The organism is Parasulfuritortus cantonensis (assembly GCF_004337445.1).
Classification (GTDB): domain Bacteria; phylum Pseudomonadota; class Gammaproteobacteria; order Burkholderiales; family Thiobacillaceae; genus Parasulfuritortus; species Parasulfuritortus cantonensis.
Genome location: NZ_SJZB01000034.1, coordinates 1 through 51274 on the forward strand (window position 1 = coordinate 1; position 51274 = coordinate 51274).

Below are 51274 nucleotides of genomic sequence, written 5' to 3' on the forward strand. Positions count from 1 at the left end.
CGCCAGCTTCTGGTACAGGGGCTCGGTGGCGCCGCGCTTCATGTTCCAGATGAAGTACTTCTCGAAGGCCGCCTTGGCCCAGTGCACCCACTTGCCCTGCTTGGCCCAGGTGACGTTGCGCGGCGGAATCTGCGGCAGGGCCAGGAAGGCGGCGCCGGTGTCGCCCATGTCCGCCAGACAGAAGGCGTTCCAGGTGGCCACCTTCTCGGGCGCCTCGCCATTGAGGGCGTGCTTGATGTTGTGCGCCGTGGCGGAGACCATCGACTCGATCATGTAGCCGGTCTTGGGCGTGCCGGTCGGCACCGGGGTGGCCTCGACCGGCGGGATGGCGATGCAGACGCCGACCGAGTAGATGTTGTTCCACTTCGGGTTGCGCTGGAACTGGTCGACCTTGACGAAACCGCGCGGGTTGCACAGGTCCTCGCCGACCGCGGCGACCGCGTCGACGCCCTTGAACGCCGGCAGGATCATGGAGTACTTGAACGGCAGTTCGTGCTCCTTGACCAGCTCGCCCTTGTCGTTGTGCTCGGCGACGTGCATCTTGCCGGCCTCGACCTTGGTGACCTTGGCGTTGCAGATCCACTTGATGTGGCGCTGACGCATCTCGGATTCCAGGAGCCCCTTGGAGTCGCCGACGCCGCCCAGGCCGAGGTGGCCGATGTAGGGCTCGGAGGTGACGTAGGTCATCGGCACCTTGTCGCGTAGGCGCCGGCGGCGCAGGTCGGTGTCCATGATCATGGCGAACTCGTAGGCCGGGCCGAAGCAGGACGCGCCGGCGGCGGCACCGACCACGATGGGACCCGGGTTGGCCACGAACTCCTGCCACTTCACGTTGGCTTCCTCGGCGTGGCCGACGGTGCACACGGAGACGGTGTGGCCGTTGGGGCCGAGGCCCTCGACCTCGTCGAAGGCCAGCTTGGGCCCGGTGGCGATGACCAGGTAGTCATAGTCCAGGGTGGTGCCGTCCTTGAGGACGATCTGGTTGTCGTTCGGCTTGATCTCGGTGACCAGCTGGGCGATGAAGTCGATGCCCTTCTTCTTCAGCGGTTCCTCGAGCGGGAAGCTGATGTCGGCCCGGGTACGCCAGCCCACCGCCACCCAAGGGTTGGAGGGGACGAAATGAAAGTCGGGACCGGCCGAAACCACGGTGACCTTGTGACCGCTGCCCAGTTCCGACTTGATGTCGTAGGCGGCGGGCAGGCCGCCGGTGCTGGCGCCGATGATGACTACGTGTGCCATGGGTCTTCTCCATCCTTTTGTATGTGATGCCATCCGAGAAATCGATGGTCGGGGCATGATAAGCCAATCATTGTCATTATGAAAACCAATGATCGGGCTCAAACCCATTGGTAAAACTGGGTATTAATACCCAGCCGCAGGCCCTATTCGAACAGGTCGTCCAGGGTCTTGGGCGGTGGCGGTCCGGCGCTGACGTCGTCGTCGTCGTCGAACAGCGCCGCCAGGGCGGCGAGGTCGGGCGCGGCGGTCGGGTGGTTGTGCGAGGGGGCGGCCTGGAACCAGTCGCAGAAGTTGCCGTGCGTCTTGTCCTTCACTTCCTCTGCCATCGGCTCCAGGCAGGGCCGGCCCTTGCCCGGCGCGTAGTGCCGGCACATGGTGCAGACGTGCAACTCGGCCCGGCAGACCGGGCACTCGGTGCGGCGGCCGTAGGGCAGGGGCACTTCCTTGAGGTTGGTGCCGCATTTCCAGCAATGCAGTTCGGCCGCGTTCATGCCGGTCCTTTGTCCGATGAGATCATGGTGCCGTCGGGCAGAGGCTGCTCCTGTTCCAACAGGGTGTCCTCGAGGTGTTCGAGCAGGCTGAGCGACGGGTAGCCGTCGGCCGGCAGGCCGGCGGCCTTCTGATAGGCGCGGATGGCGGTGCGCGTACGGCTGCCCGGGATGCCGTCGGGCGTCCCCGGGTCGTAGCCGAGTGCCGCCAGGCACTTCTGCACGGTTTCCATCTGGTCGCGGCTGAGCGGCCGGTTGTCGGCCTGCAGGCCGGTGGCGAGCGGCGCCCCGCCGGCCAGGCGATCCGCCAGGTGGCCGACGGCGATGGCGTAGTTGAGCGAGCGGTTCCAGCGCAGGATTACGCGGAAATTGTCGGATACCAGGAAGGCCGGCCCGCTGATGCCCTGGGGCAGGACGAGGGAATCGGCCTCGTCGGCGTCCGCCAGCGGGCTGCCGTCGGCCCGGCGCAGCCCGAGCGCGGCCCAGGCGGCGCGGGGCTGGCGCCGCTCCAGGCCGGCCAGCGAGGCGTCGAAGCCGTCCGGCAGGCGTACCTCCAGGCCCCACTCCTGGTCGCTCCGCCAGCCGGCCTCGTGCAGGTAGTTGGCGGCCGACTCGATGGCGTCGGGCAAGGAGTTGCGCAGGTCGACGCGGCCGTCGCCGTCGCCGTCCACCGCGTAGGCCAGGTAGGTGGAGGGAATGAACTGCATGTGGCCGATGGCGCCCGCCCAGGAACCGACCAGGTCGCCCGCCCCGACGTCGCCGCGGTCGATGATGCGCAAGGCGTCGAGCAACTGGCTGCGGAAGAACTCGGGGCGGCGGGCATCGTAGGCCAGGGTGGCCAGGGCCGCCACCACCGGGACGTCGCCCAGGTAGCCGCCGTAGTTGGTCTCCAGGCCCCAGAAGGCCACCAGGTAGCGGGCCGGGACGCCATAGCGGCGCTCCGCCTCGCCCAGGCGCTCGGCCTGTCCGGCCAGGGCCTCGCCGCCCTTCTCGACGCGCCGGTCGCTGACCCGCTTGTTGAGGTAGTCGAGGAAGGTCTGCACGAACTCGGGCTGGCTCTGGTCGCGTTCCAGGACGCGATCGAGCGGCTGCAGCCCGGTCAGGGCGGCGTCGAGGGTGGCCTGGGAAATGCCCTGCGCCGCGGCCTGGCGGCGGAACTCGTCCAGCCAGGCCTGGAAGCGCGCCGCTTGGTCCACCTCCGGCGTGCCGGGCGCGGGCACGCCGGAGGGGGGCGCCGCCGCGCCGGCGGCGTCCTCCGCGTCCGCACCGGCTGCCGCCAGGCACAAGGCCACGACTGCCGGCGCGAAGGTGAAGAGTCGGTTTCTGGACCACATGCGTTTCAGGCTAACATAGGCCGCCGACATGACAAATAGATCACCCGTCACCATGGCCGAGTCCATCGCCGCCAGCTTTGCCGATCTGCTGCACCGCTATGATGCCGTCCTGCTCGACGCCTACGGGGTCCTGGTCGATCTGGCCGGCGCCCTGCCCGGTGCGGCCGCCTGGATCGACACCCTCAACCGCCTCGACAAGCCGTACTGGCTGGTCAGCAACACCGCCGCCCGGCTGCCGGAGTCGGCGGCCCGGCGTTACCAGGGCTTCGGCCTGGCCATTCCGGCGGAACGCATACTCAGTTCCGGCATGCTCCTCGTGCCGTATTTCGCCGAGCACGGCCTGGCCGGGCAGCGGGTCCGCGTCCTCGGCCCCGAGGACAGCGCGGTCTACGCCGAGCGGGCCGGCGGCCGCCTGGTCGGGGCGGGCGAAGAGTTCGATGTCCTGGTCCTGGCCGACCAGGCCGGTTTCCCGTTCCTGGACGGCGTCGACGAGGTGCTGAGCGTCCTGATCGACAGGTTCGATGCCGGCCAGGACGTGGCCATGGTGCTGCCCAACCCGGACCTGATCTACCCGACCGGGCGCGGCTGCGGCATCACCTCGGGTGCCATGGCCGTGATGCTCGAGGCGGCCCTGCGGCAACGCTACCCGGAGCGCCCGGCGCCTTCGTTCGCCCGGCTCGGCAAGCCGTACCCGGGCTTGTTCGCGGAGGCGGTGCGCCTGGCCGGGACGCGCAACGTGGTGATGGTCGGCGACCAGCTGGACACCGACATCGTCGGCGCCACCCGGTTCGGCATCGACTCGGCCCTGGTGCCCGGCGTCCTCACCGGGGATCGGCGCCGTGTCGGCGGGGTCGCGCCGACCTACCTGCTGGCGCCGCCGGGTACGCCATAATGAAGGCGTAAGGATTGCATCCGAGCCAGCCATGCGTTTCCCGAGCGACAGTGTTCCTCCCCCGCCGGCGGCCGTCGACGCCACCGAGGTGACCGCCAAGGCCGCGGTGAAGCCGGTGCCGCGCATCGGTACCGGCCCGGGCGGCCCGTTGCCGCAAGGCGGCGGCAGCGCCGCCGCCGAGGCGCTACCGCGCGAATTCTACGAACGGGCCGAGAACGACCGCCGCCGGATGTGCCGGCGCCTCTACCACGTGCCGGTCATGCTCGATACCCGCAGCGGCGAGGAGCGGCGCAAGCAGGCCCGCCGCACGGAGGACCCGCCCAGCCATATCGCCGAGGCGGTCTGAGCCGGCCGGCTCAGAAGCGGTAGTTCACCTCGGCGGTGTACTGGCTGTCGAGATTCTCGTCGAACAGGTCGTTGGCCGAGAAGCGCAGCAGCCAGCGCTTGTCGGGCGATTGCCAGAAGACGTCGAGGTCGCCGGTGAAGCCGGCATCCAGTTCGGTCAGCTTGGCCTCGTCGGCGTAGCGGCTGCCCCGGTGCACCAGGCGTCCGGCCAGGTACCAGCCGTCCGGGCTGATCCAGGTGGCGCCGACCGCGAAGGTGTGACGCGCCAGGTAGGGCACGGCATAGCCGCTGCCCAGCTTGTTGTCGGCGTCGTTGTACTGGTATTGCGCCATCACGCCCCAGCGCTTGCCCAGCATGTGGTTGACCGTCGCCCCCGCCTGCCGGATGGTGCCGCCGGCATAGTCGGGCGTGTCGACGAACTCGTACAGGTCCTCGCGCATCAGCTGGCCGTAGTCGCGCGGCCGCAACTTGCCCAGGCTCTCCAGCTCGCTGACCGCGAACGGCCGGATGTCGAAGCGGTTGTTGTCGATGTCCTTGTAGTCCAGGTAGCCGGTCAGGAAGGTGGCGGGCGTCGCCTCGAAGTCGCCCTGCAGGCGGACCCGGTTGAGTTCGCCGCCGCGCATCACCAGGCGGTCGTCGAGCGGAATCCCGGCCGTGGCGACCGGGCCGAGCGAACTCATGCCGGCCGGGCGCAGCCAATCCTGCCAGGCCAGGCGCCACCAGACCCGGTCGTCCGGGTGCCAGACGGCGCCGAGGCGCGGATTGAGGCGGCTGACGTCGTGGGACTCGGAGACCTTGGAACCGGCGTAGTACCCGGAACCGAAGAAGTCGTACCAGGGCTGGTCGCTGGCACGCCGGTGCTGGCCCTGGTAGACCAGGTCGCCCTGCAACGACAGGGTGGCCGAGGCCTGGTATACGTCGGACAGGAACAGGTCGAGGCTGCGCTCGCTGATCCGGTAGTCGTCGCGGGTCAGGAAGCCCCAGCCGTCGTCGGTATCCAGGCGCGCGTCGGTGTTCCGGTCCGCCAGGTCGGCGCCCCAGGACATCTGGTGCTTGTCGGCATGGATGAAGCTGTGCCGGAAGCCGAACTCCGGCAGGTGCACGTTGGTGTCGGCCGTCACCGCGAAGGGCATGAACGTGGTCAGGGTACCGGCCGTACTTTCGTCGGAGGCGAAGTAGCCGGCCTTGACCCAGACCTGCGAGGTGGGGTCGACCTTGTAGTTGAAACCGACGTCCATGCGCCCGGTGTCCAGCTTGTCGTGCACGTCGTAGTTGCCGAAGCCGGCCAGGCTGCCGGTCGGCTGGCTGTCCTGGCGGCTCTTGTCGGCGAACACGAATACCCCGGTGGACTCGCTCGGCTTGATGCCGAAGGCGGCGGTCAGGACGTCGAGGTCGTAGGGACGGTCGGCGAGGGTCCAGTCGACGTTCTCATAGGCCAGGTACCAGGCCTTGGGCTTGTCCTCGGGCCGGTAGCCGCTGAACTGGACCTGCGGGCTGAAGCCCTGGACGCTGTCCGACTTGGTATAGCGCAACGACAGGTCCACGTTGGTGGCCGGGGCCTGGACCAGGCTCTTGAAGCGGTTGCCGGCGCCGAACACCGTGGGGTCGGCGATCAGGCCCTGGAACAGCTCCGAGTTCTTGGTGTACAGGCCCTGGTAGCGGTCGGCCAGGAACAGGTGGCTGCCGGCCCAGAGCGGCGAGTAGGAGGCCTGGGCATAGGTGCGCGCCCAGTCTTCCATGCCCATGAAGGCGAAGGCCTGGCCGAGGTTGGCGCTGCCCTGCTGGTCGTTGGCCAGCTGGTTGAGCGACTTCAGGTAGGGCAGCCGCGCCATGGCCTGGCGGGCGGCGTCGACGGCGGCCGCCGGCTCGAGCAGGTCGGAGGCCATCATGGCGGCCATGAAGTAGGGCAGGGGGTCCTTGTCGTCGAGCTGGCTGGCCCGGCCGAGTTCCTCGCGCGCCTGCTTGCGGTCGCCCAGCTGCCAGTAGGCGACGGCGGTGTAGACGTGGACGCGGGCGTAGCGCGGTTCCATGACCCCGGCCTTGAGCAGATTGTCGAGCGCGGCCTGGGTGCGGCCCAGCTTGAGGTCGAGCACCCCCAGGCCGGTGAGGGCGACGTAGTCGGACGGGTTGGCGGCCAGGGCGGCGCGGTAGGCGGCTTCGGCGGCCGGCCACTCGGCGGCGTTGCTTTCCAGGCTGCCCAGTTCGCCTTGGTAGCCCAGGCCCTGCGGGTCCAGGGCGATGGCCTGCTTCAGGTCGCCGCGCGCGGCATCGACGTAGTCACGTTCGGCGAGCGCGCCGCCGCGGCCGAACCAGGCCCGGTCGTCGTCCGGCTTCAGGGCGATGGCCAGGTCGTAGGCGGCCAGGGTGGCATTGGCGTCGCCCTGGCGGCGGGCGATCTCGGCGCGCACCAGCCAGCCTTCGTAGCTGGCCAGGTCGGCGCTGGTGGCGGCATCGGCGGCGGCCAGGGCGGCATCGGCACGGTCGCCCAGGAGCAGTATCTCGGCCTTGCGCGCGAGCAGGCCGGCATGCTCCGGGAAGCGCTGCAGGCCGGCATCCACCGCGGCCAGGGCCTGGTCGCCGCGGCCCTGGTAGAGGTCGATGTCGGAGAGCATGAGCCAGGGCGCCGGCTGGCCGAGGTCGGCCCGGCCGGCCAGGGTGTCGAGTGCGCTGCGCGCGGCATCCAGCTCGCCGGCCTCGATCAGGCGGGCGGCGTCGGCATAGGCCCAGGCCGCGCTGTCCTTGAGGCTGCCGGCGCGCTCCAGCAAGGCACCCGCCGCGCCGGCGTCGCCCTGGCGCAGCTTGCACCAGGCCAGGCCGAGGGCGGCCTCGGGGCGGTCGCCGGCGGCGGCGAAGGCATGCTCGGCGTCGGCCCAGCGGCCGAGGTCGGCCAGGATGCGGCCGCGCGCCACCGGGTCGTCGCTGGTTGCCAGACGTTGGCGCAGGTCGGGCAGGCCGGCGCCGTCGAGGGCGACGAAGCGCCACGGCGCCATGCGGTAGGCGGTCACCCACTGGATGCGGTCCTTGAGGTTGCGCACGGTCAGCTTGACCGGCGCCTTGCCCTGTTCGGCAATGGCCTGCTCGTCGGCGGCGACGCTGACCTGGCCGTGTTCGTTGCCGAAGGCGATCTCGCCGCTGAACACCGAGAGGGTGGACTTGCCGTCCTCGGCCACGGCCATTTCCCAATCGGTGCCGCGGATGCCTGCGATGGCCGTGGGGGTCTGCCATTCCAGCGACTTGGGCGGCGTCTTCGACTGCACCCAGGCGCGCCCGGCCATCTGGCGGAACTTGCTCTGGCCGGCGCTGCGCGGGGCGGCGCCGACCGCGACGATGTCGATGACCGTGTTCTCGTTCATGCGGATCTGGGTGCGGTCGCTGAGCAGCAGGGCGGCGCGGGCATTCCGGCCGGTGCGGATGCCCTGGCCGGGCTGGAGCTTCTGGTTCGCCGTCGCGGCCTGCCAGGTGGCGGCGGCGCCGGTGCGGTATTCGACCTTGCCCTGCAGGTCGATCAGCGTGGCGTTGCCCGATACGGTTTCCGCATGGGCGGCGAAGCCGAGCAGGCAGAGCATGAACAGGGCAAGGTAACGCATGGTGGCAACTCCCACTTCATTGTGACGACGGCCCGTCAGGGCCGCTCGATTCGACACCCCCGCCCGCGCGGGGGTACCGGAGGACGGACGCACGTCAGCGCATGTTGGCGAGCGCGGTCTGGGCGACCTGGTTCTGCTGCGTGAGCGCGCTGCTCAAGGCCGTCGCCAGGCCACCGGTCGCCTTGCCGGTCAGCCCGCGCAGGGTCAGCAGATCCTTGGCCAACTGGTCGACCGCGGCGGTCATGGTGGTCGACGACGGCGCCGGGGACTGCTGCTTGAGGGTGAGGAAGTTTTCCAGCGAACCGCCGGCCTTGTCCAGCGCGGCGCTGTACTGCGAGATCAGGGTGGCGTTGTTGGCCGCATAGGGTTTCACCGCGTTCAGGTAGGCACTCTTGGCGTTGGCCCAGTTGGTGCGGACCTGCGTGGCGATCTCGGCCGGGGTCGCGGCGAACGCGGGCGTCGTCGCGAGCGGGCTCAGCAGGATGGTCAGGCAGAGGGCAAGCAGGGTCAGGATGCGCATCTCGTTTCTCCTCGCGGGGTTCTGGGTGACCTTAATGATAGGGGAATTATCCATCCGGTCCGACGCACATTCATACCCCGGAAGGGGTTACAAGCCTGCCAGGTCGGCCTCTTCCAGCCAGCGCCAGGCGCCTTCGGCGAGGTCCTCCGGCAACTGCAGCGGACCGACCGCGATGCGCCGCAGCGCCTCGACCCGGTTTCCGACCGCGGCCAGCATGCGCTTGACTTGGTGGTACTTGCCCTCGGTCAGGGTCAGGTGGACGACCCGTTCGGCGACCACGGTGCAGGCGGCCGCGGCGATCGGCCCCGGTTCGTCGTGCAGTTGCACGCCGGCGAGCAGGGCGGCGACCTGGTCGGCGCCGACGACGTGCTTGGCCGTGACCTCGTACACCTTGGCCACCTTGTGCCGGGGCGAGATCAGCCGGTGTACGAACTGGCCGTCGTCGGAGAACAGGAGCAGGCCCGTGGTGTCCTCGTCCAGGCGGCCGACCGGCTGCACGTCGCGGTTGCGCAGCGGCTCGGGCAGCAGTTCCAGCACCGAGGGGTGGTGCTTGGGCGAGCGCGAGCACTCGTAGCCGGCCGGCTTGTTGAGCATGACGTAGGCCTTCTCGCGGTATTGCCAGTCGCCGCCGTCGACCTGGAAGACCAAGCCGTCGACGGCGAATTCGGCGAACGGGTCGGCGGCCGCCACGCCGGCGACCGCGACCCGGCCGGCCCGCACCAGGGCCCGGCAGGCCTTGCGGGTGCCGAAGCCCTGCGATTGCAGGATGCGTTCCAACGCCATCAGGCCGGCCATAGCGGCTCCTCGTCCATGAGCGCGATCTGTTCGCGCAGTTCCAGGATGCGTTCCTCCCAGTAGCGCGGGCTGGCGAACCAGGGGAAGGCGGCCGGGAAGGCCGGATCGTCCCAGCGCCGGGCCAGCCAGGCGGAGTAGTGGAGCAGGCGCAGGGTGCGCAGGGCCTCGATCAGGTGCAGCTGGCGGGGGTCGAAGTCCATGAAGTCCTCGTAGCCGGCCAGGACGTCGGCCAGTTGGCGGACGCGGGCCGGGCGGTCGCCCGAGAGCAGCATCCAGAGGTCCTGTACGGCCGGGCCCATGCGGCTGTCGTCGAAGTCGACGAAATGGGGGCCGTCGTCGGTCCACAGCACGTTGCCCATGTGGCAGTCGCCATGCAGGCGGATGGCGGGATAAGGCCCGGCGCGCTCGAAGGCCAGGCGGACACCGTCCAGGGCCTGGGCCGAGACGCCCGCCCAGACCGCGCGCAGGTCGGGCGGCACGCTGTCGTGTTCGAGCAGGTAGGCACGCGAGGCGTCGCCGAAGCCGGCGACGTCCAGGGCCGGGCGCTCGCCATAGGCGGCCAGGGCACCGACCGCGTGGATGCGGCCGATGAAGCGGCCCAGCCATTCCAGGGTGGCCGGGTCGGACAGCTCGGGCACCCGGCCGCCCTGGCGCGGGTAGACGGCGAAGCGGAAGCCGGCGTGCTCGAACAGGCTGCGGCCGGCCACCGGCGTCGGCGCCACGACCGGGATTTCGCGTGCCGCCAACTCGGTCGTGTAGGCGTGTTCCTCCAAAATGGCGGCGTCGCTCCAGCGCCCCGGCCGGTAGAACTTGGCCACCACCGGGGCGGCCTCGTCGAGCCAGACCTGGTAGACCCGGTTCTCATAGCTGTTCAGGGCCAGCAGGCGGCCGTCGGCGCGCAGGCCGGTGCTCTCGATGGCGTCGAGCACGGTATCCGGCGTGAGCGCCGAGTAGGGATGCGTCATGGCAAATTGGGATACACTGAGTTCCGACCATCTTACCCCGTGCTGCCATGTCCGACTCTTGCGATCACGACTGCCAGCCGCCCTACCGGCCCGGCCATCTGGGTATCCCGCAGGTGCGGCGCTTCGACGGCGAGGCGTTCGAGCGGGCGGTGACCGACCTCCTGCTGGCCTGCGGCATCGAACCCGACAGCAACCATACCGGGCGCACCGCGCGCCGGGTGCGCGAGCTGTGGGAACGCCGCCTGCTGGGCGGCTACGACATGGACCCGGGCGAGGCCCTGGGGGATGGTTTCGAGGACTGCCGCGACGACATGGTCGTGGTGCGCGGCATCGCCATCCACGGCGTCTGTCCGCACCACTTGGTGCCGTTTCGCGGCGTCGCCCACGTCGCCTACATTCCGGGCGGCCGCCTGCACGGCTTCGGCCGCATCGCCCGCATGGTCGACGCCATCGGTCACCGTTTCACCTACCAGGAATGGATGACTCGCGACATCGCCGAAGCCCTCATCAGCCACGGCCGCGCCAGGGGCGCCGCCTGCGTGATCGAGGCCGAGCAGCTGTGCCTGCTCCTGGGCGAGGACCGGCGCGGCGACGAGCGCGTGGTAACACAGGCCTTCTCGGGTTGCTTCCGGGATGACGCGCAAGCGCGCAGCGAATTCCTGCGCGCCATAAACGGGCAGATGCCCTGACTAGATATAAAGGAGAGACGAGCATGAGCAAACCCATTCCCGAAACTCCGGTGAAATTCGACGCCACCCGCATCGTCGAGCGTCCGGACGGTTTCTATTGGACCGACAGCACGACCGGCGAGGCCTACGGGCCGTTCGCGACCCTGGCCGAGGCGGCCCTGGACATGGAATACCAGGAAGACTCCGACTTCGAACCGGCCGAATCGCTCGAGGAGGCCGAGGACGAACTGGGCATCACCAGCTGGGTGGACCCCGATACCGGCGAACTGGCAGAGGATACCTTCACGCACCTCGAGGACCACTGAGTCCGCTCCGTGCACAAGCTGCTGCAACGCCAGCTGAAGCGTTACCTGGGCGACGGCGTCACTCTGACGCCGGAGTTGGCGGCATTGCTGGCGGCGGTGAGCAGCCAGTACGAGGATGCCGAGCAGGAACGCGCCCTGCTGGAGAACGCCATCGAGGTGAACTCGCGTGAACTGCGCGAGCTGAACGACCGCCTCCGGCACCAGAACGCCGAGCTGACCCGGACCATGCTCAACACCCTGAGCGACGGTGTCTACGCCACCGACACCGAGGGCCGGCTGACCTTCATGAACCAGTCCGGCGAACAGATACTGGGCTGGCGCGAACACGAGTTGCTCGGCAAGCCCATCCACGCCATGGTGCATGGCCGGCGCCCGGACGGCCGCGACTACCCGGTCGACGACTGCCCGCTCGGCAGCGTGTTCCGGACCGGCCAGCCGGCCAACGCCGGCGAGGAGTGGTTCATCCACCGCGACGGCCGCTTCATCCCGATCTCCTACCGGGCCGGGCCGCTCCGGCAGGACGGCGCCGTGATCGGCTCCCTGGTGTCGTTTCGGGACATCTCCACGCGCCTGAAGAACGAGTCCCTGCTGCGCCTGCGCAACGCCGCCCTGGATGCGGCGGCGAACATGGTCCTCATCACCGACGCGGACGGCGTCATCCAGTACGTCAACCGGGCCTTCACGGCGACCACCGGCTACACCTACGAGGAGGTGCTCGGCCGCCACACCCGGATACTCCAGTCCGGCCAGCAGGACCGGACCTTCTACCGGCGCATGTGGGAGACCATCCAGAGCGGCCGCGTCTGGGAGGGCGAACTGCTCAACAAGTGCAAGGACGGCCGCATCTATCCCGAGCAGATGACCCTGACGCCGCTGGTCGAGGAGGGCCGGGTCACCCACTACGTGGCGATCAAGCGCGACATCACCGAGGAGGCGAAGATCAGGACCCGGCTGCAACTGGTCGAGACGGCGATCCAGAACGCCGACCAGGGCGTCGTCATCACCGACGCCGAACTGTCCGGCGAGGGCCCGCGCATCGAATACGCCAACCTCGGCTTCAGCCGCCTGACCGGCCACCCGGCCGAGGCGGTGCTCGGCATGCCGCTGCGCCGGCTGGAGGGCGCGACGGCCGAGCAATCGCTGATGCCCAGGGTCATGGAGACCGTGTTGACCGGCCAGGGCTTCAATGCCGACGTCGTCAACCGGCGTGCCGACGGCAGCCCGGTGGAACTGGAATGGCGCATCGCCCCGGTGCGCGTGGCCGGCGAGGGCATCTCGCACCTGATCGCCTTGCTCTCCGACATCGGCCAGCGCAAGCAGGCCGAGTCGGAGATCCGCCGGGCGCGCGACCAGGCCCTGGAGGCCTCGCGCCTGAAGTCGGAATTCCTGGCCACCATGAGCCACGAGATCCGCACCCCGATGAACGGCATCATCGGCATGACCGACCTGCTCATGGACACGCCCCTGACGCCCGAGCAGAAGGACTTCGCCAGCGTGGTCAAGGACTCCGCCGGGGCGCTCCTGACCATCATCAACGACATACTCGACTTCTCCAAGATCGAGGCCGGCAAGATCCAGATCGAGGCGACCGAATTCTCCCTCGTCAACGTCGTCGAGGGGGTTGCCGAACTGCTCGCCGAGAAGGCGCGGGCCAAGGGCCTGGCGATGATGACCTTCATCGACCCGGAACTGCCCGAGCAGGTGGTGGGGGATCCCACCCGGCTGCGCCAGGTGCTCACCAACCTGATCGGCAACGCGGTCAAGTTCACCGAGCGCGGCGAGGTCGTGGTCCGGGTCACCGTGGCCCATGGCGGCCGGGTCCGCTTCGAGGTGCGCGACACCGGCATCGGCATCGCCCCGGAGGTACGGGAGCGCCTGTTCCAATCCTTCACCCAGGCCGACAGTTCGACCACCCGGCGTTACGGCGGCACCGGTCTCGGCCTGGCCATCTCCAAGAGCCTGGTCGAGCTGATGGGCGGCGGCATGGAACTGGCCAGCACGCCGGGGCTGGGCTCCACCTTCGCCTTCGCGCTGCCGCTCGGCGACGGCAGCGTGGCCGCGGATGCCCTGGAGCAGGCGGCCGGCCTGGCCGGCCGCCGCCTGCTGGTGGTCGACGACCAGTCGTTCAGCCGCGAGATCGTCCAGCGCTACTGCCAGGCCTGGGGCATGGCGGTGACGCTCGCCGACACCGGCGCCGGGGCCCTGTCGGCGCTGCGCGAGGCGCAACGCGAGGGCCGGCCGTTCGACCTGGCGATCATCGAGATGCTGCTGCCGGACATGGATGGCCCGGCCGTCGCGCGGGCCATCCGCGCCGACGCCGGGCTGGCCGGCCTCAAGCTGGTCCTGCTCACGGAGCGCGACCGCCGCCAGGGCCAGGACCTGGCCCTCAAGGTCGGTTTCGACGCCAGCCTGTCCAAGCCGGTGCGCCAGTCGCTGCTCCTGGACGCGGTCGCCGACGCCATCGCCGGGGCCGCCAGCGCCCTGTTGGCGGCGGCAACGGAACCCGTGGGCCGGGACGAATACCAGTCCGCGCTGCGCGAGAACCGCCTGGTCCTGCTCGCCGAGGACAACCCGACCAACCAGAAGGTCGCCCAGTTGATCCTGCGCAAGCTGGGCTATGCCTGCCACATCGTCGACAACGGCCAGGCCGTGCTCGACACCGTGGCCACCCTGCCGTACGCCCTGGTCCTGATGGATTGCCAGATGCCGGTGATGGATGGTTTCGAGGCCACCCGCAAGCTGCGCAGGATCGAGCGCGAGCAGGGCCTGGCGCGCATGCCGGTGATCGCCCTGACGGCGAACGCCATGCAGGGCGACCGGGAGAGCTGCCTGGCCGCCGGCATGGACGACTACGTCAGCAAGCCCGTGAGCGGGGAGAAGTTGCGCGCCGTCCTCGAACGCTGGTCGCGCCGTGCCCCGCGCGTGGAACCCGTGCCGGCGTCGGCGCCGGAGCCGGTGGCCAGGGCCGGCGGCCTGGCACCGCTGAATCTGAAGCGCCTGGTCGACGACCTCGGCGAAGACGACGCGCGCATGGTCCTGACCGTGTTCCTGGACGACATGCGCAGCCTCCTGGCCGAGTTGCGCAGCGCGCTGATCGAGCAGCGCGCCGACGCCGCGCGCCTGGCCCATTCGGTCAAGGGCGGCAGCGGCAACGTCGCGGCCGAGGAGATGGCCGGCCTGGCCGGCAAGATCGAGCAGGATGTCCGGCGTGGCGACTGGGATGACGCCCAAGTAGATCTACACTACCTTGAAAAAGCGTATTCCCGCGTGCGCCAGTATCTGGAGGCCTGGCTGGGCCGGCCGACCTGAGGACCCGGACAATGAAGATCCTGATCGTCGACGACAACAACACGAATCTGGTCGTGCTCAAGGCCCTGTCCGGCAAGCTGGACGGCAATGAGGTGTACACCTTCAACCTGCCGGCCGAGGCCCTGGCCTGGTGCGCCGGCCACGACCCCGACCTGGTCCTGCTCGACTACATGATGCCGGACATCGACGGCTTCCAGTTCCTCGCCCGCTTCCGGGCCCTGCCCGGCAAGGAAGAGATTCCGGTGATCATGATCACCGCCGACAACGAGCTGGAGGTCCGTTACCGCGCCCTCGAACTGGGCGCCAACGACTTCCTCACCAAGCCGGTCGACAAGACCGAGTTCCTGGCCCGGATGCGCAACATGCTGGCCCTGCGCCAGAGTCGCAAGCTGCTCGCCGACCGCGCCGACTGGCTGGCCCAGGAAGTGCGCAAGGCGACCGCCGACATCGTCGAACGGGAGCGCGGCGCGATCTTCCTGCTCTCCAAGGTGGCGGAGTACCGCGATCCGGAGACCGGCGCCCACATCCTGCGCATGGCCCACTACTGCAAACTGATCGGCCAGCGCCTGGGCCTGGCCGACGACGCGGTCGCCATGCTGTTCGACGCCGCGCCCATGCACGACATCGGCAAGGTCGGCATCCCCGACCACATCCTGCTCAAGCCCGGCCGCCTGGACGCCGGGGAGATGGCCGTCATGCGCCAGCATGCCCGCATCGGCTGGGAAATCCTGACCTCGGCGCCGTTCGAGAACGCCTTGTTCAGCGCCGCCGCCGAGATCGCCCTGAGCCACCACGAGAAGGTGGACGGCAGCGGCTATCCGCAGGGCCTGGCCGGCGAGGCCATCCCGCTCATGGGGCGCATCGTCGCGGTCGCCGACGTCTTCGATGCCCTGACTTCGGCGCGGCCCTACAAGGTGGCCTGGGAACTCGACGCCGCGCGCGACTTCCTGTCCGCGCAGGCCGGCAGCCACTTCGACGCCCGCTGCGTCGAGGCATTCCTGGCCGCCTGGGATGAGGTCCTGGAGATTCGCGCCCGCTACGAGGACGATTCCTTCGAGGCCTGAGCGCGGTCCGGGCCGAGCAGGTCCGGGGCGTCCTCGGCGCGCAGGTAGCGCCAGGGCAGGGGGACCAGGCCGGGGACCCGGTCGCGGTAGCGCCGGTAGGCGTCGCCGAACACGGCGATCAGCTTGGCCTCCTCCAGGCGGCTGCCCACCACCAGGTAGACGGTGACCGTCAGGCTGGCGACCAGCCAGCCGGCGTTGAGGTCGCGCGTCCAGAGGTAGAGCAGGCCCAGGCTGTACCAGGGGTGGCGCACGTAGCGGTGCAGCGGCGACAGGACGAAGCTGTCGTGCCAGCCGTCCGGGGCACCGCGGGCGCGCCACTGGCGCAGGCCGATGAAATCCATGCTGTCGTACCAGCGCAGGCTCCACAGGTAACCGGCCACGGTGGCGAGCAGCGCCGGCCAGGCGATCCAGGCCGGCCAGTGCCACAGGGCGGCGCCGGGATAGGCCCAAGTGAGCCCCAGCGGCGGCACCAGCAGGACCAGCGCGAGGCCGTTGAAAACGAGCCGGTAGGCCGGCGCCAGGCCGGGCCGGCGGCGCGCCACCCAGTCCTTCAGGCCGTTGCCGGCCAGCCAGGAGTGGAGGATGCCGTAGGCGGCCCAGGCCAGGGCGATGGCGGCCAGGTGGCCGAGTTCAGGCATCGACGTGCTCCAGCTGCCAGGTCGCCCCGGCGTCGCGCCCGAGCGCCTCGGCCAGCCAGGGCAGCAGGCCGGCCAGCGCGGCGGCCAGCGGCCAGGGCGGGTTGACGATGAACATGCCGCTGCCGTGCATGCCGAAGCCGTCCGGTGCCGGCGCCTGCACGGTCAGGCTGGCGTGCAGCCAGGCGGTGACCGGCAGGCGCTTGAGCTTGTCCAGCATCTGGGCCGGCTCCGGGCGCTGCAGGAGGGGGTACCAGACCGCGTAGGTGCCGGTGGCGAAGCGGGCCAGGCTGTCCTTGAGGGCGACCACGACGCGCCGGTAGTCGTCCTTGACCTCGTAGGAAGGGTCGATCAGGACCAGGCCGCGGCGCGGTTGCGGCGGCAGTACCGACTTCAGGGCGGCGAAACCGTCGCTGGCCTCGATCTTGATGTGGCGGCCGCCGCCGTTGAACGTCCGGCGCAGCAACTGGGCATCGGTGGAATGCAGTTCGAACAGGCGCAACTGGTCGTCGGCCCGCATCAGCTGGCCGGCCAGCCAGGGCGAGCCGGGGTACAGGCGCAGGCGGCCGTCCGGGTTCAGCGCGCGCACCAGGCCGACGTAGTCGGCCAGCAGCTCGGGCAGGTCGGTGCGCGTCCACAGGCGGGCGATCCCGGTTTCGGCCTCGGCGTTCTTGCGCGCATAGTCGGCCTCCAGGTCGTAGATGCCGGCCCCCGCGTGACTGTCGACGTACCACCAGGGTTTGTCCTTCAGGTTCAGGTGGCGCAGCATGGCGACCAGGAGGCCGTGCTTGAGGACGTCGGCGTGGTTGCCGGCGTGGAAGGCGTGGCGATAACTCAGCATTTCGCGTCGAGGCGGTTTCGTCAGGTGTGAATTCTAGGATTTCCGGACCCCGGTAGCTTAGTATTTGTTGCCACCGCCGATTCGACGGTAATCTAATAGGGAAAACATAAGAGGAGATTCCCGATGAAGCGCCTGGTCATAAGCCTGTTGCTGTGCGTCACCGGTGCCGCCTGGTCGGCGGACAGCCTGTTCACCGCCAACGACCACCGGTTCCCCATCGAGGTGACGTCCCGGGAACGCAACCAGATCCTGTACGAGATGCGTGAGTTCCTGCACGGCCTGCACAACATCCACCAGGCCCTGGCGCGCGACGACCTCAAGGCGGTGGCGCTCGAGACCCAACCCATGGGCGACGCCTTCAACCGCATCCCGGGCAACGTGCGCGAGCGCATGCCGGAGGGCTTCCAGCAGATGAGCATCGCCATGCAGGAGGCCTTCGTCTCCCTCAACCGGGCGGCCAGCGTCCAGCGCGACGGGCATGCGGTCGACGACCGCCTGGCCGAGATCATGACCTACTGCTCGGGTTGCCACGACACCTACCGCTTCGAGGTGGTGGCCTACAAGGCCAACAAGCGGCCGGCGGTCGAGAAGGTGAATCCCTACATACCCAAGTAAGGCCCCGCCGGCGCCGGCCGGCACGTTGGGCAAGGCCATCTATAATCGGGTCGTATATCGAACGATATAGGCTTGTCGACATGAACGCCTTGCCGCGCTACCGCACGTTGCTGGCCCTGTTGCTGGGCCTGTTCGGTCTGGTGTTTGCCGGCATGGTGGTGCTGTTCCACCAGAAGTCCGAGGAGTACGCGATCGGCGAGGCCAAGAAGCAGGCCCTGAACGCCCTCCTGGTGCACCGGGCCATCCACGCCTACGTCACCCAGGTGCAACGCCCCGAGATCTACCGCCTGAAGGACACCGGCCGGCTGTACCGGGAGTACTTCTCGCCCATGGTGATGTCCTTCACCTTCATCTCCCGCAACGTCAAGGACCGGCTCAACGAGCAGCGCGAGCAGCACGGCATGGAGCCAATCTACTTCAAGCTGGCCAGCCTGAACCCGCGCAACCCGATCAACCAGGCCGACGACCTCGAAGCCGACCTGCTGCGGCGCATGAACCGCGAGGGCCTGCAGGAGTACCAGCAGGCGGTCGAACTGGACGGCCGCCATTTCCTCTACCTGGCCGTGCCGATCGAGCGCTCCACGCCCGGCTGCATGAAATGCCATGGCGACCCGCGCGACGCCCCGGCCGAGCTGGTGGCCATGTACGGGGACCGGGCCGGCTTCCACGAGGACCCGAACGGCATCCGCGCCCTGATCTCGATCCGGGCGCCGCTCGACGAGACCCTGGCGAGTGCGGACCGGATGGCCAACCTGCTCACCCTGGTCACCTTCCTGGTGCTGTCCGGCATCTATGGCCTGATCGCCTTCTTCACCTACCGGATCGCCGCCCAGCAGCAGCGTATCGTGAGCCAGAACCGCGAGCTGGCCGAGTTGTCGGTCACCGATGCCCTGACCGGGGCGAGCAACCGGCTCGGCCTGATGGCGCGCCTGAACGAACTGGCCAGCAGCGCGCAGCGTTTCAAGCTGGTGCTGTCGGTCATGCTGCTCGACCTCGACCACTTCAAGGAGGTCAACGACCGCCACGGCCATCCGGCCGGGGACCAGGTGCTGAAACGCTTCGTCGCCATCCTGCGCGACAACGTGCGCGCCGCCGACATCGTCGGCCGTTGGGGCGGCGAGGAGTTCCTCATCGTCGCGCCGCACATCGGCCTGGACAGTGCGGCGCAACTGGCCGAGAAGCTGCGCGGCCTGATCGAGTCGGCCGACCTGGGCCCCGGCATCCGGATCACGGCCAGCATCGGCGTCGCGGAATATCGCGCCAACGAGTCGCTCGACGACCTGATCGCCCGTGCCGACCAGGCCCTCTATGCGGCCAAGGCGGGCGGGCGCAACCGGGTCGAGGTTCAGCGCGCCGACCTGAACCGGGCGAGGTAGTCGCTCACCGCGGCGATGTCGCCGGCGGTATAGGGGGCGATCGCCCGAACCATGTCGGCATCGGCGTCGCGCCGGGCGCCCGCCTGGGCCCGGATGGCCGTGCTCTCGCGCACCAGGTAGCGGTAGTGCTGGCCGGCCAGGCGGGGCACGAAGCGGGCGCCGTCGCCCTCGCCGGCGCGGCCGTGGCAGGTCGCGCAGTCGCGTTCGTAGAGGGTCCGGCCGCGCGCCAGGTGGCGGCCGTCGCCTTTGCCGTTGCCGGCCGGCACCGGCAGCCCGGCCAGGTAGGCGGCGATGTCGGCCAAGTCCCGGGTACTCACCTCGTCCGGATTGATGAACGGGTGCATGGCCGGGCTCTGCCGGCGCCCGGAGCGCACGTCGGCCATCTGCTTGACCAGGACCGTGGCCTGCTGGCCGGCCAGCTGCGGATAGCCGGCATCGGCGCGCCCCGCCCCGTCCGCCTGGTGGCAGCCGCGGCAGACCCGGTAGGCGGCCTTGCCCTTGACCGGGTCGCCCGCCATGGCCAGGGCGGCGTCCCGTTCCGCGGCCGCCGGCCCGGCGGCGTCGAGTGGGGGGGCCGCCAGGGCCAGGCCGAACAGCAGGGTGGCAAGCAGGGGGCGTGTCATCGGCGTGGTTCTCCTCGCTCAGGGCAGGCTGGCCAGATATTCGGCGACCGCGCGCGCCTCCTTCTCGGACAGGCGTTCGGCGACCGTGAGCATGACCTTGCGGGCGTACGGTCGTTTGCCGGCGACATACAGGCGGAACTGCGCCACCGTGTAGTCGACGTCCTGGCCGGCCACGCGCGGGAAACGGTCCGAGCCCTCGCCCCGGGTCTCGTGGCAGCCGTCGCAGGCCGGCACCCCGCCGGCGGGGTTGCCGTTCAGGTAGATCCGCTTGCCGAGGGCCAGGAGGGCGGGCTTGGTCACCTTGCCGCGCACGGGCGCCTGCCCGGCCAGGAAGGCGGCCAGGTCGGCCATGTCCTGGTCGGACAGGTCCTGGGCGATCGCCTGCATCGGCGCGCTCTCGCGGCCATCCTCCTTGAAGCCGTTCAGTTCCCGGACCAGGTATTCCGGTTGCTGGCCGGCCAGGTTGGGTATGCCGCGGGTCCGGCTGTTGCCGTCGGTGCCGTGGCAGCCGGCGCAGCGCGCCGCCATGACCACCGCGCCCCGGGTCGGGTCGCCGCCGGCCGGCGGATCGGCCGCCGGGGCCGGGACCGCGGCGCCGGCGAACAGGGCGGCGGCGAGAGGCACGGAAACGCGCATGACGGGACCCGCATGGAAGGCATTGCGGTCAGGTTAGCGCATCCGCGGCCCGGGCACGGCGCCGTCGGACGCCGACCTTGACCTGGGTCAAGGTCGCTCGGCCGCGCGCCGGCCGGCGTCGGTATCGTATAGACTTGCGGCCAAAACCAACCGGGAGTCCCGCCGTGGCCAACCTCGTCATCCGCACCCTGGTCCTGCTGCTGGTCGGCCTGCTTCTCGCCGCCGCCGGCTGGACCTGGCTCACCCTGCACTGGAGCTATTCCGAAGGCGAACGGGCCGGCTACGTGCAGAAGTTTTCCAAGAAGGGCTGGCTGTGCAAGACCTGGGAAGGCGAGATCGCCCTGGTCACCATGCCCGGCGCCATCCCCGAGAAGTTCGAGTTCACCGTCAAGGACGACGCCGTGGCCAAGCGTATCAACGACCTGGCCGGCCGCCGGGTGGTGTTGAGCTACCAGCAGCACAAGTTCATCCCGGTGTCCTGCTACGGCGAGACCGAATACTTCGTGGTCGACATCAAGCCGGTCGACGAGCCGCATCTCGATAACGTGCTGCCGGCCTCGCCGGCGCCCGCGCTCAACCCGTAATCCCGCGCCCACCGACCAGGGAGGTCCCGCATGCGCGAACTGCTCCGAGCCCTGCTGCGCCCGCTCGCCCGGGTCCTGTTCCGGGTCCGCGTCCAGGGCGACCTCGAGGTCTTCGGCGCCGGCCCGCTGCTCATCGTCGCCAACCACGAATCCTTCCTGGACGGCCTCCTGCTCGGCCTGTTCCTGCCCATCGATCCGGTCTTCGTGGTGCACACCGGCATCGTCGCCAACCCGTGGTTCCGGCTCCTGCTGGCGGCGGTCGACTACCTGGCCGTGGACCCCACCAGTCCCATGGCCATGAAACGCGTGGTCAAGCTGCTGGAGAGCGGCCGCCCGGTGGTGATCTTCCCGGAAGGGCGCATCACGGTCACCGGCAGCTTGATGAAGGTCTACGACGGCCCCGCCTTCGTCGCCGCGCGCAGCCGCGCCACAATCGTCCCGGTACGCCTGGACGGCCCGGCGCGCAGCTATTTCTCGCGCCTGTCCGGCCACTATCCGCGTCGCCTGCTACCCCGGGTCACCCTGTCCATCCTGCCGCCCCGGCGCATCGAGGTGGCGGCGGGCGGACCGGCGCGCATGCGCCGGCGCGCGGCCGGCGAGGCCATGCGCCGACTGATGCAGGACATGCTGTTCGCCTCGCGGCCGCGTCAGACCCTGTACGGGGCGTTCTGCGACGCCATGGCCATTCACGGCCGCAGGCGCCGTCTGGTCGAGGACATGCGCCAGATCGAGTATTCCTACAACGACCTGCTCAAGATGACCCTGATGCTGACCCGGCTGGTGCTGCGCGCCGCCGGGCCGGGCGGCGAGGGTGGCCGCATCGGCCTGCTGCTGCCCAACCTGGCCCCCACCATCGCCCTCATCCTGGGCCTCGGCGCGCGCCGCCGGGCGCCAGCCATGCTCAACTACAGCGCCGGCGCCGACGCCTTGCGCACCGCCTGCACGGCGGCCGAGGTCGAGGTGGTGGTCACCTCGCGCGCCTTCGTCGCCCAGGCCCGCCTGGCCGACACCCTGGCCGGCCTCACCGGCGTGCGCCTGCTCTACCTGGAGGACCTGCGCGCCGGCATCGGCCTACTCGACAAGCTCTGGCTGGTCGCCTGGGCCCTGCGCGTGCCGCGCTGGTTCGAACATCCGGGCAGCCCGGAGGACCCGGCCGTGGTGCTGTTCACCTCCGGTTCAGAGGGCAAGCCCAAGGGCGTCGTCCTGCCGCACCGGGCCATCCTCGCCAACATCGCCCAGATCCGCGCCGTGGTGGATTTCTCGGTCGACGACAAATTCCTCAACGCCCTGCCGGTGTTCCACTCCTTCGGCCTCACCGCCGGCACCCTGCTGCCGGTGCTGACCGGCTGCAACCTGTTCCTGTACCCGAGCCCGCTGCACTACCGGGTCATCCCGGAGATCGCCTATGACCGCGGCTGCACCGTCCTGTTCGGCACCAGCACCTTCCTCGCCAACTACGCCAAGAATGCCCACCCCTACGACTTCTACCGCCTGCGCTACGTCGTGGCCGGGGCCGAGAAGCTGGCCGCGCCGGTGCGCGAGCTGTGGTTCGAGAAGTTTGGCCTGCGCATATTCGAGGGCTACGGCGCCACCGAGACCGCGCCGGTGCTGGCGGTGAACACGCCCATGGCCTACCGCAGCGGCAGCGTCGGCCAGTTCCTGCCCGGCGTCGAGCACCGCCTGGTGCCGGTGCCCGGCATAGCTCGGGGCGGCCTGCTGCACGTGCGCGGCCCCAATGTCATGGCCGGCTACTACCGGGTCGAGCATCCGGGCACCCTGGAGCCGCCCGCCTCCGAGGCCGGCGACGGCTGGTACGCCACCGGCGACATCGTCGAGGTGGATGGCGAGGGCTTCGTGCGCATCGTCGGCCGGGTCAAGCGCTTCGCCAAGATCGCCGGCGAGATGGTCTCCCTGGAGGCGGTCGAGAAGCTGGCCTACGCCGCCGCGCCGGATGCCGCCCACGCCGCCACCACCCAGCCGGACGCCCAGAAGGGCGAGGCCCTGGTCTTGTACACCACCGACCCGGGCCTGAGCCGCGAGGCCTTGCAGGCCAAGGCGCGCGAGTTGGGCACGGCGGAACTGGCGGTGCCGCGCAAGATCGTCCGCATCGAAGCGCTGCCGCTCCTGGGCACCGGCAAGACCGACTACGTCACCCTCCAGGCCATGGCGGAGGCGGCATGAGCGGCCAATCCCACCTGCTCGCCACCCGGCGTTTCCTGCCCCTGTTCGTCACCCAGTTCCTGGGCGCCTTCAACGACAACGTGTTCAAGAACGCCCTGGTGGTCCTGCTCACCTTCCAGGCGGCGCGCTGGACCAGCCTGCCGGCCGGCATCCTCGCCAACCTGGCGGCCGGGGTGTTCATCCTGCCCTTCTTCCTGTTCTCGGCCACCGCCGGGCAGCTGGCGGACAAGTACGACAAGGCCCGCCTTGCCCGCCTGGTCAAGGTCCTGGAGATGGCCATCATGGCGGTGGCCGGCGTGGGCTTCTGGCTCACCAGCCTGACCTGGCTGTTCGTCGCCCTGTTCATGCTCGGCCTGCATTCCACCCTGTTCGGGCCGATCAAGTACGCCTTGCTGCCCCAGCACCTGCACCCGGACGAGCTGCTCGGCGGCAATGCCCTGGTCGAGGCCGGCACCTTCGTCTCCATCCTGCTCGGCACCCTGGCCGGCGGCCTCCTGGCCGGGGCCGGCGCGCCCCTGGCCATCGCCGCGGTCGGCCTCCTGGTCGCCGCGGCCGGCTACCTGGCCAGCCGGGCCATCCCGACGGCGCCGGCGCCGGCCCCCGACCTGGTGGTCCATCCCAACCCGCTGGCCGAGACCTGGCGCTGCATCGGCTACGCGCGCGAGAACAACGCGGTGTTCCAGTCCATCCTGGGGGTGTCCTGGTTCTGGCTGTTCGGGGCCCTGTTCCTGGCCCAGTTCCCGGCCTACGCCAAGAACGTCCTGGGTGGCGGAGAGACCGCCGTGACCCTGCTCCTGGCCACCTTCACGGTCGGCGTCGGGCTCGGTTCCCTGGCCTGCGAACGGCTGTCCGGCCGGCGCATCGAGCTGGGCCTGGTACCGTTCGGCTCCATCGGCCTGACCCTGTTCGCCCTCGACCTCGCCCTGCATTCCCCCGCGCTCCTGCCGGGCGGGGCGCCGCTCGCCCTGGCCGAACTGCTCGGCCAGCCGGGCAGCGTCCGCGTCCTCGCCGACCTGGCCCTGATCGGCCTGTTCGGCGGCTTTTTCATCGTGCCGCTGTACGCCCTGGTGCAGCAGCGCAGCCGGCCCGAGGCGCGCGCCCGGGTGATCGCCGCCAACAACATCATGAACGCCCTGTTCATGGTCGCCGGTGCCCTGGCCGCGACCGGCCTGCTGGCGGCCGGCCTGAGCATTCCGGACCTGTTCGCCGTGGCGGCGGTGATGAATGCCGTCGTCGCCCTGTACATCTATCTGATGGTGCCCGAATTCCTGATCCGCTTCGTGGTCTGGCTGGCCCTGCGCCTGACCGGCCGCATCGAGGCCGAGGGCATGGAACGGCTGCCGCCCCACGACGGTGCCGTGCTGGTACTGGAGAGCCCGGAGAAGATCCGGCCGCGCGACCTGGTGGCGGTGATGGCGGCCTGCGAGCGGCCGATCCGTTTCCTGGTCGATGCCGAGCTGGCGCGCCGGCCCGGCTACGGCCTCATGCTGCGCCGGGCCAAGGCCATCTTCGCCGACCACGCCCGCCTGGGCCGGGCCGCCCTGGCGGATGGCCAGCTGGTGGCGGTGGCGCACAACCCCATTGCGCCCGAGGCGCTGCTCGGGGACGCCACGCCGGTGCCGGTGTTCCGGGTCGTCCTGCAGCCGGCCGCCAGCCTATGGGCGCGCAGCCGGATGCGGGTGGAGGCGGTGGCCGGAACGCTGCCCGGGACGGCCGGGCCGAACTGATCCGGCGGGCGTCGCCGGTAGCGCCCGCCAACTGAAGATAGCGAGACACGATGCGCGCAATCGGCAATTTCCTCTGGTTCATCCTGGGCGGGGTGTTCATGGGCCTGGCCTGGTGGTTCGCCGGCCTGATCGCCTTCGTCACCCTCGTCGGCATCCCCTGGGGGCGGGCCTGCTTCGTCATCGGCCAGTTCACCTTCTTCCCGTTCGGTCGCGAGGCCGTGAGCCGCAAGGAGCTGAGCGGCCGGGACGACATCGGCACCGGCGCCCTCGGCATCGTCGGCAACGTCCTCTGGTTCGTCTTCCTGGGCGTCTGGCTGGCCATCGGCCACATCGCCTCGGCGCTGGCCTGCTTCATCACCATCATCGGCATCCCGTTCGGCATCCAGCACCTCAAGCTGGCCGGGATTGCCTTGGCGCCCATCGGCAAGACCGTCGTGACCGCGGAAGTGGCCGCGGCGGCCAGGCGCTCCGGGGCGCAGGCGGCCGTGGCGGCGGCGCGGAACGGCGGCTGAGCTGGCTGGATGGCTTTCCGACCGGGCGATCGCCGGGTGTTGAACGGTCGGCGCCGCATGGCATTCGTGGACCGTCGCCTGGCCGCCGTTCACGCGTTGCCGCGCTCGGGCCGGGGACGGTGGCCGGCCGGGAAAGGCCCTCCGGGTTCAGGCCTGCGCAGGCAGACCGGAACCTGAAGGCGGTGCCCGGAAACCGGCGATAACGGCTTACTTCAGGGCGGCGAGCGCGGCGTCGTAGTCGGGCTCGTTGGCGATCTCGGGCACCAACTGGGTGTAGATGACCCGGTTCTGCTCGTCGAGGATGACCACGGCACGGGCCGTCAGGCCGACCAGACCGGTGTCGGCGATGCGCACGCCGTAGTCTTCCATGAACGAGCCGGCGCGCATGGTCGACAGGGTGACCACGTTGCTCAGGCCTTCGGCGCCGCAGAAGCGGGCCTGGGCGAACGGCAGGTCGGCGGAAATCACCAGCACCACGGTGTTGGCCAGGCTGCTGGCCTCGCTGTTGAAGCGGCGGGTGGACGCGGCGCAGGTCGGGGTGTCCAGGCTCGGCACGATGTTGAGCACCTTGCGCTTGCCGGCATAGGTGGCCAGGGTGACGTCGTTCAGATCCTTGTCGGCGAGCTTGAAGTCGGGGGCGGTGGAACCGACGGCGGGCACATTGCCGGCCAGGTTGACGGGGTTGTTCAGGAAGGTTACGGCAGCCATCTTTAGGTCTCCTTGGTGGGATTGGGACAGGGTCAACGGTGCGCCGCGCGGCGTCGCACCTGCACAAGCGCGAGCAATCGATCGAGCCGGGCGCGGGCGCTGGATCACGTCGGTCGTCGTGGCCAGGGTCCGCTCCCTCGACGCCGAACCGGTCGCTCGGGAAGCAAGGCGCTTCGGTGAACTATTGCGCGGCGCACTATATATATTTTCAATGATGTAACAATGTAATTATTTTAATTTCCAATATTTGCTCGGTTAATACACCGCGCCGCCCAACCGGGCGGAAGGCGTGCCACCCCGGCCGGCGGGTATCGGGTTCCCCCGGCGGCCCGGCCTCGCCGCTGGCCCGGTCCCGGCGGCGCCTCAGTCGATCACGGTCACCCGCCCGGCCCGGCCGTCCACCCGCAGCCGCTGGCCGTTGCTGACCGCGGCCAGGATGCCGTGCACCGCCATCACCGCCGGGATGCCCATCTCGCGCGCCGTCACGGCGCCGTGCGAGAGCGGGCCGCCGCTCTCGGTGACCACCGCGCAGGCGGAATAGAACAGCGGCGTCCAGGCCGGGTTGGTGGTGCGGGCGACCAGGACGGCGCCCTTGGGGAAGTTGGCGAAGTCGTCCGGCGAGTGGACAAGGTAGACTTCGCCCTCGGCCTGGCCGGGGCTGCCGGGCAGGCCGGTGAGGTCGCCAGCGCCGGCCTCGGTGGCGGCCGCTTCGCCCAGCACCCAGGCCGGTGGCGCGGCGCGGTCGGCCAGGTAGGCGGCCTTCTCGGCGCGCACCGCCTCGGCCAGGCGGTCCCAGCGCGCCGCGTCGTCGGCGCGGATGGCCGCGTCGAGCGCCTCGTAGCGGCAGAAGAACACGTCCATGGGCTCGGCCACCACGTCGCGCCGGGCCAGGCGGTGGCCCAGCTCGGCCAGGCCCCGGCGCAGGGGCAGGGTGAGGCGGGTGGTCTGGTAATGCTCGACGTCGTCCAGGGTGGTGTAGGCGCGCGCCAGGCGCAGCAGCTCGTGCATGAAGAAGTGCAGCGCGGCCGGCAGCTTGGCGAACAGGGCGATCTCGGCCTGCAGCTGGCGTCGGCGCAGGGCGTGTTCCTTGTCCTCCGGCTCCTCGGCGGGCGGCGCCGCGGCCATCAGGCGCAGGTTGTCGAGGACCACCCAGGGGGCCTCGCGCCAGGTGGGGTGGTAGGGATCGAAGTCCGTCTCCCGGTGGCCGTGGTCGGCCAGGAACTTCTCGAACCGGGCGGCGAAGCGAGGATGCCCGGCCAGGCCGTCCCCGCTTGACAGTTCCCGCGACGGCCGGGCGTCGACCAGGGCGTGCAGGGCGGCGTCGGCGCGGATGTCGCGGGCCAGGCCGTAGAGTTCCTTGTTGATCACCCCGGTCTTGGTCTCGCAGTGGGCCATTAAATCATCGAACAGCTGCGCGCCGGCCTCGGCGCCGCCGGCGAGCATGGACAGCAGGCCGAGCAGGACCTTGTACAGGGTGCGCTGGGTGATGGAGATGGCGATGTTGGGCAGGAAGTAGTCGCTGCCCAGCCGGTTGACCTTGAGCACGTAGTCCCAGACGCCGCGCAGGTCCTTGTCGGCGAGCGGCTCGGCCATGAACTCGCCGATGCCCAGGAGATAGCGGTCGAGGTCGCGCGACCATTCCATGGGCAGGCTCTGGACCCAGGCGAAGCGTTCCCGGATGGTCGGCAGCTGCGCCTCCAGGTCGGCCAGCGACGTGATCTTGAAGGGCGCGCGGGCGCCGTACAGCTCGACCGCGTTCTGGTTGCCGTAGATGTAGTGGCCGTGGATGCCGAACCACTTGCCGGCGAAGGGCGGGTAGCCCATGAGGCGGAAGGAGTGGTTGAGCGAGCGATGGAAGCCTTCCTCCACCATGTCCCAGGCCAGCGGCGTGATGGCGTTGGGAAAGCGTTCGGCCGATTCGTCCCGGGTCCAGCGCGCCGGGATGCTGGTGACCGGGCGCGACTGCAGCAGGTGCAGGCCGGCGGCGTCGAAGCCCCATTCGATGTCCTGGGGGAACTGGTAGGCGGCCTCGACCCGGCGCATCAGGTCGGCCAGTTCGCCCAGGCGCGCCTCGGTCAGGCAGGGCAGGGCGCTCTCGGCGTCGTCGATCTCCACCTCCTCGGAACCCTGTTCGGCGCAGCGCACCCGGCGGGTCTTGCGGCCGATCCGGCTGGACAGGAGGGTGCCGTCCTTGGCCAGGACGTATTGGTCGACCTCGCCCTCGCCGCTGACCACCGACTCGCCCAGGCCATAGTTGGCGTTGACCAGCATCTCGTCGAGCGCGCCGCTGACCGGGTTGACCGTGAAGCCGACCCCGGCCACTTCGCAGCGCACCATGCTCTGCACCACCACGGCCATGGTGGCCTCGCGCTGGCCGAAGCCCTGGCGCCGGCGGTAGGCGATGGCCCGGTCCTGCCACAGGGAGGCGAAGCAGTCGCGTACCCGGTCGAGTATGGCGTCGGCGCCGATGACGTTGAGGAAGGTATCGTGCTGGCCGGCGAAGGCGGCCGAGGCGAGGTCCTCGAAGGTGGACGAGGAACGCACCGAGAAGGCGGCCTCCGCCGGGAACCCGGCCAGGCCGGCGCGGATCGCCGCCGCCACCTCGGCGGGCAGTGCGACCCGGTGCAGTTGCGCGCGCAGTTCGGCGGCCTCGGCGACCAGGGCGGTGGGGTCGTCGAAGCTGAACGACTCGACCCGGTCCAGGAGGTCGCCGGCCGCCCGCACGAAGGCACGGTAGGCGTCGGCGCCGACCACGAAGCCGGGCGGCACCGGGAAGCCGCGCTGGGTCAGGATGGCCAGGTTGGCGCCCTTGCCGCCCACCAGTTCGGTTTCGACGGCCGCCGGGGCGGAGAAGGCGAAGGTCCAGGTCACGAGTCTATCCTTTCGAGGCGGTATTGCCGTTCGGCGACCCGGAGCGCGAACAGCGCCAGGGCGACGCCGGCCAGCACGTCGATGAAGTAGTGGTAGCGGAGGTATTGGGTGGACAGCCAGAGCAGGACGCACGGTCCCAGGTAGGCCCAGAAGCGCCGGCGCTTGTGGCGGAAATCGAAGCCGAGCAGGTAGCCTGACACGGCGACGTGCAGGCTGGGGAAGACGTCGACGCCGATGCTGCCCTGGCGCACCAGTTCGGCGTTCCACGCGGTCAGCTGCCCGCCTGCCAGCGGCGCGGCGAAGTCGTAGGCGAGATAGGGGCCGGCGGCCGGCACCAGGGTGTAGCCGAGGAAGCCGATGCCGTAGAGCGAGAAGAGGCCGGCCACGAAGGCCTTGAGCCGGGGCAGCTCGCCGACGAAGTAGTAGATCAGGCTGAACAGCAGGTAGGGGAAGAACAGCAGATAGGCCAGGCTGAACAGCTCGGTCAGGGCAGGATTGGCGTAGGGCTGCAGCAGGAAGGCCGGCGAGTCGGGCAGGAGGATGCGGTCGATGGCGCGCAGGTCGGCGTCGAAGCGGTAGGCGGTGAGCGCCGGGATGGCGTTGCGCATCTCCTGGAAATACAGGTTCATGGCGACCGGGTAGTAGAGCAGGCGCCAGCGCCACGCCGTCGCGGTGGCGCGCCGTTCCCCCCAGACCGCCAGGCCGGCGGCGAGGCCGAGGCCGGCCAGGTAGATCAGGGCGTCGCCGCCCAGCACGCCCTGGGCCGCGACCAGGCGCAGCCAGGTCAGGGCCAGGTAGGCGCCGAACAGCCATTCGTGCGGCAGCAGGCGCGCCATTCAGACGCCCGCCCCGGTCATGGCGCGGTCGATGGCGGTGTGCCATTCGAGCAGGCGGGCGCGCAGGCCGCCGCCCCGGGCCAGGTTGGCCAGGCTCACGGCCAGCTTGCGCAGCCGGTACAGGGAACGCAGGCCGAGCCAGGACAGTGCCGCGTAGGCCGGCCAGAGCAGGCCGTGGCCCGAGGCCAGGGCGGCGGCCAGGAGCAGGCCGGCCCAAAGGGCGAGGCCGGGCACCCCGACCAGCAGGCGCCAGAGCGCGACGGTGTTGGGCGCATCGGCGAAGCGCCGGCCGGCCCAACGCGCGGCCAGGACGGCCGGCAGGTTGAGGACCAGGGCGGTGGCCACCGGCGCCGCCAGCAGGGCGGCCAGGACGGCGTAGGCCCAGGCATGCCGGATCGGCATCAGGGGCACGCCCTGGTGCAGGCGCGGCCGGCTGGCCTCGACCTCGGCGCGCATCTCGGCGGCGACGGCGGCCAGGTCCGGCGTGCCGCGTTCGAGGGCCTTGAGGGCGGCGAAGTAGGAGCGTCCGGTACCCAGGCTGGCGGCATAGGCCAGGCGCTGCCAGTCGGCCCAGGTGTCGGCGTCGGGCGCGTTCACGCCGACCGCCTCCATGGCCTCGGTGATGCGCCGGTGCAGCAGGCGCACGGCCTCGGCTTCGGTCAATCCCTCCGGCAGGGTGGTGTCGACCGCCTCGCCGACCACCAGCTCGACGTCGCTTTGCCAGTCCGGTGCCGCCTCGTAGTGGATGCCGAGCGGCACCACGGCGGGCCGCGTGCCCTCGGCCAGGAGGCGGTACAGGATGCGCGCCGCGCCCTTCTGGAAGGGCAGGTGGCGGGGACCGAGGTCGCTGCTGCCCTCGGGCAGGACGAACAGGGCGCCGCCCGCCGCGACCTGGTTCACGCAGGCACCGAGGGCGGCCAGGTTGTCCACCGCCATGCCGCGCTCGGCGTCCTTGGCGCGCGCCACCTCGATGCCGCGGAAGAACATCCGGCCGATCGCGCTGCGGCGCAGCTGGGTGGAGATCATGAACACCGCGCGCGGCAGCGCGGCGGCGTAGACGAAGCCGTCGACGGCGCCGTTGCGATGCAGGCCGAGATAGAGAACCGGGCCGGCCCCGGGCAGGCGTTCCGGATGGAGGACGCTGACCCGGTGATAGTAGAGCCGGGTCAGGAAGCGGTTGAACCAGTGGCCCGAGGGGGCGTGCGCCGGTGGCATCGGGGTGGTTGTCCTTCGTATGGTTCCGATGGGGCGGGATCGGCCCGATTATCCCGGAACGCGCCGGTGAGTAAAGACCATGCCGCGACCAGGCCGAAGGCACTGGCGCGACCGCCGCAACCGGCCTAGTCTCGCGCTATCGGATCGGCAAGGAGACAGCATGGTGCGCGATGGGGACGTGGAGGTCGGCCGGCGGCCGGGTTGGGAAAGCCCGGCGCGGGGGGCGGCCTGATGGGGCCGCGCGGCATCGCCGCGGTCGTTGCGCTGGCCGTCGCGGTCGGCCTGGCCGGTTTCATCCAGTGGCAGCATGGCCCGGCCGGGGAACTTCGGCGCTTGCTCGGCCCGGACGGCCGGGCCTTGGCCGGTGGCGCCCGCCTGGCCGCCTGGCAGCCGGATCCGGACGCCAGGCCCATGGGCTACTACCTGCAGCGCCGCCTCGACGCCGCCGCCTGCCGTGCGCTGGCCACCTCGACCGGCCTGGTGCCGGCGCCCGTGCCGGCGCTCGCCGAGGCCGTCTGGCGCCTCCCGGCCGGTCTCGATTTCCCCGGCTGGGTGGCCCCGGCGGCCACCCCGGGGCGCGCCGTCCAGGCCAGCGGCCGGGTCGGCCAGGCGGTGGTCTGGTTGCGCTGCTACGATGGAAATGCCTACTTGGTCGTCCTGCCGGCGTCACCCTGACGGCGGGACGTGGTTCCGAAAGCGGAGGCATGGCGAAATGGATAAGCGCACTTTCCTGATGTTCGTCCCGCTGCTGGCCGCCTGCGCGACGTCGGCCACGCCGGAACCGGCCGACAAGCCGGACGCCGGCGCCGACGGCAAGCAGATCAAGGACATCGCGGCGACCCCCCTGAGCGATCTCAACCTGGTCCGGACCAAGATCCCGGACGTGCTGACGGCGGCGCGCAAGTCGCCCTACGGCGCGCCGGCCGACGGCGGCTGCACGGCCCTGGCGGAGCAGGTCAAGGCACTCGACGAGGTGCTCGGACCGGACCTCGACCGTTCCAGGAAGGATACCGACGAGGGCCTGGTCGAGCGGGGTGCCGACTTCATCGGCGAGACCGCGGTGGACACGGCGCGCCATGCCGCGGCGGGCATCCTGCCGTTCCGTTCCTGGATACGCAAACTGTCCGGGGCGGAGCGGCATTCCAAGGAGGTGTCGGCGGCGATCGCCGCAGGCATCGTCCGGCGCGCCTACCTGAAGGGCCTGGGCCAGGCGGCCGGGTGTCCGGCGCCGGCGGCACCGGCGGTCAGGCCGGCCGCCGGGGAGGGCGTCTCGCGGGGCGCCGCCGAGCCACCGGCATAGCGTTGTCCCGGGGCCGGCCGGACTGGACGCCCGGCGGCGCGGATGGCCGGGGAGCCGGCGTGCGCCGGGGCGGTTCTAGGGGTCGGCGACGAAGCCGAGCGACACCGAGTTGAGGCAGTAGCGCAGCCGGGTCGGCGCCGGGCCGTCCGGGAAGACGTGGCCGAGGTGGCCGTCGCAGCGGGCGCAGCGTATCTCGGTGCGGATCATGCCGTGGCTGGTGTCGCGCAGCTCGCGGATGTGTTCGGGATCGCAGGGTTGGTAGAAGCTGGGCCAGCCGGTGCCGGACTCGAACTTGGTCTCGGCGCGGAACAACGGCAGACCGCACAACCGGCACACGAAGGTGCCCGGGCGTTTCTCCTTGAGCAGGCCGCCGCAGAAGGGCGGCTCGGTGCCCTGGTAAAGGATGACCCGGCGTTCCTCTTCGCTCAGCCCGGCCGCCAGCGCCGCCTTTGCCTCGGCGCTGGGTGGGGTGAGGTCGTGGCCGGAGGCGGAACGGCTCATCGGAACAGGCGGGCCATGGCGTCGAGGCCATCCTGCACGGTTTGGCGCAGGTCGTCGGGAGTCTCCTCCTCCTCGCGCAGCATGGAGAAGAAGATGTCCAGGCTCTTCAGGGCGCAGGCCATGCGGGCGACGTCCTCGGCGACCTTGGGGTCCATCTGCACCCCCTCCTGCAGGATCCAGTTGCTCGATTGTTCCATTTGTTTTGTCTCCTCATTTTGGCTGGATTGAACGCGCGCGGGACTGCGCGTCAGGAGACTTGTAACGGAAAACGCCAGGCCTGGCTAGTCGGTAGAAGTGCTTCCTTCGCGCCGGTGGCGCACCTTCTTGACCACCTTGGCGGCGACGTAGGCGGCGAACTCGTCGACGTTGTCGTAGTCCTCGGCCATGGCCAGCTCGGTGAGGCCGTCGATCAGCTTGCGGGTAGCTTCGATGGCCTGCAGGCTGCGCCCGCAGACCAGGCAGTTGACGTTGTCGTCGCGGCAGGCGGTCTTGCCCGCGCAGGGTTTGAACTGGCTCATGGCTGGGTTCCGGTCATGGATAGGTGGAGTAGGGTGGCGACGTGGATGGGCTTGCGGCCGCTGCCGTCCTCGATCTGGTGCCGGCAGGAGAAGCCGTCGGCGACGATGACGGCGTCGCCGGCCGCGCGCACGGCGGGCAGCAAGGCCTGTTCGGCCATCTGCATGGAGATGTCGTAGTGCTCGGCCTCGAGGCCGAAGGCGCCGGCCATGCCGCAGCAGCTGGACTCGATCAGCTCGAACTCGAACCCCGGTATCCAGCCCAGCACCTTGCGCACCGATTTCATGGCGCCGAACGCCTTCTGGTGGCAATGGCCGTGCACCAGCGCCCGGCCCGGGGTGATCGGCTTGAGCGGCAGGCGCAGGCCCTTGTTGTATTCGTGCAGGAGGAATTCCTCGAACAGCCAGGCCTGCTTGGCCAGGGGGGCTACGTCCGGGCCCAGGCCAAGGCAGTAGAACTCGTCGCGCAGGGCGAGCAGGCAGGACGGCTCCAGGCCGACCACCGGCACGCCCTCGGCCAGGGCCGGGGCGAGGGCGGCGAGGGTGCGCCTGGCCTCGTGCCGGGCCTGCTCGACCAGGCCGGCCGAGAGGTAGGTGCGGCCGCAGCAGAGCGGCCGCTCGGGCTCGGCGTCGTCGGGCGCGGGCCGGGCCACCCGGACCCGGTAGCCGGCGGCCTCGAGCACCGCCCGGGCGTCTTCGGCGACCTCGGGCTCGAAATGGTGGCTGAAGGTGTCGACGAACAGGATCACGGTACCGCGCGGGGCCTCGGCGGCCGGTTCCGGGGCGATGGCGGCGAAGGGCTGCGGGGCCGGCGCCGGCAACGGCCGGCGGGCGGCGATGCCGAGCAGTTTCTCGGCCAGGCGGGCGAGCAGCGGCGAGCGGGCGCGCCAGCGCAGGGCCGTGGCCAGGGCCCGCCGGCGCCGGTGCAGCCAGGCCGGCAGGCCGGCCAGCAGGCGGCTGCGCAGCGGTGCGCCCAGGCGCTCGTTGCGCTGGGCCAGGTATTCGGTCTTGATCAGGGTCATGTCGACCGCGGACGGGCATTCCTTCTTGCAGGCCTTGCAGGAGACGCACAACTCCATGGCCTCGGCCAGGGCCGGGTGGGCGAACGGGTCGTCGCCCAGTTCGCCGTTCAGGGCGGCCTTGAAGGCGGCGACGCGGGCCTGGGTGGAATGGGCCGGGTCGCCGGTGACCCGGTAGCTCGGGCACATGACGCCCTTGCCGTCGCGCTGGCATTGCCGGTTGTTCATGCACACCGCCACCGCCTTGGCGTAGTTGCCGCCGGTGGCCGGGATGCCGGCGTAGGCGTCGCCGGCGCCGTAGGTATCGTAGGCGGACCAGTCCAGATGGGTTTTCATGAATAGAGGGGAAGCAAGCCGGGTGCCACGGTCCCTGGCCAGGCGACGGAGGTATTGGCCGATTCGGCCTTCGTCCTTACCGCCCGGGCGGGAATCCTGTCGAATCAAAGGCCTGGCCGCCCGCCAGGACGGCCCCGGCCGCCCGGCCGGGGTGGCCGCCGGCGGTGGCCCGGCGCTATCCGCCTTGTCGCGCCCGGGACAATTTCCGGGGGCCGTGCGGATGCGCCGGACAGGCGGGATTTCGTTTTTGCCCCGGACGGATGCCAAAATCGCCCTGTCGATGCGAGCGAGCGAGGTAGTTTCATGGCCATCCCCTGGCTGACGGTGTTGACCAGCGTGCCCTGGTCCGATGTCATCAACAACGCGCCCAAGGTCGCCGACGGCGCCAAGCGGCTCTGGCAGGCGATGGGCCGGGGTCGTTCCGGCGACGCGGCGGTGCCGGTCGAGGCGTCCGCCGCCCCCGCGCCGGCCGATGCCGTCCCGGCCCGGGTCGCCGCCCTGGAGGCCGAGACGGCCGCGCTGCGCCGGCAACTGCTCGCCTCCGGCGAGTTGATCAAGGAACTGGCGGAGCAGAATGCCAGCCTGGTCGAGCGCATCGAACTCAACCGCCGACGCCTGGTCGGCGTGGCCTGGCTGACCCTGGCGGCCCTGCTCGCCGGTGTTGCCGCACTGGTCGTCGCGCTGGGCCGCTGAGCGGCCGTCCTACTTGCCGGTTGCGGCCCGGAGGGCGTGCATGGTCTGGGCGTACAGCTTGACGAACCAGTAGCCGTAGTCGAGCGCCAGGTCGATGGACAAGGCCGCGACGCCGACGACGATGAGTATCGTCGGCAGATATCTGCGCAGCCACTCGTAGGGGTCTCGTCTGGTCATTGCTATGTCTGTCCGCCTCCGGGGCGATGCCACCGGACGGCCGCTGCCGGCCCTGCCGACATCATCGGCAGACAACGGCGATTCCTGAGACTGCCAATAGGGAATTTCCATCTTTCGGCACTGAAATCCGCCGGCTGGCTCAACTGCCGAACGCCAGGGCGAGGGCGACCTTGCCCAACAGCGAGGTGATGATCTCGCCGAACAGGCCGGCCACGTCGATGGTCAGGGCGATCAGGCCGCCGTTCAGGATCAGGTCCGGCAGTAATTTCATGGTGTCCTCCTTGGTTTGTGTGCTATCGCCGTCCGGCCGCCGCGGCGCCCGGGGTGTCGTCGGGCCGCGATGGGACGTCCCGGCCGACATCCGGGTAATCGGCCGGGGCGCGGCGACACTCGATCCGTCCGTGGAGGTAGGCGGATCGAGTCTTTGGTGGTAGTACGGGTGTATCAGGAGGGGGCCGGCCGCCGCCGCGTCAGCGGGACGGCCGGTACATCACGGTGCCGGCGGCGCGGCCGCCGGGAGCGTGCCCGCCCGGCCGGCCGCGGTCGGGGGTCCGGCTCAGCGGCCGCGGCCGCCCGAGTGGTGGTTGGCGCCGGTGGCCCGGCCGCCCTTGACCTCGCCGCCCGGCCGCGCCTTGGGGCGCGGGGCGCCGCCCGCCTTGGCCCCGGCGGGTTTGCCGGCGGCCGGCTTGGCGGGAGCGGGCTTGGCCCCGGCCGGCTTGCTACCCGCCGGCTTGGCGGCGGCCGGACGGCGGCCGGGCTGGCCGCGCTGGTGGTCCGGGCTGCGCAGCTGGATCGGTTCCGGCTTGGCGTTCGGGTCGGGCTCGAAGCCGGCCACCACCTGCCTGGGCAGTTGCCGCTTGATGAGGCGCTCGATGCCCTTCAGGTAGTCCAGTTCGTCGACGCAGACCAGGGAGAGCGCCTCGCCTTCGGCGCCGGCCCGGCCGGTACGGCCGATGCGGTGGACGTAGTCCTCGGGGATGTTGGGCAACTCGTAGTTGACGACGTGCGGCAACTCGTTGATGTCGATGCCGCGCGCCGCGATGTCGGTGGCCACCAGGACCTGCAGCTTGCCGCTCTTGAACTCGCTCAGGGCGCGCGTGCGGGCCGCCTGGCTCTTGTTGCCGTGGATGGCCAGGGCCGGGATGCCGTCCTTGCCGAGCTGCTCGGCCAGGCGGTTGGCGCCGTGCTTGGTGCGCGTGAAGACCAGGACCTGGTACCACTGCCGGGTCTGGATCAGGTGCGACAGGAGCTGGCGCTTCTTGTCGCGGTCGACCGAGTAGACGGTCTGGGCGACGGTGTCGGCGGTGGCGTTGCGGCGCGCCACCTCGATCAGCGCCGGACGGTCGAGCAGGCTGTCGGCGAGGGCCTTGATGTCGTCCGAGAAGGTGGCCGAGAAGAGCAGGTTCTGGCGCTGCTTCGGGAGCAGGGCGAGGACCTTCCGGATGTCGCGGATGAAGCCCATGTCGAGCATGCGGTCGGCTTCGTCGAGGACCAGGATCTGGACCTGCGAGAGGTCCAGCGTCTTCTGCTCGACGTGGTCGAGCAGGCGGCCCGGGGTGGCGACCAGGATGTCGACCCGGCTGCGCAGGCGCTGGATCTGCGGGTTGATGCTGACGCCGCCGAACATGACCATGGAGGCGAGCCGGGTGTGCTTGCCGTAGATGCGTACCGACTCCTCGACCTGGGCGGCCAGTTCGCGGGTCGGCGTCAGGATGAGTGCGCGCACCGGCGCCCGGCCCGCGGCCGGGCCCTTGGCCGTCTTGTCGGACAAGCGCTGCAGGATGGGCAGGACGAAGCCGGCGGTCTTGCCGGTGCCGGTCTGCGCGCCGGCCAGCAGGTCGCCGCCGGAGAGCACGGCCGGAATCGCCTGGGCCTGGATCGGCGTCGGGGTGACGTAGCCGTGCTCGGTGACGGCACGGACGATTTCCTCGGCCAGGCCGAGATCGGAAAACTTCATGGGAACTCCGGAAATTACATCGGCCGGTCACCACGGCGACGTTGCAGTCGCGGGGCGGGTGCCAGTCAGGGGCGGATGCGGGTAGGGGATACGAGCCACCAATAGGCGCGGCAGGGAGACTGGTTCGGGTGCCGCGGCGGCGATCATAGCAGAGCGGCGCGCGTTTGCCGCGCCGAAATCGTCGGGAACCCGGTCGCCCGGTCGGCGTCGGACTTGCAGGACCGCACACTGGGGAGACCGATATGGAAGCCATACTGAGCCGCCTCGGCGGACATTCCGTCGAGGGCCTGGCCCGCCTCTACGAGGCCGGCCTGCACATCGCCGTCATCCTGCTCCTGGCCTGGTTGGCGCTGCGCTACTCGGGGCGCGCCATCCGCGCCCTGAAGGCCTTCCTGATGACCCAGGCCGGCGACGACCCGGACGAGGTCAAACGCATCGACACCCTCGGCCGCGTGTTCCGCTACCTGGCCTCGGTGGCCATCGTCCTGGTCGCCGCCATGCTGGTGCTGAGCGCGCTGGGCATCTCGATCGCGCCCGTCCTGGCCACCGCCGGGGTGCTCGGCATCGCGGTCGGCTTCGGCGCCCAGAGCCTGGTCAAGGACTACTTCTCCGGCTTCTTCCTGCTCCTCGAGGACCAGTTGCGCCAGGGCGACGTGGTCGAGGTGGCCGGCAAGGGCGGCCTGGTCGAGGAGGTGACCCTGCGCTACATCAAGCTGCGCGACTACGAGGGCAACGTCCACTACGTCCCCAACGGCGCCGTCAGCACGGTCACCAACATGAGCCGCGGCCATTCCTATTCGGTGATCGACGTCGGCGTCGCCTACCGCGAGGACCTCGACGAGGTCATGGCGGTGATGCGCACGGTCGGCGCCGCGCTGCGCCAGGACCCGGACATGGCACGGCGCATCCTGGACGACCTGGAGATGGCCGGGGTCGACAAGTGGGCCGACTCGGCGGTGGTGATCCGCTGCCGCTTCAAGGTCCAGCCGCTCGAGCAGTGGGGGGTGCGGCGCGAGTTCCTGCGCCGTCTCAAGCGGGCCTTCGACGAGCGTGGCATCGAGATCCCCTTCCCGCACCTGACCGTGTATCCCGGCCAGGCCAAGGACGGCTCGGCGCCGGCCCTGCAGATGGCGCTCGACCGGCGGCGGGCCTGAGCCGGCGGCGCGCGATTTAACATTACTGAAATATTGCTGGCGCGCCGGACTGGTATGTTCGCCATCTACCGAAATTGCCCCTGGAATACGTGCAAATGGACACCCGCTACATGCTCGAAGCCAAGAAACACCAGATCGAGGTCAACCTGGCCGCCCTCTTCGACGAGGTCGGCAATGCCATCGACGCGGCCATCCGCTGCCTGGTGAAGAAGGATCAGGGCGTGTGCGAGGCGCTCATCCGCAACGACGTCAACCTGAACGAGAAGCGTCGCCTGCTGGAGCAGGACTGCCTGGTCGCGATCGCCTCGCAGCAGCCCGTGGCGCACGACCTGCGCGACATCATCGCCGACATGCGCATCACCTCCGAGCTGGAGCGCATGGGCGACTACGCCGCCGACATCGCGGCCAGCGTGCTCGAGATGGATGGCGACGACCTGTCGGCGCTCGGCCTGCTCGACGTCCAGCGCATGTCCGGCCTGTGCCAGGACATGCTCAGCCACGCCATGCGCGCACACCGCGAGAACGACGCCGCCCTGGCGCGCCGCGTCGGTGCCGACGATGACGAGCTGGACGCCTTGCTGCACCACCTGAGCGGCGCCCTGATGGATGCCATGCGCGCCAATCCGGCCCACGTCCACAACGGCTCGCGCATGCTCTGGATCGCCCACAACCTGGAGCGTTGCGGCGACCGCGCCACCAACATCGCGGAACAAGTCATCTTCCGCGTCGAAGGGGTCGAAGTCGAACTGAACTGACCGGCGCCCGTCCGGACCCGGGTTTTCGCGGCCCGGCCGGCTGCCGTAGACTTTGCCCCGTCTGCAACCGACGAGGTACCCCATGTCCCGACTCGCACTGCACTGGCAGGTGGTCATCGCCCTTGCCCTCGCGCTCCTGGCCGGACTGGCGACGACGCCGGACAGCCGGCTGTTCGGCGTCTCCGTCCTGGCGATCTATGGTTTCCTGGGCAGCCTGTTCCTGAACGCCCTGAAGATGCTGATCGTGCCGCTGATCGTTACCTCGATCATCGCCGGGGTCAGCGGCAGCGGCGCCGCCGAGGGGCTGGGCCGGCTGGGCGGCAAGACCCTGGCCTATTACCTGACCACCACCCTGCTCGCGGTTTTGGTCGGCCTGGCCATGGTCAACCTGGTCCAGCCGGGCGTGCTGGACGGCGTCCCCGCGGCCCGCAGCCTGGGCCTCGACGCCGGCACCGGCGCGGCCCTCGCCAAGGTGGCCGACCGCGACGCCGGCGACCTGGTGGAGATCTTCCTGCGCATGGTGCCGCCCAACATCGTCGCCGCGGCCGCCGAGGGCGAGATGCTCGGCCTGATCGTCTTCAGCCTGCTGTTCGGCTACTTCGTCACCCGCCTGCCCGCCGACCTGGCCGGCACCCAGCGGCGTTTCTGGGAGGGCGCGGCCCAGGCTATGCTCAAGTTCACCGAGCTGGTGATGCGCTTCGCGCCCATCGGCGTGTTCGGCCTGGTCGCCAAGGTGGTCGCCGGTTCCGGCCTCGACAGCTTCCGGTCCCTGGCCGAGTTCTTCTTCACCGTCCTGGCCGCCCTGGCGATCCACATGTTCGTGGTCCTGCCGGTGCTGGTGCGGGTGTTCGGCCGGGCCAGCCCGTGGCGGCATTTCCGCGCCATGAGCCCGGCCATGCTGACCGCCTTCTCGACCGCCTCGTCCTCGGCGACCCTGCCGCTGACCATGGACTGCGTGGAGAAGCGGGCCGGCGTGTCCGAGCGGGTCAGCTCCTTCGTCCTGCCCCTGGGCGCCACCGTCAACATGGACGGCACGGCGCTGTACGAATGCGTGGCGGTGCTGTTCATCGCCCAGGCCTACGGCGTCGACCTGTCCTTCGCCCAGCAATTGACGGTGGTCCTGCTCGCCCTCCTGACCTCGATCGGCGTGGCCGGCATCCCGGCCGCCAGCCTGGTCGCCATCACCCTGATCCTGGGCCATTTCGGCTTGCCGGCCGAGGCGATCGGCCTGATCCTGGCCACCGACCGGGTCCTCGACATGTGCCGCACCAGCGTCAACATGTTCAGCGACTCCTGCGGCGCCGTGGTGATCGCCCGCAGCGAGGGCGAGCGTCCCCTGGCGCAGGCGACCGGTTGAGCGGGCGCCGTCAATCGGGACAGGCCGTCTCGCCGGGCGCCGGCGGGGCGCGGAACAGGAACCAGTTGATGTTCCAGGGCTGGATTTGCTCGCTGTCGCCGATGATCCAGGTGCGCCGGGCCAGCCACGGCTTCTGCATGACGTAGCTGCCGCTCCACTCGGTGATGCGCGGGTGGCCGTCCAGCGTGAAGTGGGCGCGCACCGTCCAGCCGTACTGGCCGCAGGCCTGCAACGGCATTTCCAGGCGGTGTTCGGGGGTTGCCAGGCCGGCATGCGCCGCGGTCCCGACGGCGCACCGGCACGGCCTGCTAAACCCCCTTCGGACCTCCAGGATTTTGCGAACCCACCGACGGGTGAAACGACCCCCAGACCATTTCCTTAGGCAAACGTTACCGATATCGATGGCCTCGGCGCTACGCCCTACACAACACAGAGGCGCGTTGCCGCGTGCGCAAGCGGAAGGTAGGGCGCTTGCGCCTCTTCAGACCGTTGCAAAGACATGCCGACGAGGCGCAGACTGACCAAGAACGACGGCGTGCCCTGTTTTCGTGCTGTGCACGGGTTACACCGCCGACGCTCGGTCTATCCGCGGCAGTGATTCGGACGGATGGGCCAGTGGAAACTAGTCCGAAACCATGAGGCAGTGGAACAACTGACTTCGTCTACGAAATAAGAAAAACAAAATGCAGGAGCGCCCGATTTTTCCAACCGCTAGACAACGGGTCCGGTTGTTTAGGAAGGCCGTCTGCGGCTTACGGCTTCCCACGCTCCTGTCTTCGGATGCCCGCTACGGGTGTGTATAGCGCTGGCTCTGTTATACATATAAATCGATTTGTACGCTTTATTAAAATAAATATTCGGTGGTAACTATGGTTTGTTCGTTTGGATATATTCAAAGAATTAATGCGGGGGCAAAGACTAAATATTTTTTGTATGTGTATTCGCTCTTTCTTGTGTGGTACATGGTTCGTGTTTTGATATCGCACCCACGAATCTACCTGGATACCATGTTGCAGGACGTATTTATTTTTCAGGACGGAATATATCGTGTTTCATTGGGACAAATTCCGCATCTAGATTACCATACGCCGTTAGGCGCGTTTTGTTATTACCTGCCGATAATTGCGGGAAATATTCCGAGTTTTGGTCCGACAATCCAGCACGGACTGGCGCTGCTAACAATCCTTTTTGCTTTGATGGCGGTTCGCATCGCGGTTACGCGTTTGGATGGTGTTGTCGGATTCTTGTATGTCACCTACGTTGTTTTAATGCTCGCCGCTCCAGCGACGATACAGGCGGGTGGGGACGAAGTAACCTTTGCGATGTTTTATAATCGAATTGGCTACGCATTCTTGATATTGCTGATCGGATATTTCAAAAAAACTATTGGAGAGTGTGACGTAAAGATAGATATTGTATATTTTATTATTTCTGGTTTTTTGTTGCTCCATCTTAAGGTAAGCTATTTCGCGGCGTGGGGTGGAATAATCCTGCTGCTGTTTATGTCACGGCCTGAGTTGCGTCGCGCGATTTTTATTTCATTGTTGCTACTCTTTGGAATTTGTTTGGTGATGTTTTGGAGTGTTCCAGAATTCTATTTCGCATATTGGAAGGATATCGGGGAGTCGGCGATCGCTAAGGCCGGTAGCGTTGATGTTGTTGGGAGGTTCTGGAAAGTTGTCGGGAACAATTATATTTATCTTAGCGTGGTGGTGGGCAGTGCGTGGATCGTGGCGCGTAATGACGCCGAGTCCACAGTTGGGCGCCTGATTCCTCTGGTGGTTTCCGTCGCGATATTTTTCGGGAGTGTTTTAATTTACATTGGTAACTACCAACGTCAATTATTCGTTTTGCCGGAAATTTTTGTTCTCGTGTTAGCCACTCAAATAACCCATGGCCAATCAGAGAAACGGCGGGATGGACGGCTTTCATATGCTCTTCTGCTGCTGTTGAGTCTGCTCTACATCGGGCCCGAGATGCTTAATAGGATCTCGGCAACGCGTACCTACTGGCGTAATGAAAATCACCCGATCATGTATACGTTTCCTGTGCCTACTGAGCTCTCAAGTCGCTTTATTGTACGTGAAGCACGATATTCGCTATTTTATGAGTTATCAAAAAAACATTCGATAACCATCGGTGGGCTTCGGGAATATTTCAAGGGACGTAACCCGCGCCAGGAAATATTTCAAGAGGATTATTTGTATTCGGTTGGACGTGGTGTCGAAGTGCTGAAAGAGGTTCAGCGCCAATTCGGCCGCGGAAGCGTGGTTACGTTTGATTTTTCCAACCCATTCCCGTATCTGATGGCGTTGCCGCCGTCATCGGGCGATTACCTCTGGTATCACGATGGCGTAAATATTTCACATGGAAACATCGCGCCAGCGGCCGCCGTAGTGGGTGGAGCAAAATATATTTTGATTCCGGAGGTGCCGGCGCGAGTGGCGAGTCGCGATTTCTTGGTGGACGAATTTGGAGACTACGTGATTACTCATTTTGAGCTGCTGTACCACGACGAAATGTGGCTGGTGTGGGGGCGAAGGTGAATTACCCGCACGGGACGTTGTTCGTGGCAGCCAAGCGGAAACGTGGTGGGGACGGAAGTCCAATTTCAAAATAAGCGCCCAATACAAAAAGCTTAACGCCGAGCTCAATTGGGGCCGATACAGATGTTGACTCCGCGTGACTGCGTGCAGTTAAAGGCCCGAGCCGTCAGTGGGCGAATTCTCGCCATATCGGTGTTGTCCAACACTAATACGTTCGCAGTCTGAAGAATGCGTTTAAGTCGTTCGCGATTTGCCGGCCAATACCTACTTTTGTCCGAGGTGGACTGCGCAGGAAGCCGGTCGACGACGAACGCATTGTAACCAGCGAAGGCTTGGTGAAACGGAAGGCTCGTTAGGGTCACGGAGCGGCGGTCAATGCTTTTCGCGGCCGCGAATACGACACTTCCCTGGCTAAAGTTCATCTTCGAAATGTCTGTAACTACTCTCACGTAGGGGGCGATAGTCAGAATTCCAAGAATGCCAAGGACGAAGAATTTGGTGGTGGATTTTTGGGCATGGATATAGATGATCAGCATGCCGATTATTACTAAAAGAAAACGCCGAAATATCTTGGCGTGAGCATGACAAGGAGGTGGGGTGGCAAAAATGTATATTTTACTAATGGAAAAAGATACAGAAAAAGCATTCCATATCTCGCCACTGAGCTATTATCGAGCTTTTGAGAGGTGATGTCCGACAGGGGGCGAGGGTAAACGGCGCCGTAGCGCCAGCAGGTAACGTAAAATGCGACATAAAGGGATGTTGGGACGACAAATAGAAGGATGTTTTTAAGTGTCGGGTGGTATAGGAAGGTCGTGAAATAGAAGAAATATAACAGATAGCCTGCACAAAATAGCAAAGCTGAGAAAAAAAGCGCCACAGATAGGCGTCTTCTGCCACGGAGTAGGAGGTGAAGGGCGGCAAGTAAAGAGAAATATATAAACTCTTCGCGGGTACATGCGAGGGCAAGAAAGATTAAAAATACGGCTTTAGCGTTTAATTCCCATTCTATAAAAGCAAACAATATCAGGGTGAAACTAATTAATAGAACATATACTCGTAGATCGTAATTTGCAAATTCTAAAAACCTGGAAGCAGAATTATTGTGGCAAAACTTGTTAGTGTTTTTGCGTGGTCCGTGTGGCGGACGAATAGTGATAAGGCCAACAGAATCGCGGCAGCGGCGGCTCCGGCGAACAGGGTGGCGACCAGAGGCTCGCCACCTAACTGATAAAGCGCGGATATGGGATATGTGATTGGTGAGAAATGGATGTCGGAAAATATATTTGGGTAGCCGTCGGTACCGGAGAATCCATAAGCATTAAAGCCTTCCGGATTTATATTGATAGTTCCAGTGTTGTTTGAACTGGTCTTTAGAATATATCCGGAAAGGTAGTACTGGAAATCCCTAGTGTGAAATCCGAGGTGGTTGCGTTTGAAGTAGTAATAAAGTAGAGACGCAATGACCAATATTGCGAACACAATGACGTTGTGCCGTTGTTGGGTTAAGACATTGCGTAGGCTTGTTGACATTTTTGGATCGATCAAGCGCGCTGCGATGATGGAAGGGGGCACCCAAGGCGCGATTGGTAAATGGCGGGATTTATTACAGTGATAATTTGTTGAATATTTTGGTTGGGATGTTCGTTATGATAAACATAATTAGCCGCCAGAAAGGCGGTGCATATATCTCGGAGCGACCTTTTATGATGCTGGCATGGATGTGCTTCGCAATCACGTCCGGACCTACCCAGAGTAATCCTTTCTTGAAATGCCTCGTCATGGGTGTATCGACGAAACCGGGCTTGATGGTCAGGACGTGGACGTTGGCTTTGGACAGGCGCTGGCGCAGCCCTTGGAGGAAGATCGACACGGCGCCCTTCGCGGCGCCATAGATGTAGTTGGACTGCCGACCCCGATCTCCTGCGACGGAACTGATCACGGCGATGGTCCCATGCTTTTGGGCCGCAAGGCGATTGGCAAGATGGGTTAGGACGGAGATGACGCTGACGGCGTTGTTGTTCAGTTCGCGATGGGCAAGTTCGAAGGAGCTTTCACAGGCCCGCTGGTCGCCTAGGGTGCCGTGCGCTACGAGGACGATGTCAATGGCGCCGAGTTGGGCGTGTGCGTGTGCGATGGCGGCCTCATGGGTCCCGAAGGCGGTTGCGTCGAAAGGGGCTGTCTGGACAGCGGTGGCGCCGCGTACCGCGAGGTCGTCAGCAATGGCGGCCAGTCGTTCTTGGTCGCGTGCCAGAAGATATAGTTGGGCGCCCTCGGTGGCCCATAGGCGGGCGGTGGCCTCGGCGATCGCGGACGTTGCGCCGATGATTAACACTCGGTTCATTGCAGCCCTAGTCGTTTCGATTGGATGGAAGCGAATTTCCCGTGGGCATGGTAACGGGAACGTACCTCTTCGAATTCCTGCCACTTGCGGTAGGATGTCTTGAACATGGATTCACTCATTCTGGCATCCTTTGCCAGATAGATGCGTCCACCTTGCTCAAGTACTAGGTGGTCGAGTTTCGCGAGCAGTTCGAATACGGCGGGCTCGGCTCGAAAATCTAACGCCAGCGTGTAGCCCATCATCGGAAAGGACAGAAGATTGCCGTTGGGTTTGCCAAGAAGTTTCAGTACCGCCAAGAACGATCCACGTCCGGACTCTGCAATATATTCCAATATGGTTTGTAGGCCACGGGGGCCGTTCTCGTGTGGCAGAACGAACTGGTACTGAACAAACCCGGGTTTGCCATACAGCCGATTCCAGTTGGCTAGCCTATCCAGCGGGTAGAAAAATGGCTCGAAAGCGACGTGGCGGGTCGAGCGGGCTCGCTGCGTCTTCTGATAATAAAGCGTGTTGAACGCGGCCACGGTACCGTGGTTAAGGAGGCTCGGCGGCGGATCAATCGGCACCGGCCATGCCTGCTTCGCGTTTACCGTGAGCGGCCCGGTTTCGGCATGTTCACCGAGCATCAGCAGGGAACGTCCAAGGTGCTTGCCGCGCGCCAGACAATCGATCCACGCCACCGAATAAGTCGCGGCGCTGTTCTCCTCAAAGGCGGTTAATACGTGTTCGAGATCGCGAAGCTTGACCGTCGTCTCGATTATCTGGCTGGACGCGATCGGCAGCAGGCGCACAGTCGCGGACAAGATCATTCCCGTCAGGCCCATACCTCCGCAGGTGGCATGAAACAACTCGGGGTGCTCCGTGGGTGAAGCTATGCGTCTTTCGCCATTGCCCAACAATATCTCGACCTGGGTTACATGGTTGCAGAAACTCCCATCGGCGTGGTGGTTTTTGCCATGTACGTCGCTCGCGATTGCACCACCGACAGTTATGTAACGCGTGCCGGGGGTCACTGGAAGGAACCAGCCGCGCGGGACGAAAACCCGTAATATCTGATCCAGGGTTTGTCCGGCAGAACATGTCAACAGCCCCGTCTTGCTGTCGAATGCCAGGAAATGGTCAAGGCGACGCGTGTCCAGGATTCGCTCTGCCAAGGCACTGTCACCGTAGCTGCGGCCCAGTCCACGTACGATTAGTGGAGATGCGGAAGCGATGTCTGCCGCGCATTCGCGATGGGTGGCAGGATACAGGACAGCCGCGTTGATCCGGGGGTACCTTCCCCAGCCATGCGCCTCCATCACGTAGCCCCCGCGGCGCGAGTCTTCGAAACGAATACGAAACGCTTATCCAGACGATACTTAATGAGATATCCGGCGGTTAGACCGATGGCGCCACCAAGGTAACGCATGGCATCCGTACCAAATAGCCGGTGAAACGCAAGTTCGGTTCCCCAAAAAATGGCTGTGGTGAACAAGCCGAGAAATGAGTAGAGGAAGAAAAGTTTGCTATCGTGCGCCAAGTTTTCTGCACTGAATTCGAAGATGTGCCGCTTCTCCAGCATGTATTTGACGGGCAAGCCAGTCGCTGTCCCGGCTAATACGGAAATTTCAATGGCCCACAAACCATGGTAAAGCCAAACAACGATTGCCTGGGTACCGAGGTTGGCAGCCGTGGAGATGGCCGCGAATAGGGCATAGAGGAGTGCGATGGTCGTCCCTGTTTTCATGCAATCACTCGGGCTAGCCCGAATACGGTGGCGAAGCCGGCAACGACAATCCAACTCGCTCGATCCTTGAGCGCAAATACGATCGGGTCGTCGTGCATCCATCCTCGGTGCGCAACGAGCCATACGCGGGAAACCCAGAACAACATCAGCGGGCAGGCCAGCCAGATCAACTGAGGGGTGTGATACAGCTCCGACGTGCGGGCATCCTGAATGTAGAGTGCTAGAACCAAAACCGATAGGTAGCCCGAGGCGACCCCCATGCTTGAGACGATTTCCAGGTCTTCATGAACATATCCACGCCCGCGTAGGCGTCCGTGCTTGCCATTATCCCGGGCGGCCTTCAGTTCACTGAAACGTTTGACGAAGGCAAGGGACAGAAATAGGAACATCGAAAAGGATAGCAACCAAAACGTCAGTGATACCGTGATCGCGACAGCTCCCGCGATGATTCGTAAGGTATAGAGGCCCGCAAGGGTCAGGACATCGACTGCGGCGAGTTGCTTTAGACGTAGCGAATAGGCCACGGTGAACAGGAAATAGGTCCCCAGCGCTCCTACAAAAGCCAGAGGGAGGAACAAGATAGCGAGGTAGAAGGCGGTTACCAGCAGCAGTGGCCACACCATCCAGCCGAGCGCCAAACTCAGGTCGCCGGCGGCGAAGGGGCGGCGCTGTTTGCGCGGATGATGGCGGTCATGAGCGATGTCGACGATGTCATTGAGAATGTAGACGCTGGACGCTGTGAGGCCAAAAACAACGAATGCGAAGCAGGCATGCAGCACGGCATAGGCGTCGCCATACTGGTGTGCCGACATGAGTGGTATGAACACCAGCAGGTTCTTGACCCACTGGTGTGGGCGCATTGCTTTGGCCAAGGAGCGCAACCGTGGTGCTCGGCCGTTGCAGATGACGTTTGCGACGTTACCTTGCGCGCGCGCGCGCTTAATCAGGCCACGTGAGGCGCTGACAACAAACGCCTGATTGGCCGACTGCCAGACCGGAAGGTCAGCGGCAGAATCGCCGACATAGTCGTAACCGCGTTCGCCATGGCGTTTTACGAGGATGTCCCGCTTTTCCCTCCCCTTAATGTTGAGCCGGCCCTCAGATGCGACCACTTCATCGAACAGCCCCAGGTGCTTCGCCACGGCCTCGGCCAGGATGCGATGGCTCGCCGTGGCGAGGATCAGGTGTCTGCCGAGACGCTTCTGTTCGCGCAGCCAGTCGATGACCTCTGCGTTGTAGGGAAGCGTGGAAGGGTCAATATCAACGATTTCAGCCAGTCGTTCCTTCAACTGGGCTCGGCCGGTAGCTAGCCAACCGAGCAGCCGAAAGACACCGAGGAAGTGCTGCGTAATAAATCTACTCGCTGTTTCGAACAGGAGGTCCGTTTTGATCAACGTGCCATCCAGGTCGACCACAAGCGGCAATGCGTACCTCATAGTATAAGAATGTGCCAAATGCTCAATCTGCAAATTCTCAGCCGATTTGACCCGAAAGGCAATTGAGATTCCCTCTATATGTCGCGGACTTCCGCGCGCGTCTCAACCGGATCGACCGTTGCATGCTCCCCGTCAATCGGGACAGGCCGTCTCGCCGGGCGCCGGCGGGGCGCGGAACAGGAACCAGTTGATGTTCCAGGGCTGGATTTGCTCGCTGTCGCCGATGATCCAGGTGCGCCGGGCCAGCCACGGCTTCTGCATGACGTAGCTGCCGCTCCACTCGGTGATGCGCGGGTGGCCGTCCAGCGTGAAGTGGGCGCGCACCGTCCAGCCGTACTGGCCGCAGGCCTGCAACGGCATTTCCAGGCGGTGTTCGGGGGTTGCCAGGCCGGTGCGCAGGTAGATGCGCGGGCCCGGCGTGAAGGGCGGCTTCTGCGGACAATCGAGGCCGCGGCTGATGCCGCAGCGCAGGATCACCGAGAAGGGCGTCTTGTTGGCGGTGACCGTATAGACCGCCAGGTCGTAGGACACGGCGCCGATCGGCGCCGCGCCGGCGGCCTGCAGGTCGATGGCGCGCGGGAAGGTCTCCCAGCGGAAGGTGGGCTGCAGGTCGCCGGTCAACTGGACATTGCGCCGCCACCTCGGCGGCGGCGGGTATTCCGGCTGGAGGACGTAATAGGGTGCGGCGAACAGGCCGGCCTTGGCCGGCGCCTGGTCCTCGGGCGGGTAGTAGAGACGGAAGAATTCCAGCACCACGGCCTCGGCGCTCGCCTGCATGGCCTTGTCGACGGCCTCGGTGAACAGCGCCGCATCGTCCTTCAGCCAGGCCGCCGCGGTTTGCGGCGCGCTGTGCACGTCATGCCTCAACTCGTCGAGCACGGCCCCGGTCCGTGGCTCGACCGCCCGGGCGCGCACGCTGAGGGTGAGGCCGTAGGGGGTGTCGTCGCCCTTCTTGGCGCCCGGGGTGAACTTGATCTCCATGAGGGCGACTTCCAGGACCTTGTCGGCACGGCTGGCGCGATAGTCGGGCTGGGCGTCCGGGGCGGCCGGGCCGAGTGCGTCGTCGACCTCGACTTGGCGCGCCGCCGATTGCCGGCGCACTTCGGCGACCATGTGGTCGCGCAGGCGTTCCTGCAGGCGGGCCGCGCGCGTCGCCCGTTCCCAGGCGCGCGCCGACTCGTCGATGGCCGCCGCGTTCGACCCGGACGCGGCGCCGCTGGCGGCCCCGGCGATGAGGCCGACCGGCACCATGATCGGTAGCATGAGGACGGTGAGCAGCGGATCGCCGCCGGCCCCCATGGAGATGGATTCGAACGCCCCCGCGGCGGCGCCGGCCGCGGCGTCGCCCGCGGCCGCGCGGCCCTTGCCGCGCAGGTGCGGGCCGCTGCTGCCGGCCGGCTGGAAGTGGGCCGAGACCACGGCCAGGGACTCGGGGTCGAGGCGAGGCGTCTCGGCCGGGTTGCGGGTCGGGGTCGGCGTCGCGGGCAGGTTGCCGCAGCCGGCCACGGACAGGGCGAAGGCCAGGGCGAGGCAATCCGCCAGCAGGCGCCTGCCACTCCCCGCGTGGACCCGACCCGAATGCGAGCTGCGTTGCATATCCGCCTCCGAACACGGTGGCCGTCACTCCCATCGTAGCCGCACGGGCGGCCGTGCGACAGGAGGGCGGGCGGCGCGTCAGCGCGGGATCGCGCGCATCAGGTCGAGGGCGATCCGGGCCGCCTCGGCTTCCTTGCCGGCGGCGGCCCGGAGGCGTTCGCGGTCGCGCTCCAGGCAGGCGTCGACGGCGCTGTGGGAACCGGCGCCGGCAATGCAGCAGAGGACCTCGAGGTTGGCCACCTCGGCCTCCAGCGCCGCCTCGCGCCAGGCATGCGCGGCGTCGAGCACGCCCAGCCAGTTGCGCACGCGCTTGTCCTGCATCTCCTGGTCGAGCCAGGCGAGCGTCCGGGCGGTCGCCTCGTTGGCGCGCAGGAGGGCGGCCGAGCGCTCGGCCTTGTGGGCGGCCAGGCCGGCCGCCGGGCTGGCCGCCTGCGCCGCCAGGCAGGCACACAGCAGGGCGGCGGCGAGCGGGGAGGTCCTGGCCATCGGGGCGGTCCGGGGGCGTCCTCAGCCGAACAGGTCGTCGATGTCGTCCTGGCTGATCTGCTCGGCCTGGCGCACCTGCGGGCCGGACAGGTTGCCCTCCGGCGCCTCCTCGATCAGCAGGTGGGCGAGACTGTCCTCGATGCGCTGAACGGTATCCAGCAGCTTGTTGATCACCTGGCCGACCAGGTCCTGGTAGGCCTGGGCCTGGACGATCTCGGTCAACTGGCCGGTCGAGGCGGCATGCTCCTCGCCGAGCCGGGCCAGGAAGGCGCGCAGCCGTTCGGACCGGGTCAACCGCGCCAGCTCGGCGGCCTCGGCCTGCTGGGCGTGCAGGCGGTCGCCGATCGCCTCGGCCGCGTTCAGGGTCTGGCTGGCGGCCTGCTCGGTCAGACTGGCGATATAGCGCAGGCGGTCGCGGGCGTTGCTGACCATGCGGTTCTCGGCGACCTCGCCTTCGCCGATCTCGCGCAGGGTGGCGCGCAAT

General features: G+C 67.7%; 51 protein-coding genes. 19 read left to right on the forward strand and 32 right to left on the reverse strand.

Going from position 1 to position 51274, the window contains the following annotated elements:
- The 3 genes from EZJ19_RS09325 to EZJ19_RS09335 form a co-directional block, all read right to left on the reverse strand.
- A partial coding sequence (locus EZJ19_RS09325; protein ID WP_131446914.1) for an NAD(P)/FAD-dependent oxidoreductase occupies nucleotides 1-1239 on the reverse strand: 1239 nt, incomplete at its 3' end.
- A 143-nt stretch (nucleotides 1240-1382) separates the two neighbouring features.
- Complete coding sequence (locus tag EZJ19_RS09330) at nucleotides 1383-1730, reverse strand: hypothetical protein (RefSeq protein WP_131446916.1); 348 nt, start codon at nucleotides 1728-1730, stop codon at nucleotides 1383-1385.
- Nucleotides 1727-3061 carry a lytic murein transglycosylase gene (locus EZJ19_RS09335; RefSeq protein WP_165873535.1) on the reverse strand — a complete coding sequence of 445 codons (1335 nt, stop codon included), beginning with the start codon at nucleotides 3059-3061 and terminating at the stop codon, nucleotides 1727-1729. Before EZJ19_RS09335 ends, EZJ19_RS09330 begins: the two co-directional genes overlap by 4 nt.
- A gap of 28 nt (nucleotides 3062-3089) precedes the next feature.
- Here EZJ19_RS09335 and EZJ19_RS09340 point away from each other — a divergent pair, with 28 nt between their 5' ends.
- The gene (locus EZJ19_RS09340; protein WP_131446920.1) at nucleotides 3090-3953 is read left to right on the forward strand and encodes an HAD-IIA family hydrolase; all 864 of its coding nucleotides are present in this window, start codon (nucleotides 3090-3092) and stop codon (nucleotides 3951-3953) included.
- A 31-nt stretch (nucleotides 3954-3984) separates the two neighbouring features.
- Nucleotides 3985-4299, forward strand: coding sequence for a hypothetical protein (locus EZJ19_RS09345; protein WP_131446922.1), 315 nt, complete (start codon nucleotides 3985-3987; stop codon nucleotides 4297-4299).
- 10 nt (nucleotides 4300-4309) lie between these two features.
- On the opposite strand, the gene EZJ19_RS09350 is transcribed toward EZJ19_RS09345, so the two are convergent.
- The 4 genes from EZJ19_RS09350 to EZJ19_RS09365 all read right to left on the reverse strand — a co-directional run bounded on the left by EZJ19_RS09350 (nucleotide 4310) and on the right by EZJ19_RS09365 (nucleotide 10165).
- Nucleotides 4310-7885 (reverse strand): FecR domain-containing protein, encoded by a 3576-nt coding sequence (locus EZJ19_RS09350; protein WP_131446924.1) that lies wholly within the window; start codon nucleotides 7883-7885, stop codon nucleotides 4310-4312.
- A 94-nt stretch (nucleotides 7886-7979) separates the two neighbouring features.
- Nucleotides 7980-8405, reverse strand: a complete 426-nt coding sequence (locus EZJ19_RS09355) for a hypothetical protein (protein ID WP_131446926.1) — start codon at nucleotides 8403-8405, stop codon at nucleotides 7980-7982.
- A gap of 87 nt (nucleotides 8406-8492) precedes the next feature.
- Nucleotides 8493-9188 carry a 16S rRNA pseudouridine(516) synthase gene (locus tag EZJ19_RS09360; RefSeq protein WP_131447004.1) on the reverse strand — a complete coding sequence of 232 codons (696 nt, stop codon included), beginning with the start codon at nucleotides 9186-9188 and terminating at the stop codon, nucleotides 8493-8495.
- Nucleotides 9188-10165, reverse strand: a complete 978-nt coding sequence (locus tag EZJ19_RS09365) for a serine/threonine protein kinase (RefSeq protein ID WP_131446928.1) — start codon at nucleotides 10163-10165, stop codon at nucleotides 9188-9190. The genes EZJ19_RS09360 and EZJ19_RS09365 overlap by 1 nt, the downstream gene beginning before the upstream one ends.
- A 47-nt stretch (nucleotides 10166-10212) precedes the next feature.
- Here EZJ19_RS09365 and folE point away from each other — a divergent pair, with 47 nt between their 5' ends.
- Genes folE through EZJ19_RS09385 form a run of 4 tightly spaced genes read left to right on the forward strand, consistent with a single transcriptional unit; the run spans nucleotide 10213 to nucleotide 15532 of the window.
- Nucleotides 10213-10854, forward strand: a complete 642-nt coding sequence (gene folE / locus EZJ19_RS09370) for a GTP cyclohydrolase I FolE (RefSeq protein ID WP_131446930.1) — start codon at nucleotides 10213-10215, stop codon at nucleotides 10852-10854.
- 23 nt (nucleotides 10855-10877) lie between these two features.
- Nucleotides 10878-11159, forward strand: a complete 282-nt coding sequence (locus EZJ19_RS09375; RefSeq protein WP_131446932.1) for a hypothetical protein — start codon at nucleotides 10878-10880, stop codon at nucleotides 11157-11159.
- Between the two features lie 9 nt (nucleotides 11160-11168).
- Nucleotides 11169-14468, forward strand: coding sequence for a PAS domain-containing hybrid sensor histidine kinase/response regulator (locus EZJ19_RS09380; protein WP_131446934.1), 3300 nt, complete (start codon nucleotides 11169-11171; stop codon nucleotides 14466-14468).
- An 11-nt stretch (nucleotides 14469-14479) separates the two neighbouring features.
- Nucleotides 14480-15532, forward strand: a complete 1053-nt coding sequence (locus tag EZJ19_RS09385; RefSeq protein ID WP_131446936.1) for an HD domain-containing phosphohydrolase — start codon at nucleotides 14480-14482, stop codon at nucleotides 15530-15532.
- Here EZJ19_RS09385 and EZJ19_RS09390 read toward each other — a convergent pair.
- Together EZJ19_RS09390 and EZJ19_RS09395 are read right to left on the reverse strand one after the other, a co-directional pair.
- On the reverse strand, nucleotides 15505-16170 hold the full coding sequence (locus EZJ19_RS09390) for a methyltransferase family protein (RefSeq protein ID WP_131446938.1): 666 nt from the start codon (nucleotides 16168-16170) through the stop codon (nucleotides 15505-15507). The two genes, EZJ19_RS09385 and EZJ19_RS09390, sit on opposite strands and share 28 nt — an antisense overlap.
- Nucleotides 16163-17008 (reverse strand): 23S rRNA (adenine(2030)-N(6))-methyltransferase RlmJ, encoded by an 846-nt coding sequence (locus EZJ19_RS09395; protein ID WP_131446940.1) that lies wholly within the window; start codon nucleotides 17006-17008, stop codon nucleotides 16163-16165. Before EZJ19_RS09395 ends, EZJ19_RS09390 begins: the two co-directional genes overlap by 8 nt.
- 123 nt (nucleotides 17009-17131) lie before the next feature.
- Between EZJ19_RS09395 and EZJ19_RS09400 the strand changes: the two genes are divergently transcribed.
- Nucleotides 17132-17623 carry a cytochrome c gene (locus tag EZJ19_RS09400; RefSeq protein WP_131446942.1) on the forward strand — a complete coding sequence of 164 codons (492 nt, stop codon included), beginning with the start codon at nucleotides 17132-17134 and terminating at the stop codon, nucleotides 17621-17623.
- An 80-nt stretch (nucleotides 17624-17703) separates the two neighbouring features.
- Nucleotides 17704-18999 carry a diguanylate cyclase gene (locus EZJ19_RS09405; protein ID WP_131446944.1) on the forward strand — a complete coding sequence of 432 codons (1296 nt, stop codon included), beginning with the start codon at nucleotides 17704-17706 and terminating at the stop codon, nucleotides 18997-18999.
- Here the strand turns inward: EZJ19_RS09405 and EZJ19_RS09410 are convergent.
- Entirely contained in the window at nucleotides 18969-19622 is a 654-nt protein-coding gene (locus EZJ19_RS09410) for a c-type cytochrome (RefSeq protein ID WP_131446946.1), read from the reverse strand. The genes EZJ19_RS09405 and EZJ19_RS09410 overlap by 31 nt on opposite strands.
- An 18-nt stretch (nucleotides 19623-19640) precedes the next feature.
- The gene (locus EZJ19_RS09415; protein WP_131446948.1) at nucleotides 19641-20258 is read right to left on the reverse strand and encodes a c-type cytochrome; all 618 of its coding nucleotides are present in this window, start codon (nucleotides 20256-20258) and stop codon (nucleotides 19641-19643) included.
- 164 nt (nucleotides 20259-20422) lie between these two features.
- Between EZJ19_RS09415 and EZJ19_RS09420 the strand changes: the two genes are divergently transcribed.
- Genes EZJ19_RS09420 through EZJ19_RS09435 form a run of 4 tightly spaced genes read left to right on the forward strand, consistent with a single transcriptional unit; the run spans nucleotide 20423 to nucleotide 25262 of the window.
- A complete protein-coding gene (locus tag EZJ19_RS09420; protein ID WP_131446950.1) occupies nucleotides 20423-20842 on the forward strand; it encodes a hypothetical protein in 420 nt (139 codons plus the stop codon).
- 30 nt (nucleotides 20843-20872) lie between these two features.
- Nucleotides 20873-23023 carry a bifunctional acyl-ACP--phospholipid O-acyltransferase/long-chain-fatty-acid--ACP ligase gene (gene aas, locus EZJ19_RS09425; RefSeq protein WP_240754725.1) on the forward strand — a complete coding sequence of 717 codons (2151 nt, stop codon included), beginning with the start codon at nucleotides 20873-20875 and terminating at the stop codon, nucleotides 23021-23023.
- On the forward strand, nucleotides 23020-24750 hold the full coding sequence (locus EZJ19_RS09430; RefSeq protein WP_131446952.1) for an MFS transporter: 1731 nt from the start codon (nucleotides 23020-23022) through the stop codon (nucleotides 24748-24750). The genes aas and EZJ19_RS09430 overlap by 4 nt, the downstream gene beginning before the upstream one ends.
- Before the next feature lie 50 nt (nucleotides 24751-24800).
- A complete protein-coding gene (locus EZJ19_RS09435) occupies nucleotides 24801-25262 on the forward strand; it encodes a YccF domain-containing protein (protein WP_131446954.1) in 462 nt (153 codons plus the stop codon).
- Nucleotides 25263-25469: 207 nt separating this feature from the next.
- Here EZJ19_RS09435 and tpx read toward each other — a convergent pair whose 3' ends face one another.
- The 4 genes from tpx to EZJ19_RS09455 all read right to left on the reverse strand — a co-directional run bounded on the left by tpx (nucleotide 25470) and on the right by EZJ19_RS09455 (nucleotide 30892).
- Nucleotides 25470-25970 (reverse strand): thiol peroxidase, encoded by a 501-nt coding sequence (gene tpx / locus EZJ19_RS09440; protein WP_131446956.1) that lies wholly within the window; start codon nucleotides 25968-25970, stop codon nucleotides 25470-25472.
- Nucleotides 25971-26333: 363 nt separating this feature from the next.
- A complete protein-coding gene (locus EZJ19_RS09445; RefSeq protein WP_131446958.1) occupies nucleotides 26334-28841 on the reverse strand; it encodes a PEP/pyruvate-binding domain-containing protein in 2508 nt (835 codons plus the stop codon).
- A complete protein-coding gene (locus EZJ19_RS09450; RefSeq protein WP_131446960.1) occupies nucleotides 28838-29677 on the reverse strand; it encodes a phosphatase PAP2 family protein in 840 nt (279 codons plus the stop codon). Before EZJ19_RS09450 ends, EZJ19_RS09445 begins: the two co-directional genes overlap by 4 nt.
- On the reverse strand, nucleotides 29678-30892 hold the full coding sequence (locus EZJ19_RS09455) for a 1-acyl-sn-glycerol-3-phosphate acyltransferase (RefSeq protein ID WP_131446962.1): 1215 nt from the start codon (nucleotides 30890-30892) through the stop codon (nucleotides 29678-29680). It abuts the gene before it with no gap.
- A 201-nt stretch (nucleotides 30893-31093) separates the two neighbouring features.
- On the opposite strand from EZJ19_RS09455, the gene EZJ19_RS09460 reads away from it, so the two are divergent.
- Entirely contained in the window at nucleotides 31094-31567 is a 474-nt protein-coding gene (locus EZJ19_RS09460; RefSeq protein WP_131446964.1) for a hypothetical protein, read from the forward strand.
- A gap of 37 nt (nucleotides 31568-31604) precedes the next feature.
- A complete protein-coding gene (locus EZJ19_RS09465; RefSeq protein ID WP_206199384.1) occupies nucleotides 31605-32192 on the forward strand; it encodes a hypothetical protein in 588 nt (195 codons plus the stop codon).
- A 75-nt stretch (nucleotides 32193-32267) separates the two neighbouring features.
- Here EZJ19_RS09465 and msrB read toward each other — a convergent pair whose 3' ends face one another.
- From msrB to EZJ19_RS09485, 4 genes are all read right to left on the reverse strand, one after another.
- Nucleotides 32268-32693 carry a peptide-methionine (R)-S-oxide reductase MsrB gene (gene msrB, locus EZJ19_RS09470; protein WP_131446966.1) on the reverse strand — a complete coding sequence of 142 codons (426 nt, stop codon included), beginning with the start codon at nucleotides 32691-32693 and terminating at the stop codon, nucleotides 32268-32270.
- Nucleotides 32690-32890 carry a hypothetical protein gene (locus EZJ19_RS09475; protein WP_131446968.1) on the reverse strand — a complete coding sequence of 67 codons (201 nt, stop codon included), beginning with the start codon at nucleotides 32888-32890 and terminating at the stop codon, nucleotides 32690-32692. The genes msrB and EZJ19_RS09475 overlap by 4 nt, the downstream gene beginning before the upstream one ends.
- Nucleotides 32891-32974: 84 nt before the next feature.
- Nucleotides 32975-33211: a hypothetical protein gene (locus EZJ19_RS09480; RefSeq protein WP_131446970.1), complete on the reverse strand. Its 237-nt coding sequence runs from the start codon at nucleotides 33209-33211 to the stop codon at nucleotides 32975-32977.
- Nucleotides 33208-34563 carry a (Fe-S)-binding protein gene (locus EZJ19_RS09485; protein ID WP_131446972.1) on the reverse strand — a complete coding sequence of 452 codons (1356 nt, stop codon included), beginning with the start codon at nucleotides 34561-34563 and terminating at the stop codon, nucleotides 33208-33210. Before EZJ19_RS09485 ends, EZJ19_RS09480 begins: the two co-directional genes overlap by 4 nt.
- Nucleotides 34564-34866: 303 nt before the next feature.
- Here EZJ19_RS09485 and EZJ19_RS09490 point away from each other — a divergent pair, with 303 nt between their 5' ends.
- Complete coding sequence (locus EZJ19_RS09490) at nucleotides 34867-35256, forward strand: hypothetical protein (protein ID WP_131446974.1); 390 nt, start codon at nucleotides 34867-34869, stop codon at nucleotides 35254-35256.
- 9 nt (nucleotides 35257-35265) lie between these two features.
- Here EZJ19_RS09490 and EZJ19_RS15870 read toward each other — a convergent pair whose 3' ends face one another.
- The 3 genes from EZJ19_RS15870 to EZJ19_RS09495 form a co-directional block, all read right to left on the reverse strand.
- A complete protein-coding gene (locus EZJ19_RS15870) occupies nucleotides 35266-35433 on the reverse strand; it encodes a hypothetical protein (protein ID WP_165873536.1) in 168 nt (55 codons plus the stop codon).
- A gap of 139 nt (nucleotides 35434-35572) precedes the next feature.
- A complete protein-coding gene (locus EZJ19_RS16605) occupies nucleotides 35573-35704 on the reverse strand; it encodes a hypothetical protein (protein WP_276320105.1) in 132 nt (43 codons plus the stop codon).
- 285 nt (nucleotides 35705-35989) lie between these two features.
- Entirely contained in the window at nucleotides 35990-37390 is a 1401-nt protein-coding gene (locus EZJ19_RS09495) for a DEAD/DEAH box helicase (RefSeq protein WP_131446976.1), read from the reverse strand.
- Between the two features lie 242 nt (nucleotides 37391-37632).
- Between EZJ19_RS09495 and EZJ19_RS09500 the strand changes: the two genes are divergently transcribed.
- The 3 genes from EZJ19_RS09500 (at nucleotide 37633) to EZJ19_RS09510 (ending at nucleotide 40656) form a co-directional block, all read left to right on the forward strand.
- Nucleotides 37633-38544 carry a mechanosensitive ion channel family protein gene (locus EZJ19_RS09500; protein ID WP_131446978.1) on the forward strand — a complete coding sequence of 304 codons (912 nt, stop codon included), beginning with the start codon at nucleotides 37633-37635 and terminating at the stop codon, nucleotides 38542-38544.
- Between the two features lie 95 nt (nucleotides 38545-38639).
- Nucleotides 38640-39299, forward strand: a complete 660-nt coding sequence (gene phoU, locus EZJ19_RS09505; protein ID WP_131446980.1) for a phosphate signaling complex protein PhoU — start codon at nucleotides 38640-38642, stop codon at nucleotides 39297-39299.
- Between the two features lie 82 nt (nucleotides 39300-39381).
- Complete coding sequence (locus tag EZJ19_RS09510; RefSeq protein WP_131446982.1) at nucleotides 39382-40656, forward strand: dicarboxylate/amino acid:cation symporter; 1275 nt, start codon at nucleotides 39382-39384, stop codon at nucleotides 40654-40656.
- A gap of 10 nt (nucleotides 40657-40666) precedes the next feature.
- On the opposite strand, the gene EZJ19_RS09515 is transcribed toward EZJ19_RS09510, so the two are convergent.
- Nucleotides 40667-40888 (reverse strand): hypothetical protein, encoded by a 222-nt coding sequence (locus EZJ19_RS09515; RefSeq protein WP_131446984.1) that lies wholly within the window; start codon nucleotides 40886-40888, stop codon nucleotides 40667-40669.
- A gap of 775 nt (nucleotides 40889-41663) precedes the next feature.
- Between EZJ19_RS09515 and EZJ19_RS09520 the strand changes: the two genes are divergently transcribed.
- Nucleotides 41664-43202 (forward strand): hypothetical protein, encoded by a 1539-nt coding sequence (locus EZJ19_RS09520; protein ID WP_131446986.1) that lies wholly within the window; start codon nucleotides 41664-41666, stop codon nucleotides 43200-43202.
- 104 nt (nucleotides 43203-43306) lie between these two features.
- Here the strand turns inward: EZJ19_RS09520 and EZJ19_RS09525 are convergent, their stop codons facing one another.
- The 9 genes from EZJ19_RS09525 to EZJ19_RS09565 all read right to left on the reverse strand — a co-directional run.
- Complete coding sequence (locus EZJ19_RS09525; RefSeq protein WP_131446988.1) at nucleotides 43307-43738, reverse strand: hypothetical protein; 432 nt, start codon at nucleotides 43736-43738, stop codon at nucleotides 43307-43309.
- Between the two features lie 544 nt (nucleotides 43739-44282).
- Nucleotides 44283-44777 carry a hypothetical protein gene (locus EZJ19_RS09530; protein WP_131446990.1) on the reverse strand — a complete coding sequence of 165 codons (495 nt, stop codon included), beginning with the start codon at nucleotides 44775-44777 and terminating at the stop codon, nucleotides 44283-44285.
- Nucleotides 44778-44808: 31 nt separating this feature from the next.
- Complete coding sequence (locus EZJ19_RS09535) at nucleotides 44809-45537, reverse strand: SDR family oxidoreductase (protein WP_206199385.1); 729 nt, start codon at nucleotides 45535-45537, stop codon at nucleotides 44809-44811.
- A 5-nt stretch (nucleotides 45538-45542) separates the two neighbouring features.
- Nucleotides 45543-46844: an FAD-binding oxidoreductase gene (locus tag EZJ19_RS09540; RefSeq protein ID WP_131447010.1), complete on the reverse strand. Its 1302-nt coding sequence runs from the start codon at nucleotides 46842-46844 to the stop codon at nucleotides 45543-45545.
- Nucleotides 46844-47272 (reverse strand): GtrA family protein, encoded by a 429-nt coding sequence (locus EZJ19_RS09545; protein ID WP_131446994.1) that lies wholly within the window; start codon nucleotides 47270-47272, stop codon nucleotides 46844-46846. Before EZJ19_RS09545 ends, EZJ19_RS09540 begins: the two co-directional genes overlap by 1 nt.
- Nucleotides 47269-48696 (reverse strand): UbiA family prenyltransferase, encoded by a 1428-nt coding sequence (locus EZJ19_RS09550; protein ID WP_206199387.1) that lies wholly within the window; start codon nucleotides 48694-48696, stop codon nucleotides 47269-47271. Before EZJ19_RS09550 ends, EZJ19_RS09545 begins: the two co-directional genes overlap by 4 nt.
- 144 nt (nucleotides 48697-48840) lie before the next feature.
- Complete coding sequence (locus EZJ19_RS09555) at nucleotides 48841-50304, reverse strand: hypothetical protein (RefSeq protein WP_131446998.1); 1464 nt, start codon at nucleotides 50302-50304, stop codon at nucleotides 48841-48843.
- A gap of 78 nt (nucleotides 50305-50382) precedes the next feature.
- The gene (locus EZJ19_RS09560; RefSeq protein ID WP_131447000.1) at nucleotides 50383-50790 is read right to left on the reverse strand and encodes a hypothetical protein; all 408 of its coding nucleotides are present in this window, start codon (nucleotides 50788-50790) and stop codon (nucleotides 50383-50385) included.
- Between the two features lie 21 nt (nucleotides 50791-50811).
- On the reverse strand, nucleotides 50812-51274 hold a 463-nt coding region (locus tag EZJ19_RS09565), incomplete at its 5' end, for a protein phosphatase CheZ (protein WP_165873537.1).

Bases quoted from the DNA above. Each gene is read 5' to 3' on its own strand.
- EZJ19_RS09330 (WP_131446916.1), bottom strand. From the start codon at position 1,730: ATGAACGCGGCCGAACTGCATTGCTGGAAATGCGGCACCAACCTCAAG.
- EZJ19_RS09335 (WP_165873535.1), bottom strand. From the start codon at position 3,061: ATGTGGTCCAGAAACCGACTCTTCACCTTCGCGCCGGCAGTCGTGGCC.
- EZJ19_RS09340 (WP_131446920.1), top strand. From the start codon at position 3,090: ATGACAAATAGATCACCCGTCACCATGGCCGAGTCCATCGCCGCCAGC.
- EZJ19_RS09345 (WP_131446922.1), top strand. From the start codon at position 3,985: ATGCGTTTCCCGAGCGACAGTGTTCCTCCCCCGCCGGCGGCCGTCGAC.
- EZJ19_RS09350 (WP_131446924.1), bottom strand. From the start codon at position 7,885: ATGCGTTACCTTGCCCTGTTCATGCTCTGCCTGCTCGGCTTCGCCGCC.
- EZJ19_RS09355 (WP_131446926.1), bottom strand. From the start codon at position 8,405: ATGCGCATCCTGACCCTGCTTGCCCTCTGCCTGACCATCCTGCTGAGC.
- EZJ19_RS09360 (WP_131447004.1), bottom strand. From the start codon at position 9,188: ATGGCGTTGGAACGCATCCTGCAATCGCAGGGCTTCGGCACCCGCAAG.
- EZJ19_RS09365 (WP_131446928.1), bottom strand. From the start codon at position 10,165: ATGACGCATCCCTACTCGGCGCTCACGCCGGATACCGTGCTCGACGCC.
- folE (WP_131446930.1), top strand. From the start codon at position 10,213: ATGTCCGACTCTTGCGATCACGACTGCCAGCCGCCCTACCGGCCCGGC.
- EZJ19_RS09375 (WP_131446932.1), top strand. From the start codon at position 10,878: ATGAGCAAACCCATTCCCGAAACTCCGGTGAAATTCGACGCCACCCGC.
- EZJ19_RS09385 (WP_131446936.1), top strand. From the start codon at position 14,480: ATGAAGATCCTGATCGTCGACGACAACAACACGAATCTGGTCGTGCTC.
- EZJ19_RS09390 (WP_131446938.1), bottom strand. From the start codon at position 16,170: ATGCCTGAACTCGGCCACCTGGCCGCCATCGCCCTGGCCTGGGCCGCC.
- EZJ19_RS09395 (WP_131446940.1), bottom strand. From the start codon at position 17,008: ATGCTGAGTTATCGCCACGCCTTCCACGCCGGCAACCACGCCGACGTC.
- EZJ19_RS09400 (WP_131446942.1), top strand. From the start codon at position 17,132: ATGAAGCGCCTGGTCATAAGCCTGTTGCTGTGCGTCACCGGTGCCGCC.
- EZJ19_RS09405 (WP_131446944.1), top strand. From the start codon at position 17,704: ATGAACGCCTTGCCGCGCTACCGCACGTTGCTGGCCCTGTTGCTGGGC.
- EZJ19_RS09410 (WP_131446946.1), bottom strand. From the start codon at position 19,622: ATGACACGCCCCCTGCTTGCCACCCTGCTGTTCGGCCTGGCCCTGGCG.
- EZJ19_RS09415 (WP_131446948.1), bottom strand. From the start codon at position 20,258: ATGCGCGTTTCCGTGCCTCTCGCCGCCGCCCTGTTCGCCGGCGCCGCG.
- aas (WP_240754725.1), top strand. From the start codon at position 20,873: ATGCGCGAACTGCTCCGAGCCCTGCTGCGCCCGCTCGCCCGGGTCCTG.
- EZJ19_RS09430 (WP_131446952.1), top strand. From the start codon at position 23,020: ATGAGCGGCCAATCCCACCTGCTCGCCACCCGGCGTTTCCTGCCCCTG.
- EZJ19_RS09435 (WP_131446954.1), top strand. From the start codon at position 24,801: ATGCGCGCAATCGGCAATTTCCTCTGGTTCATCCTGGGCGGGGTGTTC.
- tpx (WP_131446956.1), bottom strand. From the start codon at position 25,970: ATGGCTGCCGTAACCTTCCTGAACAACCCCGTCAACCTGGCCGGCAAT.
- EZJ19_RS09450 (WP_131446960.1), bottom strand. From the start codon at position 29,677: ATGGCGCGCCTGCTGCCGCACGAATGGCTGTTCGGCGCCTACCTGGCC.
- EZJ19_RS09455 (WP_131446962.1), bottom strand. From the start codon at position 30,892: ATGCCACCGGCGCACGCCCCCTCGGGCCACTGGTTCAACCGCTTCCTG.
- EZJ19_RS09465 (WP_206199384.1), top strand. From the start codon at position 31,605: ATGGATAAGCGCACTTTCCTGATGTTCGTCCCGCTGCTGGCCGCCTGC.
- msrB (WP_131446966.1), bottom strand. From the start codon at position 32,693: ATGAGCCGTTCCGCCTCCGGCCACGACCTCACCCCACCCAGCGCCGAG.
- EZJ19_RS09475 (WP_131446968.1), bottom strand. From the start codon at position 32,890: ATGGAACAATCGAGCAACTGGATCCTGCAGGAGGGGGTGCAGATGGAC.
- EZJ19_RS09480 (WP_131446970.1), bottom strand. From the start codon at position 33,211: ATGAGCCAGTTCAAACCCTGCGCGGGCAAGACCGCCTGCCGCGACGAC.
- EZJ19_RS09485 (WP_131446972.1), bottom strand. From the start codon at position 34,563: ATGAAAACCCATCTGGACTGGTCCGCCTACGATACCTACGGCGCCGGC.
- EZJ19_RS09490 (WP_131446974.1), top strand. From the start codon at position 34,867: ATGGCCATCCCCTGGCTGACGGTGTTGACCAGCGTGCCCTGGTCCGAT.
- EZJ19_RS15870 (WP_165873536.1), bottom strand. From the start codon at position 35,433: ATGACCAGACGAGACCCCTACGAGTGGCTGCGCAGATATCTGCCGACG.
- EZJ19_RS16605 (WP_276320105.1), bottom strand. From the start codon at position 35,704: ATGAAATTACTGCCGGACCTGATCCTGAACGGCGGCCTGATCGCCCTG.
- EZJ19_RS09495 (WP_131446976.1), bottom strand. From the start codon at position 37,390: ATGAAGTTTTCCGATCTCGGCCTGGCCGAGGAAATCGTCCGTGCCGTC.
- EZJ19_RS09500 (WP_131446978.1), top strand. From the start codon at position 37,633: ATGGAAGCCATACTGAGCCGCCTCGGCGGACATTCCGTCGAGGGCCTG.
- phoU (WP_131446980.1), top strand. From the start codon at position 38,640: ATGGACACCCGCTACATGCTCGAAGCCAAGAAACACCAGATCGAGGTC.
- EZJ19_RS09510 (WP_131446982.1), top strand. From the start codon at position 39,382: ATGTCCCGACTCGCACTGCACTGGCAGGTGGTCATCGCCCTTGCCCTC.
- EZJ19_RS09520 (WP_131446986.1), top strand. From the start codon at position 41,664: ATGTTGCAGGACGTATTTATTTTTCAGGACGGAATATATCGTGTTTCA.
- EZJ19_RS09525 (WP_131446988.1), bottom strand. From the start codon at position 43,738: ATGCTGATCATCTATATCCATGCCCAAAAATCCACCACCAAATTCTTC.
- EZJ19_RS09540 (WP_131447010.1), bottom strand. From the start codon at position 46,844: ATGGAGGCGCATGGCTGGGGAAGGTACCCCCGGATCAACGCGGCTGTC.
- EZJ19_RS09545 (WP_131446994.1), bottom strand. From the start codon at position 47,272: ATGAAAACAGGGACGACCATCGCACTCCTCTATGCCCTATTCGCGGCC.
- EZJ19_RS09555 (WP_131446998.1), bottom strand. From the start codon at position 50,304: ATGCAACGCAGCTCGCATTCGGGTCGGGTCCACGCGGGGAGTGGCAGG.
- EZJ19_RS09560 (WP_131447000.1), bottom strand. From the start codon at position 50,790: ATGGCCAGGACCTCCCCGCTCGCCGCCGCCCTGCTGTGTGCCTGCCTG.